General features: G+C 65.5%; 50 protein-coding genes and 1 riboswitch (2 of these 51 cut by a window edge). Of the genes, 18 read left to right on the top strand and 32 right to left on the bottom strand.

What is annotated here, in order from left to right:
* Both DW352_RS00485 and DW352_RS00480 read right to left on the bottom strand, forming a co-directional pair.
* A protein-coding gene (locus DW352_RS00485) for a UDP-2,3-diacylglucosamine diphosphatase (RefSeq protein ID WP_115687510.1) crosses the window boundary here: on the bottom strand, window positions 1-570 show its 5' portion. Its footprint begins 228 nt before the window's first position; the window shows 570 of its 798 coding nt (coding positions 1-570); the start codon lies at window positions 568-570; the stop codon falls past the left edge of the window.
* A gap of 114 nt (window positions 571-684) precedes the next feature.
* Complete coding sequence (locus DW352_RS00480) at window positions 685-1,341, bottom strand: class I SAM-dependent methyltransferase (RefSeq protein WP_115687508.1); 657 nt, start codon at window positions 1,339-1,341, stop codon at window positions 685-687.
* A 409-nt stretch (window positions 1,342-1,750) separates the two neighbouring features.
* Here DW352_RS00480 and DW352_RS00475 point away from each other — a divergent pair, with 409 nt between their 5' ends.
* Complete coding sequence (locus DW352_RS00475) at window positions 1,751-5,014, top strand: autotransporter outer membrane beta-barrel domain-containing protein (RefSeq protein WP_245434439.1); 3,264 nt, start codon at window positions 1,751-1,753, stop codon at window positions 5,012-5,014.
* Window positions 5,015-5,143: 129 nt separating this feature from the next.
* The gene (locus DW352_RS00470; RefSeq protein ID WP_115687504.1) at window positions 5,144-5,923 is read left to right on the top strand and encodes an SDR family oxidoreductase; all 780 of its coding nucleotides are present in this window, start codon (window positions 5,144-5,146) and stop codon (window positions 5,921-5,923) included.
* An 82-nt stretch (window positions 5,924-6,005) separates the two neighbouring features.
* Here DW352_RS00470 and DW352_RS00465 read toward each other — a convergent pair whose 3' ends face one another.
* Window positions 6,006-7,367, bottom strand: coding sequence for an OmpP1/FadL family transporter (locus tag DW352_RS00465; protein WP_115687502.1), 1,362 nt, complete (start codon window positions 7,365-7,367; stop codon window positions 6,006-6,008).
* 213 nt (window positions 7,368-7,580) lie between these two features.
* A complete protein-coding gene (locus tag DW352_RS00460; RefSeq protein WP_115687500.1) occupies window positions 7,581-7,829 on the bottom strand; it encodes a PilZ domain-containing protein in 249 nt (82 codons plus the stop codon).
* Window positions 7,830-8,103: 274 nt separating this feature from the next.
* On the opposite strand from DW352_RS00460, the gene DW352_RS00455 reads away from it, so the two are divergent.
* Complete coding sequence (locus DW352_RS00455; protein ID WP_115687498.1) at window positions 8,104-8,352, top strand: hypothetical protein; 249 nt, start codon at window positions 8,104-8,106, stop codon at window positions 8,350-8,352.
* A 96-nt stretch (window positions 8,353-8,448) separates the two neighbouring features.
* A complete protein-coding gene (locus DW352_RS00450) occupies window positions 8,449-9,303 on the top strand; it encodes a fumarylacetoacetate hydrolase family protein (protein ID WP_115687496.1) in 855 nt (284 codons plus the stop codon).
* A gap of 558 nt (window positions 9,304-9,861) precedes the next feature.
* Here the strand turns inward: DW352_RS00450 and DW352_RS00445 are convergent.
* The 3 genes from DW352_RS00445 to DW352_RS00435 all read right to left on the bottom strand — a co-directional run bounded on the left by DW352_RS00445 (window position 9,862) and on the right by DW352_RS00435 (window position 15,242).
* Complete coding sequence (locus tag DW352_RS00445) at window positions 9,862-11,259, bottom strand: DUF1254 domain-containing protein (protein WP_115694166.1); 1,398 nt, start codon at window positions 11,257-11,259, stop codon at window positions 9,862-9,864.
* 233 nt (window positions 11,260-11,492) lie between these two features.
* Window positions 11,493-12,755, bottom strand: a complete 1,263-nt coding sequence (locus DW352_RS00440) for an anaerobic sulfatase maturase (RefSeq protein WP_115687494.1) — start codon at window positions 12,753-12,755, stop codon at window positions 11,493-11,495.
* 18 nt (window positions 12,756-12,773) lie between these two features.
* Window positions 12,774-15,242, bottom strand: a complete 2,469-nt coding sequence (locus DW352_RS00435) for an arylsulfatase (protein ID WP_115687492.1) — start codon at window positions 15,240-15,242, stop codon at window positions 12,774-12,776.
* Between the two features lie 409 nt (window positions 15,243-15,651).
* On the opposite strand from DW352_RS00435, the gene DW352_RS00430 reads away from it, so the two are divergent.
* Complete coding sequence (locus tag DW352_RS00430) at window positions 15,652-16,479, top strand: hypothetical protein (protein WP_115687490.1); 828 nt, start codon at window positions 15,652-15,654, stop codon at window positions 16,477-16,479.
* 73 nt (window positions 16,480-16,552) lie between these two features.
* Here DW352_RS00430 and DW352_RS00425 read toward each other — a convergent pair whose 3' ends face one another.
* Together DW352_RS00425 and DW352_RS00420 are read right to left on the bottom strand one after the other, a co-directional pair.
* The gene (locus tag DW352_RS00425) at window positions 16,553-17,545 is read right to left on the bottom strand and encodes a substrate-binding domain-containing protein (RefSeq protein WP_115687488.1); all 993 of its coding nucleotides are present in this window, start codon (window positions 17,543-17,545) and stop codon (window positions 16,553-16,555) included.
* Window positions 17,546-17,660: 115 nt separating this feature from the next.
* Window positions 17,661-18,524 (bottom strand): LysR family transcriptional regulator, encoded by an 864-nt coding sequence (locus DW352_RS00420; RefSeq protein ID WP_245434268.1) that lies wholly within the window; start codon window positions 18,522-18,524, stop codon window positions 17,661-17,663.
* A 334-nt stretch (window positions 18,525-18,858) separates the two neighbouring features.
* Here DW352_RS00420 and DW352_RS00415 point away from each other — a divergent pair, with 334 nt between their 5' ends.
* A complete protein-coding gene (locus tag DW352_RS00415; protein WP_162826681.1) occupies window positions 18,859-19,839 on the top strand; it encodes a Bug family tripartite tricarboxylate transporter substrate binding protein in 981 nt (326 codons plus the stop codon).
* A gap of 268 nt (window positions 19,840-20,107) precedes the next feature.
* Here the strand turns inward: DW352_RS00415 and DW352_RS00410 are convergent, their stop codons facing one another.
* Window positions 20,108-20,779 carry an outer membrane protein gene (locus DW352_RS00410; RefSeq protein WP_162826680.1) on the bottom strand — a complete coding sequence of 224 codons (672 nt, stop codon included), beginning with the start codon at window positions 20,777-20,779 and terminating at the stop codon, window positions 20,108-20,110.
* Window positions 20,780-21,408: 629 nt separating this feature from the next.
* Here DW352_RS00410 and DW352_RS00405 point away from each other — a divergent pair.
* From DW352_RS00405 to DW352_RS00395, 3 genes are all read left to right on the top strand, one after another.
* Window positions 21,409-21,642, top strand: coding sequence for a tautomerase family protein (locus tag DW352_RS00405; RefSeq protein WP_115687480.1), 234 nt, complete (start codon window positions 21,409-21,411; stop codon window positions 21,640-21,642).
* Between the two features lie 264 nt (window positions 21,643-21,906).
* Window positions 21,907-22,110, top strand: a complete 204-nt coding sequence (locus DW352_RS00400) for a cold-shock protein (RefSeq protein WP_115687478.1) — start codon at window positions 21,907-21,909, stop codon at window positions 22,108-22,110.
* Between the two features lie 84 nt (window positions 22,111-22,194).
* Complete coding sequence (locus DW352_RS00395; protein ID WP_115687476.1) at window positions 22,195-22,389, top strand: hypothetical protein; 195 nt, start codon at window positions 22,195-22,197, stop codon at window positions 22,387-22,389.
* A gap of 27 nt (window positions 22,390-22,416) precedes the next feature.
* Here the strand turns inward: DW352_RS00395 and DW352_RS00390 are convergent, their stop codons facing one another.
* Window positions 22,417-22,758 carry a hypothetical protein gene (locus DW352_RS00390; protein WP_162826679.1) on the bottom strand — a complete coding sequence of 114 codons (342 nt, stop codon included), beginning with the start codon at window positions 22,756-22,758 and terminating at the stop codon, window positions 22,417-22,419.
* Window positions 22,759-22,990: 232 nt separating this feature from the next.
* On the opposite strand from DW352_RS00390, the gene DW352_RS00385 reads away from it, so the two are divergent.
* Window positions 22,991-23,245 carry a GlsB/YeaQ/YmgE family stress response membrane protein gene (locus tag DW352_RS00385; RefSeq protein WP_115687472.1) on the top strand — a complete coding sequence of 85 codons (255 nt, stop codon included), beginning with the start codon at window positions 22,991-22,993 and terminating at the stop codon, window positions 23,243-23,245.
* An 85-nt stretch (window positions 23,246-23,330) separates the two neighbouring features.
* Here the strand turns inward: DW352_RS00385 and DW352_RS00380 are convergent, their stop codons facing one another.
* The 3 genes from DW352_RS00380 to DW352_RS00375 form a co-directional block, all read right to left on the bottom strand.
* On the bottom strand, window positions 23,331-24,614 hold the full coding sequence (locus tag DW352_RS00380; protein ID WP_245434267.1) for a DNA-packaging protein: 1,284 nt from the start codon (window positions 24,612-24,614) through the stop codon (window positions 23,331-23,333).
* Window positions 24,568-25,317, bottom strand: a complete 750-nt coding sequence (locus tag DW352_RS27240; protein ID WP_245434266.1) for a hypothetical protein — start codon at window positions 25,315-25,317, stop codon at window positions 24,568-24,570. The genes DW352_RS00380 and DW352_RS27240 overlap by 47 nt, the downstream gene beginning before the upstream one ends.
* Before the next feature lie 173 nt (window positions 25,318-25,490).
* Window positions 25,491-26,228, bottom strand: a complete 738-nt coding sequence (locus DW352_RS00375; RefSeq protein WP_115694165.1) for a carbonic anhydrase — start codon at window positions 26,226-26,228, stop codon at window positions 25,491-25,493.
* Window positions 26,229-26,519: 291 nt separating this feature from the next.
* Between DW352_RS00375 and DW352_RS00370 the strand changes: the two genes are divergently transcribed.
* Window positions 26,520-26,780 carry a PilZ domain-containing protein gene (locus tag DW352_RS00370; protein ID WP_162826678.1) on the top strand — a complete coding sequence of 87 codons (261 nt, stop codon included), beginning with the start codon at window positions 26,520-26,522 and terminating at the stop codon, window positions 26,778-26,780.
* 6 nt (window positions 26,781-26,786) lie between these two features.
* On the opposite strand, the gene DW352_RS00365 is transcribed toward DW352_RS00370, so the two are convergent.
* Window positions 26,787-27,023, bottom strand: coding sequence for a DUF3551 domain-containing protein (locus tag DW352_RS00365; RefSeq protein WP_115687466.1), 237 nt, complete (start codon window positions 27,021-27,023; stop codon window positions 26,787-26,789).
* A 144-nt stretch (window positions 27,024-27,167) separates the two neighbouring features.
* Here DW352_RS00365 and arsC point away from each other — a divergent pair, with 144 nt between their 5' ends.
* Both arsC and panD read left to right on the top strand, forming a co-directional pair.
* Complete coding sequence (gene arsC / locus DW352_RS00360; protein ID WP_115687464.1) at window positions 27,168-27,590, top strand: arsenate reductase (glutaredoxin); 423 nt, start codon at window positions 27,168-27,170, stop codon at window positions 27,588-27,590.
* 24 nt (window positions 27,591-27,614) lie between these two features.
* Complete coding sequence (gene panD / locus DW352_RS00355) at window positions 27,615-27,998, top strand: aspartate 1-decarboxylase (protein WP_115687462.1); 384 nt, start codon at window positions 27,615-27,617, stop codon at window positions 27,996-27,998.
* Between the two features lie 609 nt (window positions 27,999-28,607).
* On the opposite strand, the gene DW352_RS00350 is transcribed toward panD, so the two are convergent.
* From DW352_RS00350 to DW352_RS00305, 10 genes are all read right to left on the bottom strand, one after another.
* Window positions 28,608-29,729, bottom strand: coding sequence for an ABC transporter permease (locus DW352_RS00350; RefSeq protein WP_115687460.1), 1,122 nt, complete (start codon window positions 29,727-29,729; stop codon window positions 28,608-28,610).
* Window positions 29,730-29,732: 3 nt separating this feature from the next.
* Complete coding sequence (gene rbbA, locus DW352_RS00345; protein WP_115687458.1) at window positions 29,733-32,567, bottom strand: ribosome-associated ATPase/putative transporter RbbA; 2,835 nt, start codon at window positions 32,565-32,567, stop codon at window positions 29,733-29,735.
* On the bottom strand, window positions 32,564-33,637 hold the full coding sequence (locus tag DW352_RS00340; RefSeq protein ID WP_115687456.1) for an HlyD family secretion protein: 1,074 nt from the start codon (window positions 33,635-33,637) through the stop codon (window positions 32,564-32,566). Before DW352_RS00340 ends, rbbA begins: the two co-directional genes overlap by 4 nt.
* A gap of 135 nt (window positions 33,638-33,772) precedes the next feature.
* Window positions 33,773-34,441, bottom strand: coding sequence for an outer membrane protein (locus DW352_RS00335; protein ID WP_115687454.1), 669 nt, complete (start codon window positions 34,439-34,441; stop codon window positions 33,773-33,775).
* 224 nt (window positions 34,442-34,665) lie between these two features.
* Complete coding sequence (locus DW352_RS00330) at window positions 34,666-35,397, bottom strand: Crp/Fnr family transcriptional regulator (protein WP_115687452.1); 732 nt, start codon at window positions 35,395-35,397, stop codon at window positions 34,666-34,668.
* Window positions 35,398-35,493: 96 nt separating this feature from the next.
* Window positions 35,494-37,173 carry a Na/Pi cotransporter family protein gene (locus DW352_RS00325; protein ID WP_115687450.1) on the bottom strand — a complete coding sequence of 560 codons (1,680 nt, stop codon included), beginning with the start codon at window positions 37,171-37,173 and terminating at the stop codon, window positions 35,494-35,496.
* Window positions 37,174-37,308: 135 nt separating this feature from the next.
* Complete coding sequence (locus DW352_RS00320; protein ID WP_115687448.1) at window positions 37,309-38,445, bottom strand: M28 family peptidase; 1,137 nt, start codon at window positions 38,443-38,445, stop codon at window positions 37,309-37,311.
* A gap of 3 nt (window positions 38,446-38,448) precedes the next feature.
* Window positions 38,449-39,423: a Bug family tripartite tricarboxylate transporter substrate binding protein gene (locus DW352_RS00315; RefSeq protein WP_245434265.1), complete on the bottom strand. Its 975-nt coding sequence runs from the start codon at window positions 39,421-39,423 to the stop codon at window positions 38,449-38,451.
* 126 nt (window positions 39,424-39,549) lie between these two features.
* Window positions 39,550-40,518 carry a Bug family tripartite tricarboxylate transporter substrate binding protein gene (locus tag DW352_RS00310; protein WP_115687446.1) on the bottom strand — a complete coding sequence of 323 codons (969 nt, stop codon included), beginning with the start codon at window positions 40,516-40,518 and terminating at the stop codon, window positions 39,550-39,552.
* A gap of 30 nt (window positions 40,519-40,548) precedes the next feature.
* Window positions 40,549-41,418, bottom strand: a complete 870-nt coding sequence (locus DW352_RS00305) for an isocitrate lyase/PEP mutase family protein (RefSeq protein WP_115687444.1) — start codon at window positions 41,416-41,418, stop codon at window positions 40,549-40,551.
* A gap of 91 nt (window positions 41,419-41,509) precedes the next feature.
* Here DW352_RS00305 and DW352_RS00300 point away from each other — a divergent pair, with 91 nt between their 5' ends.
* A complete protein-coding gene (locus DW352_RS00300) occupies window positions 41,510-42,400 on the top strand; it encodes a LysR family transcriptional regulator (protein WP_162826677.1) in 891 nt (296 codons plus the stop codon).
* Between the two features lie 114 nt (window positions 42,401-42,514).
* Here DW352_RS00300 and thiD read toward each other — a convergent pair whose 3' ends face one another.
* Both thiD and thiM read right to left on the bottom strand, forming a co-directional pair.
* On the bottom strand, window positions 42,515-43,321 hold the full coding sequence (thiD, locus tag DW352_RS00295) for a bifunctional hydroxymethylpyrimidine kinase/phosphomethylpyrimidine kinase (protein ID WP_115687442.1): 807 nt from the start codon (window positions 43,319-43,321) through the stop codon (window positions 42,515-42,517).
* Window positions 43,322-44,104 (bottom strand): hydroxyethylthiazole kinase, encoded by a 783-nt coding sequence (thiM, locus tag DW352_RS00290; protein ID WP_210209904.1) that lies wholly within the window; start codon window positions 44,102-44,104, stop codon window positions 43,322-43,324. It abuts the gene before it with no gap.
* Window positions 44,092-44,198, bottom strand: a riboswitch (TPP riboswitch). It overlaps the preceding gene by 13 nt.
* A gap of 177 nt (window positions 44,199-44,375) precedes the next feature.
* Between thiM and DW352_RS00285 the strand changes: the two genes are divergently transcribed.
* A complete protein-coding gene (locus tag DW352_RS00285) occupies window positions 44,376-44,615 on the top strand; it encodes an Lrp/AsnC ligand binding domain-containing protein (protein ID WP_115687440.1) in 240 nt (79 codons plus the stop codon).
* Window positions 44,616-44,724: 109 nt separating this feature from the next.
* Here DW352_RS00285 and DW352_RS00280 read toward each other — a convergent pair whose 3' ends face one another.
* Window positions 44,725-45,642 carry a DMT family transporter gene (locus DW352_RS00280; protein WP_115687438.1) on the bottom strand — a complete coding sequence of 306 codons (918 nt, stop codon included), beginning with the start codon at window positions 45,640-45,642 and terminating at the stop codon, window positions 44,725-44,727.
* Window positions 45,643-45,933: 291 nt separating this feature from the next.
* On the opposite strand from DW352_RS00280, the gene DW352_RS00275 reads away from it, so the two are divergent.
* Window positions 45,934-46,425: a c-type cytochrome gene (locus DW352_RS00275; protein ID WP_115687436.1), complete on the top strand. Its 492-nt coding sequence runs from the start codon at window positions 45,934-45,936 to the stop codon at window positions 46,423-46,425.
* Between the two features lie 107 nt (window positions 46,426-46,532).
* Window positions 46,533-47,417 carry a cytochrome c gene (locus tag DW352_RS00270; RefSeq protein ID WP_115687434.1) on the top strand — a complete coding sequence of 295 codons (885 nt, stop codon included), beginning with the start codon at window positions 46,533-46,535 and terminating at the stop codon, window positions 47,415-47,417.
* A gap of 70 nt (window positions 47,418-47,487) precedes the next feature.
* Here DW352_RS00270 and DW352_RS00265 read toward each other — a convergent pair whose 3' ends face one another.
* The 4 genes from DW352_RS00265 to murJ all read right to left on the bottom strand — a co-directional run bounded on the left by DW352_RS00265 (window position 47,488) and on the right by murJ (window position 55,837).
* The gene (locus tag DW352_RS00265) at window positions 47,488-49,788 is read right to left on the bottom strand and encodes a xanthine dehydrogenase family protein molybdopterin-binding subunit (protein ID WP_115687432.1); all 2,301 of its coding nucleotides are present in this window, start codon (window positions 49,786-49,788) and stop codon (window positions 47,488-47,490) included.
* Between the two features lie 22 nt (window positions 49,789-49,810).
* Window positions 49,811-52,969 carry an efflux RND transporter permease subunit gene (locus DW352_RS00260; RefSeq protein ID WP_115687430.1) on the bottom strand — a complete coding sequence of 1,053 codons (3,159 nt, stop codon included), beginning with the start codon at window positions 52,967-52,969 and terminating at the stop codon, window positions 49,811-49,813.
* Window positions 52,970-52,980: 11 nt separating this feature from the next.
* Complete coding sequence (locus tag DW352_RS00255; RefSeq protein ID WP_245434264.1) at window positions 52,981-54,198, bottom strand: efflux RND transporter periplasmic adaptor subunit; 1,218 nt, start codon at window positions 54,196-54,198, stop codon at window positions 52,981-52,983.
* Window positions 54,199-54,298: 100 nt separating this feature from the next.
* A complete protein-coding gene (gene murJ / locus DW352_RS00250; RefSeq protein WP_115687426.1) occupies window positions 54,299-55,837 on the bottom strand; it encodes a murein biosynthesis integral membrane protein MurJ in 1,539 nt (512 codons plus the stop codon).
* Window positions 55,838-55,981: 144 nt separating this feature from the next.
* On the opposite strand from murJ, the gene DW352_RS00245 reads away from it, so the two are divergent.
* Window positions 55,982-57,239: the 5' portion of a mannose-1-phosphate guanylyltransferase/mannose-6-phosphate isomerase gene (locus DW352_RS00245; RefSeq protein WP_115687424.1), read on the top strand. 155 nt of this gene lie beyond the right edge of the window; the window shows 1,258 of its 1,413 coding nt (coding positions 1-1,258); it begins with the start codon at window positions 55,982-55,984; its stop codon lies off the right edge, out of view.

Genomic DNA, 57,239 nt, shown 5'->3' with positions numbered 1-57,239 from the left:
CGCCTTCTCGAAGGCGCCGATGTAATTGACCGCGTTCTTGACCTTGTGCTTGGCCCACTTGGACAGCGACCAGTAGGGCGCGCCGAAGATGCGGCGCAAGGCGTTGAACAGCCGGTTGGCGGTCAGCGCGAAGTCGTAAGCCTTGTCGCCGAGCAGCGCCAGCCACCGCGCCTGCGTCACGACGAGATCGAAGATGTCGCCGTGCACCACAAGATAACGGCGCCCGTCGGCGCCCTCGTGAATGGCGCTCTCCTGCACCTCGATGCCGCCGAAGTGCGTGCCGTAGTAACCACCGCGCAGGAACTCGTCGTGGTTGCCGGGGATGTAGATCATGCGCGCGCCCTTGCGCGCCTGACGCAGCAGTTTCTGCACGACGTCGTTATGCGCCTGCGGCCAGTACCAGGAAGACCGCAGCGCCCAGCCGTCGACGATGTCGCCGACCAGATAGATCGTCTCGGCGTCGTGCTGGCGGAGAAAGTCGAGCAGCTTGTCGGCCTGGCAGCCGCGCGTTCCGAGATGAACATCGGAGATGAAAAGCGCGCGATATCGCTTCGTGCCGGTCTCCGTCACGATGCGATCTCCAAAGGAATGCTGTTCATGTGCAGGAGGCATTAGCATGATGCTGTTTCAGTTTTGTGACAGGCGCTCTTCTCCCCTCCCCTTCGTGTGGGGAGAGAAGAGAACTCACGCGGCGACACGCTCACGCTCGGCACGGCGAAAGCGCACGAGGGTGTACACGCCGAACGGCTTCACCTTGCGCCGTTCGATGAGTTCGGCGCCGCCGTGGCTGCGCGCCCAGTCGGCGAGGCGCTGGAACGGAAACTCCGGCCGCAGGCCCACTTTGCGCGCTTTCTGCGCCAGCAGCCGCTCGACCGCGGCAGCGATGCCCTTCTCCGAATAGAGATGATTGACCAGGATGATCTGGCCGCCGGGACGTAGCACCCGCGCGCATTCCGACAGCACCTGCTCCGGGTTATCGACCAGGGTGATGACGAACTGGCCGACCACACAGTCGAACGACGCGTCGGGATAATCGAGCGCGCTCGCATCCATCACGCGCAGCTCCTTGACGAAGGGGTAGCGGCCGCTCGCCAGCCGCTCGCGCGCCCGCGCGATCATCGGCTCGGAGATGTCGATGCCGGTGATCTGCGTCGTGTGGTCGTAATCGTCGAACGACAGGCCCGTGCCGACACCGATCTCGAGAATACGCCCGCCAACTTCATGGGCGGCTTTCGCCGCGGCGCGGCGGCCGTTGAGAAATACCGGCCCGCACAAGACGTCGTAAACCGGCGCCCATTTGGCATAGGCCTTTTCCATCACCTCTTTGGCGGGATCGCGCATAAGCCCCTCACGAATCGAGAAATGTCTTCGTCGAGAAACCGGCTAACAACGTTGTGCGACAGTGCGGCGACAAGTCGCGCAAGGGGGGCCGTCATCGCCGCCGAAAGCGCACAAATCCACGACGCCGTAGCGTGAGCACCGAACCGAGACACCGCTTTGTGCTGTCATCGTCCGCTTGACGATGACACGCGAAAACCTTCTCCGCGCGCTCCGCGCAACCACCCCCGCACGGCACACGGCGCACGATCTGCTGGCCCCGCCCCTGCCCTGCCTCTGGTATCCTTGCACCGGCATGCGGATCGTGGCACCACTCGAAGCTCGCCGATGACGTCACGCTGGAGGCGGATGGCCGGTCTGCGCACGCCGGTTCCCGCTGGGTCATGACACAGGTTGGAATGCCGTGAAGGCCATGAAGTACGCGGCGCCGCATGGCGCTGTAGGAAAGTCCGCTACCCTCGGCGTTGGCCCGGTCGCAACGCTGTCGCGTCCCTCGCGCCTGCGTACGCTCGCGACCGTCTCGCCGATCGCGCTGCTGCTCGGCCTGACAGGGCTGACGCTTCCGGCCGCGGCAGCCCCCTGCACTCCCGATACGACGGGCTGCAACGCCGCCGGCGGCCAGCTTCCGCGCGCCGGCAGTGGCAACGGTGGCGAAGGTAATGGCGGCGGCGGCAATGGTTTGATTTCCGACAGCGGAACGCCCGTGGCGACGCCCGGCGGCACGGGTGCCAGCGGTGCCGGCGGTAGCGGCGGCGCCGGCGAAAACGGCACCGCGGCTGGCGGCGCGGTCGGCTATATCGTTAACGGGTTGGTTGGATTTGGCAGCTCCATCACCGGTGGGCATGGCGATCCAGGCACGGACGGCCCCTCTTTCGCCGGTGGTGGTGGTGGCGGCGGCGCCGGCGTCTATATGCTCAGCGGCGATGCCTACATCGGCCTCAGCACCGTCCTGATCAAAGGCGGCGACGGCGGCAAAGGCGGCGACGTCACGGCCGGGGTCACGCTAGGCGGCGGCGGCGGTGGCGGCGGCGGCGCTGGCCTGATTGGCGCAGGCCCCGGCACTGTCGAGAACTATGGCTCCATTGTCGGCGGCAACGGCGGCGTTGGCGGACAATCCGTCTTTTCGTTTTCCGGCGCTGGCGGCGGCGGCGGCGACGGCATTCTGGTCCAGAGCTCCGCAGTCTACATCACGAACCTCGGAAGCATTACTGGCGGCAAGGGCGGCGCTGCCTCAACGACGGCATTGGGAAGCAGCCCGGCCGGCGATAGCGGCAGTGGCGTCAATTTCGCCAACTCCTTCGGGGTATTGACCAACGCCGGCACGGTTGCTGGCGGTGACGCGAACGGCGGGGCCGCCGGCGTCGGCGTGATGACCAATGGCTACACCACCATCACGAATGCCGGTGTCATCAGCGGCGGCCTCAACAACGACGGCGTGACCCGCGCCGCCGCCATTCGCTTCGGCGGAATCGGCAACCAACTGAATCTGCTAACCGGCTCGACCATTGTCGGTGACATCCAGCTGATCGCCAGCGCCCGAGCGGCGATTGCGGCACAAAACGCCGGGCTTGCATTGAATAATGCGATCGCGCTCGGCACCAATTCGACGGTCACGTTCGACACCTCGACCACCGGCCTCACGGTCTCCGGCGTGATCTCGGGGACCGGCAAAGTGCTAACCACCGGCGCCGGGTCGGTCGTGCTCTCCGGCGCCAACACTTATACAGGTGGAACACAGATTTCCGGCGGGACGACGTCGGTCTCCTCCGACGCCAATCTCGGCGATGCCGCCGGCGCGCTGATCTTTGACGGCGGCATCTTGCAGATCACCGGCACGAGCTTCACCGGCACGTCGCGTACCATCCAATGGGGCGGCGGCGGCTTCGACATCGTCGACGCCAACAACAGCTTCACGCTCAACCAAGCGATCACGGGCATCAACGCGCTCGACAAGCTCGGCGCCGGCACCCTGATCCTCAACGGCAATAACGGCTACATCGGCGCGACCACGGTCGATGCCGGCAAGCTTGTCGTGAACGGATCAATCGCATTGTCATCGCTGCTGTCCGTCAATTCCGGCGCCATTATCGGCGGCAATGGCGTGTTGCCAACGACGGAGATCGCGAGCGGCGGCATTCTCGCGCCGGGCAATTCCATCGGCACTCTCACGGTCTCCGGCGACCTCACCCTGCACTCCGGCTCCGCCTATAATGTCGAGGTCTCGCCGACCGCAGCCGATCGCACCAACGTCACCGGCATCGCCAACCTAGCCGGCGACGTGAATGCCAGCTACGCCATGGGCAGCTACACGTCGAAGCGCTACACCATTCTCAACGCCGCCGGCGGCATCAACGGCAAGTTCGGCACGCTCAACAATACCAATCTGCCGGGCAACGTCACCGCCGCATTGAATTACGATTTGAACGACGTCTATCTCGACCTGACGCTGATCTATCAGGACGCGAACCAGCGGCTGGGCGGTCTTAATGCCAATCAACGGGGCGTCTCCACCGCGCTGACAAACTATTTCAATGCAACAGGTGGCATTCCGACGGCTTTCGTCACGCTGAGCGCCAATGGCCTCAGCCAAGCCTCCGGTGAGGCGGGATCGTCGATCGTTGTGCCGATGGCGAACGACGCAACCTTGTTCACGAACGCGGTGTTCGATGGCGCCTTCGGCGCCTTGAATGAAGGGCGAGAAGGTCCGCGCGCCGACGCGGCGGGCGGGCCGGGCAGCGCGCTTGGCTTCGCACCGGCCGAGCGAGTGTCCAAGAAGGCAAGCGAAGCCTTTGCATCGCTGCCGCTCAAAGCCCAGCCATCCGATGCTTTCGCCTCCCGCTGGGGCGTGTGGGCAAGCGGTTACGGCGCCGCCAGCCGTGTATCGGGCGACGCCGCCGTCGGCAGCAGCACGACGAACAGCCGCATCTACGGTGCGGTCGCGGGCGCAAGCTATCGCTTGCTTCCGAACACCGTCGTCGGCTTCGCTCTCGGTGGCGCGGGAACCGACTTCTCACTCGATGGCGGTTTCGGCTCCGGCAAAGCGGATATCTTCCATGCCGCCGTTTATGGCTTGCACAACATCGGCCGCGCCTATGTCGCCGGTCTCGTCGGCTACGGCTGGCAGGAAGCTTCGACCGACCGCACCATGACCGCCGCCGGCATGGACGTGCTACATGCCTCCTTCCGTCCGCAGACAGTGAGCGGCCGGCTCGAAGCGGGCTATCGTCTGGCCACGCCGCTCGCCAACGTCACGCCCTACGGCGCGTTGCAGATGGCGTCGTTCTTCATCCCGTCCTACAGCGAAAGCGCGATCTCAGGCTCGAACCAGTTCGCGCTCGCTTACGACGCGCGCACGGCTAGCGCTGTGCGCACCGAGCTCGGCGTTCGGCTGGCTAAGGCCTACGCGCTATCGACGGGCATGCTGACGCTGAAAGGCCGCGCCGCCTGGGCGTATGACTCCTACAATGGCCGCGGCGCGACGGCGACGTTCCAGACGCTGCCAGGCGCGACCTTCGCAGTGAACGGCGCAAGACCTGAGGCGAACGTCGCTTTGCTCTCGGCCGGCGCCGACTACGGCCTCGGCAATGGCTGGTCTCTCGCGGCCAGTTTTGACGGCGAGTTCTCCGGCAACAGCACCGTCTACGGCGGCAAGGGCGCGATCCGGCGCGTGTGGTGAGGACGGCAGGCGTCGTCGCCTGTTCGCACGGCACGCTAGCGCACATCATGTAGCGCCCTGCCCTTGACCGGGCACGGTGTGCACCTTCTAACTGGCCCCCCGTTTGGACCAGCCTAAAGAGGTACGCCCATGGATCTCGGAATTGCCGGCCGCCGTGCCATCGTCTGTGCGTCGAGCCGCGGGCTCGGCAAGGCTTGCGCGCGCGCTTTGGCGGAAGCCGGCTGCGACGTGGTGATCAACGGCCGCGACGCCCAGAAGCTGGAAGCCGCCGCCGCCGAACTGGCCTCGATCGCCGGCGTGAAAGTGACGCCAGTCGCGGCCGATCTCGCGACGCCCGAGGGCCAACAGGCGCTGCTCGCCGCGTGTCCTGATCCGGATATTCTCATCAACAACAATGGCGGCCCGCCGCCGCGCGATTTCCGCGAGCTGACCCGGCAGCAGATGATCGACGGCGTCGTCGCCAACATGGTGGTGGCGATCGAACTCATCCAGAAGGTCATCGGCCCGATGACCGAGCGCAAGTTCGGCCGCATCGTCAACATCACGTCGGGCTCGGTGAAGATGCCGCTGGCCGGGCTCGATCTGTCTTCCGGCGCCCGCGCCGGTCTCACGGCCTTTCTTGCCGGCGTCGCACGCACGGTCGCCGACAAGAACGTGACCATCAACAACATCCTGCCCGGCGCCTTCGACACCGACCGCCTCAAAGGCATCCTCGGCAACGCCGCCAAGCAGAAGGGCATCAGCGTCGACGACGCGGCCGCGGCGCGCGCGGCCACCATTCCGGCCAAGCGCTTCGGCGACCCCGACGAGTTCGGCGCGGCCTGCGCTTTCTTGTGCTCGGCGCGTGCGGGCTACATCACCGGCCAGAATTTGCTGATTGACGGCGGCGTGTTCAACGGCGCGTTCTGAGCAGCGCGATACAAAAAGCAAAAAGGGCCGGCATCGCTGCCGGCCCTTTCCCATTCACGGGCCGCTTAGAGCGGCGCCGATTTTACTTCGTGATCAGCGCGGTCTTCCTGACCTCCGGCGCGTCCCACTGATAGCGGAAGCCGAAAGACAGGACGTGGATGTGCGAGTCGACCGAGCCGACATAGACCGGCGAGGTCGCGCCCGTGCCCCACGGATTGCCGCTGCCGGGGCCAAGATTGATCGGCGTGTCCTTGGCGTCGATGTAGGAGTAGCCGAGGTCCATGGTGACACCGCGGAATTGCGGCGGCTTGTAGCTCAGACCCGCCGAGTACCACATGCGGTCATTGTCCGGCAGGCGGGGCGTGCGCACGGCGTCGGTGATCGGGCTCTTTTCGAAGGCGATGCCCGCGCGCAGCGTCAAGGTCGGGTCGACGATGTATTCGCCGCCGAGCGAGTAGAAGTAGCCGTCGCTGTACTGGAACGGCAGCTGGACCGGGCTGCCGACGAGCGTCGCGGTGCCGCCGCTCGCCGTCGTCACGACCGCAGTGCCGATGCGGCTCCAGTTCGACCATTCGAAGCCGGCGAGCAAGGTGAAGCGATCGCCGATGCCCTGGCGCAAACCGACGGTGACCGTGTCGGGCAGATTGAGCGTCGTCTCGATCGAGCCGGGCGTCGAGCCGGCCAAGCCCCCGGTGTCGAGCGTGCCGCTGATCTTCTGGTTGATCGCCGAGCGATAGCCAATGCCGATGGTGGTCGTCGGTGTCGGCGTCAGCGTGAGGCCGGCGGTGAAGCCGAAGCCGTAACCGCTACCGCTCAGATTGGCCATGCGGATCGTCGGCGGCAGGCCGGGAATGATGCCGAGCTGGTCGTAACCGACCTTCATGTATTGGATCTGCGCGCCGACGGCGATGCTGATCCAGTTGTTGAACTTGTACGCGATCGCCGGCTGGAAATTGAAGCTCTTGACGTCCGCGCCCTGACCGTAGGTCGCGCCAGCCCACGCCTGCGGAAAGGCGACGCTCAAGCCGAACGGCGAGTTGACCGACAGGCCGAGCCAGATCTTGTCGGTCAGCTGGTAGCTGCCGTAGCTCGACGGCACGAAGGCCGAGTCGCCCGAGTTGTCGACACCGTTGCGATAGCCCGGATTGAGCGCGCCGAGCGAGGTCGCAAGGCTGCTCGACGTGTAGCTCTGCGACGCCTTGGGGATGACCGCGCTCGCGTCCATCTCCATGGTCTTGCCGGCGAACTGAGTCATGATCGCCGGATTCCAGAACATCGACGACAATGCGCCGCCGGCCGCAACGCCGGCGAACGACGAGCCCTGGCCAGCCGCGCTCTGCTCACGCAGGGCGAAACCGCCGGCATGCGCTTGTGTTGCGATGAGAACAAGAAGCCCGAGCGCGCTGCTCGCGCGCAACGCCACCTTAACGCCCCCAGCCGACATTAAGTCCTCCCCATAGGCGCCGCTCCGGCGCTTTGTCCTATGGTGACCTTCGCGGCGAGCCGACTGCAAGGCAGTAATCGTCAGGGGAAGACCATTCCCCGGGCATTTTCATTTGATTGCGAGAACCTGTTGCCAGCGCGACACAACTTACTGCAGCGCCGCAACGACGTTGCGGTGCATGCATATGTTTGCTCACACATGAAACGCGATACGCTATGTACGAAATTCGACACCCAAGCGAGTCGCGTTGCGCCAGATGACCTGGCATGGCTGGCGGAATCGATCGCGCTCGATCAGCAGCACGAACTCCGCCGGAATGCCGACCTGACTCGCCACTTCGAGGCAGGCGCCGCGGGGGGAGAGGTTGCGCACGCAGCAGTCGATGCCGCCGGCGCGGTTGAACAGAATGGTCCCGGCCTTGAGTGTGCGCATGCGCGGCGCGGTGCGGCGATCTTCTTCCATGATCTTCCTCCGTCGAAGGGGACGGCATCCTCGATTGCGGAAGAGATTACCGTGGGTCTCTTGCACGCCGGTGAAACCGACCGGGAAAAGACGGCCCTGTGGATTTACCAATGATTGATGAAGACCGGCGCCGCATTTTACCGGTGACTTTACGGGTATCGGGTCACCACGCATTCACCACGGCGCGTATCCCGCGACGCCGCGCCCCGCGTGTCGCTCAATTTTAACGTGTATGTCGTGTACTATACCCGCTCACACGAGGGCACCGTTTCCGATGGCCGATCGGCGCGTCTGGGTGATCGTCGGGTTGCTGATGGCGGTCCTGCTGTCCGCCTTCGCGGCCGGGCGCCTGCGCGTCTCCCACGAGGGACGCCGCTGCCTGGTCGAGAGCACGCCGGGCCTGCTGCCCGCGGCGCGCTTCTTCATGGCCCGCACGGCGAGCCGGCCCGACCCGGGCCTCCGGCCGGGCGACACCGCGCCGCACCCGCTGCCTGCCGACGCATCGCCGCGGCCGCTGCCGTGACGCGGCTTGCCCGCGCGCCCTCGCCCGGCGCATGATCGCGCCCGACCTGCCTTAACGATTCCAACCAACGCGAAACGTCTTTCAAGGAGAACGACAATGAAGCTCGTCCGCTATGGCGCACCCGGCCGCGAGAAGCCCGGCATCATCGGCGAGGACGGCAAGATCCGCGACCTGTCGCGCGTCGTCAAAGACATCGACGGCGAGATGCTGTCGTCCGGCGGTCTTGCCAAGATCAAGAAGCTCAACCTCAACCGCATGAAGCCGGTGGCCGGCAAGCCGCGCCTCGGGCCTTGCGTCGGCGGCGTGAAGAACTTCATCGCCATCGGCCTCAACTACGCCGACCACGCGGCGGAAGCCGGCATGCCGATCCCGAAGGAGCCGGTGGTCTTCTCCAAGGTGACGACCTCGATCTGCGGCCCGAACGACGACACGCTCGTGCCGAAGGAATCGGTGAAGATGGACTACGAGGTCGAGATCGGCATCGTCCTCGGCAAGCGCGCGCGCTACCTCACCAAGGAGAACGCCAAGAGCGCCATCGCCGGCTACTTCCTGTCGAACGACGTGTCCGAGCGCTCGTTCCAGATCGACCGCGCCGGCGGCCAGTGGCTCAAGGGCAAGAGCTGCGAGACCTTCGGCCCGATCGGCCCGTGGTTCGTCACCAAGGACGAGATCAAGAACCCGCAGAACCTCAACATGTGGCTCGACGTCAACGGCGAGCGCCGTCAGACCGGCAACACCAAGACGATGATCTTCGATTGCGAGCACATCGTCTGGTACTGCTCGCAGTTCATGGTGCTGGAAGCCGGCGACATCATCATCACCGGCACGCCGCCGGGCGTCGCGCTCGGCATGAAGCCGACGCCGGGCTTCCTCAAGGTCGGCGACGTGGTGACCCTCGGCATCGACGGGCTGGGCGAGCAGAGGCAGAAGCTCGTGGCGTTGAAGAAGTAAGAGGGCGCAGCCCGCGCTGACTCTATCCACCTCATCCTGAGGAGCGCCGCGTTAGCGGCGCGTCTCGAAGGATGAGGTGGGCAACGCGCCGCCAAGCACCGCGGCACATCGCAGAACATCGCAGCCGCTCATCCCCGCGAAAGCGGGGATCCAGCGCTGAGAGAGACATTGCGCCTCGCGAAAGCGGGGCGTTTTAATTCACCCTAGGACAGCACTCGCCGGTCATTGCCGCGAAACGCCGGTCACTCCCGCGCAAGCGGGAAGCCAGTGCGCACGACGTCATCAGATTGAACGCAAACGCCGGGGTTACTGGATCACCCGCTGTCGCGGGTGATGACCGGTCGAACGTGTGCTTGGCATTAGGCAAAGAACCCCTCACCTGCCCTCGCTCGGCTATCGCCGCCGCTCGGGCACCCTCTCCCACAAGGGGAGAGGAGAAGCGCGCACGTGGCAACGCGGTGGCCGCCGCATCGTTCGAGACGCCCGCCTTCGCTGACGCGAGACACCCGCCGTCGCTCGCGCTGCGGCGGGCTCCTCAGGCCCTAGCCGCGTCGTTCGCTACTGCAGCCCCAGCGGCGCCTGCGCTTGTTCGCGGACGATCGCCGGCGGCGCCCATTTGCCGGTGAGCGCTTCCGAGCGCGGCGCGTAGAGCCGCATGGTGAGGTTGAACGGCGCCTTCGGCGCCGGCAGCCAGTTCGTCTCCTTGTCCTTGCCCGGGCTCTCGTTCTGGAAATAGAGGTCGAGCGAGCCGTCGGGGTTGTATTTGAACGGCATCCAGCTGCTGACGGCGAACCGGTTCAACACGTTCGCAACCTGGAAGCCGTCCGAGTCGTAGAGCGTCACCGACCAGAAGGCGTCCACCGGCGGCAAGTCGCTCTTCTCGAAGTGCAACACATAGCGGTTGGCGCCGTCGAGCGGCTTGCCGCTCTCGTCCGCGAGATTGAGCGGATAGATCGCGTCCTCCGGCAGATTGGCGCCGAGGCCGAACTGCGCGACGATCGCGCGCTTGAGATAATAGTTGCCGTAGACGCCCATCGTGTCCGTGTTCATCGACCAGCCGTTGACCACGCGCGCCAGCGTGTGCACCTTCCAGGCCATCAACTGCCGGCCCGCCTCGGGCACATTGGCCAGCGCCCGCCGCACCACCGGATCGGCCTTGTCGAGATCGAAGCTCTTGCCGACCTCGATGCCGAGGCGGCGCATCTGCGCGACGATCGGCTGGTCGGTGATGTGCGGCGGCTGCAGCTTCATCAGCTCGGCCGCCGTGGCGAAGAACTTGGCGGCCGGCATGGAGTCGACTTGCGTCTTCGGCGGCGTCGTCATGTCGACCGTCGGATCGATCTTCACGACGACGGGCCTTGCCGCCTTGCCCCAGTCCGACAGCGGCGTGACCTTGTAGCCGGCCTGGATCTTATGCACGGCCTCGTAGTCGGGCGGACCGTCGGTCTTGGTGCGGCCGATGATCCACACGTAAGGCGTCGGCGCCGGAATACGCGTCACGCCGGCGGGCACCGTGCCGCTCCAGCCCGGCGGCGTCACGAGATAATCGGCCGCCTGCGTGCCGGTCGTGCGCCATCCCGGCGAAGCGAACACGTCGGTCCACATGTCGAGCATCGGCAGCAAGTAGTAGCGGCCGTTGGTATCCGGCGCGGAGACGACCATGGGCTCCTGCGTGAGATCCAGCCAGGCGATGGAATAGAGCGTGTCGAAGTTCGAGCGCACCACATCGCGAAAGTCCGCCGGCGGATATTCGGGCACGCTGACGAACATGTTCATCGGTCCGCGGCCGAACCGCTTGCCGGCTTCGATGTTCGTCGCCTGCCTGCGCGTGATATCCATCATCACCAGCGGATAGAGATAGACATAGGCGCTGGCGCCGATCGCGCTCGCCTCCTGCTCGCTGATCGACGCGGCGCGCGCGGCGCCGACGGTCATCGTCAATGCGACAGCACTCATCGCGAACAGATCGCGCAATCCATACCGTTTCATCGCACCATCTCCGGCTATCGTTCAAGGAACGACAGCGACATTGGTCGCGATGTCGGGCGTCGTGTTGAGACAGATCAACAACGTGACGAAGTCGCCGATGCGGCGTAACGAAACACCGACCGTAGCGGACAAGACGGTATCCACGAGGCGAGCAACGGCGGCGGAAAAGCCGCCGGCACGCTCAGCGCGGCAACGCCGCCTTACGGTCTCGCGGTATGCGTTTGCCGCAACTCCGCGGCGATGCGCTCCACGTGCGGCAGTGCGTGCTTGTAGAACTTCCTCAGCCCGGCGCAGAGATAGTTGAGCCCCGGCTCGCCGTCGGGCGCGCGCAGCAGCCGGCCGCGCGGACACTCGCCCCAGCAGTCCTTCAGATAGGCGCAGTCGCGGCAATAGCGCGGCAAGGTTTCCGACTTGGCGTAGGCGAACTTCACCTGCTGCGGCGAGAACACCATCTCAGCAAGCGGCTTGTCCTGCAGGCGGCCGAGCCGGTATTCGGGATAGACGTAATGATCGCAGGAATAGACGCTGCCGTCGTGTTCGACGGCAACGCCCTTGCCGCAATATTCCGCGTAGATGCACATCTGCGCGCCGAGCCCGAGACGCCGCGCCACCAGGCTCTCGAAATGCGTCACCAGCACGCGCCCCAGGTCCTTGCGCAGCCATTCGTCGAACACGCGCGAGAGGAAATAGCCGTATTCGTCCGGATCGACCGACCAGTCGGTGACGACCGCGTCCGGATGGCCGGGATGCGCCGCCGGCGTGCCGACGATCGGCAGCCGCGCCTGGTCGCGCGCCTGCGGCGCCGCGTTCTCGAAGTCCTTCGGCTCGACGATGGGAATGAACTGCAGCCGCGTGACGCCGAGCTCGCGGCGCAGGAAGCGGTAGACGTCGAGCGGCCGCGACGCGTTGAGGCGGTGCACGCAGGTCAGCGTGTTGAACGGCACGCCGGTCTTGCGCAACAGCTCGGCCGCCGCCATCACCTTGTCGAAGGTCGGCGCACCGCCTTTGTTGACGCGGTACGCATCGTGCAGATGGCGCGGGCCGTCGATGCTCAGGCCGACGAGAAAGCGGTGCTCCTTGAGGAACGCCGCCCATTCGGCGTTGAGCAGCACGCCGTTGGTCTGCAGATCGTTCTCGATGGTCTGGCCGCTCTTCTTGTACTTCTTCTGCAGCGCCACGACGCGGCGATAGAAATCGAGCCCGCGCAAGGTCGGCTCGCCGCCCTGCCAGGAGAACACCACTTCCGGCGCGGTGACGCCGTCGATGTACTGGCGGATGAAGGTCTCGAGCGTGTCGTCGCTCATCGCGCCAGCGCCCGGGCCGCCGGCGAGCCGCTCCTTGCTCAGGTAGAAGCAATAGGCGCAGTCGAGATTGCAAGCCGAGCCGGCGGGCTTGGCCATGACGTGGAAGCGCCCGCCCGAGGTGGCATATCGCCTGAGCGGCGCGCTGTATTTGTCGTCCATAACCGAGCCTGCAAGTCCCTATTCGCTCATCTTGTTGTTGCGCATCGCCTCTTCGAGCTTCTTGACGTCCGCGGGCGAGAGCTGCGGCCGGTCGATCTTGACCGTCAACTTGTTGAGCTTGGCGGTGAGCGCGAACGGCGGCTGGTAGTCGGCATCGTTGACGCCGGTCAGCGTGTCGGAGCCGATGTCGAAGCTTTCGTCCCATTGCAGGATCATAGGCAAGGTCTTCTCCATGGTCTTCGTGTCCACGACCTTGCCGTCGACCTTCAGCGTGCCGACGCCGGGGCGGCCGACGCCCGAGAAGCTGTTAAACGCGATCGTGCCGACGCCGAGGCCGTCGTATTTGAAGTCGAATTCGACGACGTGCCGGCCCGGCGTCAGCGCGTCGGCGCTTTCCCACTTGATGCGCGCGAGGTCGACCATGTTCCACAGCCAGACAGGTTTGCCTTTCAAGAGATAGAAGCCGTAGCCGCCGAAGCGGCCGCCCGAGGTCAGGATCATGCCCTCGGCCCCCTCCTGCGGCACGTCGATATCGGCGCTGACCGTGTAGGACGCATTGAGCAGCGACGGCGAGTCGCCCTGCGGCAGGCCGACCATCGGCCGCGTGTAGACGAACTCGCTGCGGCCCGCCGTGATGTTCGGCCGCGGCGCGACGATGCGCGCGCCCAAGGAGGCGTCCATTGGGAACACCTGATATTTCCTCGCCTCCGCAACGAACGCCTTCCGCATCTCCGCGACTTTCTGCGGATTCTTGGCCGCGATATCCTCCGTCTGGCTGAAATCCTTGCTCAGGTCATAGAGCTGCAACACCTGATTGTTCAGCGGATCGGGATTGGCCGGGCCGAAGGCTTCCCACGGCGCCCGGTTGACCTTGGTGCTGAGCATCCACCCGTCCTGGTAGAGCGCGTACTGACCCATCATTTCGAAGTACTGCGTCTTGTGGCGCGAGGCGACCTTGGCGTTCTTGACGTCGAAGGTATAGGCGAAGCTGGTGCCCTCGATCGGCGCCTGCTTGATGCCGTCGACCGACTCCGGCGCGCGGATGCCGGTGGCTTCGAGCAGCGTCGGCACGACGTCGATCACGTGCAGGAACTGCTCGCGCAGGCCGCCTTTGTCCTTGATGCGCGCCGGCCAGGACACGACCATGTTCTGGTTGATGCCGCCGAGCCGCGAGGCGTTCTGCTTGAACCAATCGAACGGGGTGTCGAAGGCCCACGACCAGCCGGCCGACATGTGATTGTAGGTCTTGTCGGTGCCCCACACGTCGTAGAACTTCATCTGCACGTCGACCGGCAGCGCATTGAGGCCGTTGAAGAAGGCAACCTCGTTGGGCGTGCCGAGCGGGCCGCCTTCCGCGCTCGTGCCGTTGTCGCCGTTGATGTAGATGATCAACGTGTTGTCGAGTTCGCCGAGGTTCTCGAACTGCTGAATGACGCGGCCGATCTCGTGGTCGCTATAGGCGGCATAGGCGGCGAACACCTCGACCTGACGGATGAAGAGCTTCTTTTCGTCCTCGCCGAGCTGGTCCCATGGCTTCAGCAGGTCCTTTGGCCAGGGCGCGAGCTTGGTGTCCTTCGGGATGACGCCGAGGCGCTTCTGGTTCTCGAAGATGCGCTCGCGCAGCTTCTCGTAGCCGTCGTCGAACAGATGCATCGCCTGGATCTTGTCCACCCATTCCTTGGTCGGGTGATGCGGCGCGTGGGTCGCGCCCGGCGCGTATTTGATGAAGATCGGCTTGCTCGGCTGCGTCTGGTGGATCCGCGTCATGTAATCGATGGCGTCGTCGGCCATCGCGGTGACCAGATTCCAACTGCCCGCCGGCTTGCCTTCGAACGGAAAGATCTGCGTCGTGTTGCGGAATAGGTTCGGCTGCCACTGGTTGGCGTCGCCGCCGACGAAGCCGTAGAAATACTCGAAGCCCATGCCGGTCGGCCACTGATCGAACGGCCCGACCTGACTGGCGGCGAAAGCCGGCGTGTTGTGATCCTTGCCGAACCAGGCGGTGGCATAGCCGTTGTCGCGCAGGATGCGCCCGACCGTCGCCTTGTCCCTGCCGATGATGCTGTTGTAGCCGGGGAAACCGGTCGACTGCTCCGAGATCACGCCGAAGCCGGCGGAATGGTGATTGCGCCCGGTGATCAGCGCCGCGCGCGTCGGCGAGCAGAGCGCGGTCGAGAACATGCGATTGTAGCGCAGCCCTTCCGCCGCGACGCGGTCCATGGCCGGCGTCGGAATGACGCCGCCGAACGTGCTCGGCACGCCGAAGCCGGCGTCGTCGGTGATGATCAGCAGAATGTTCGGCGCGCCTTTCGGCGGCACCACGCGCGGCGCCCACCAAGGCTTCGATTGCAACGCGCCATCTCTAATCGTGCCGCCGAACTTCGGATCGGGCGGCGGCAACTGGCGGCCGTCGATCGTGGCCGTCGCATTGGCCGCGCCCGGCGTGCCCGTCACCTGCTGGGCGTGACCGGTCTGGCCCGCAAGCATCGCACTCAGGACCAGTGCCGATGTCGTCGCAATCCATTGGTTCGTACGCAAGGTCACCTCCCGTTGTTGACGAGATGCATAGGCACTGCGAATGCCGCGACGGATGCGCATACCGCAAGCACGCAGCGCGGCATTTATCGGACGCAATTTGTGTGAGGTGCGCTGCGTTCGGCCGTTGACCTGAGTCAAATGCACAGCGGTAAAGCGTGCTCGCGCGGTTGCAACGCGTCTTCGTGCCGTTGAAAGCGCAATCACCAACACGCTGTTACCGCACCTTGCGACACATAACGGACTACAAAGTACGTGGGTCTGTTTGGGGGGTAGCATGGTGCTCAACCGTGTCTGTTGCTTGCTTTTTGCCGCGTCGTTAGCGGGCTTGTCGGGGCATGCGTTGGCGGCCGACATGCCAATGCCGGCCAAAGCACCGGTGGCGGCGCCAGCGCTCGAAACCTGGTCCTTCGCCTTCACACCATATGCTTGGCTGACAGCCCTCAACGGCTCGAGCACCGTGCGGGGTCGCACCACGAACCTCGACGCAAGCTTCGCGGACATCCTCAACAACACGCAATTTCCCAAAGGCCTGTTTCAGCTCGCGGCCTTCGGCGAAGCGCGTTACGGCCGCTGGGCGGTTCTGCTCGACGCGGCCTACATGAAGATGGCGCTCGGTCGCAGCCTGATGGCCTCGCGCACGGTTGACGACGTCAATGCCGGCGTCGGCGCGGGTCTCGGATTGACGATGGAGATGGTGATCGTCGAGGCCGCGCTCGCTTACGAGGTCGCGCGCTGGAACGGGCTCACGGCCCCGGGATCGACGACGGCATTGGATCTCTACGCGGGCGCGCGCACTTGGTGGCAGCGCGGCAAGCTGGACTTGGCGCTATCGGGTTCGGTCAATACCGCGGACCTCACATTGACGGCGGAACGCAACCTCAGCGCGGAGGCCAATGTGAGCTGGGTCGATCCCGTCGTCGGCGCGCGCATCCGCCATCAGTTCGCGCCGCGCTGGGATCTCGTCGTCAGCGGCGATATCGGCGGCTTCGGCGCCGGCAGCAAGTTCTCCTGGCAGGCGATCGGCGCCCTCGCCTACGAAGTGTCGCGCAGCACATCCGTCAGTTGGAGCGGCATGCTCGGCTATAAGGCATTAAGCGTCGACTACTCGAAGGGCTCGGGACTGTCGCATTACGAATTCGACATGGTGATCCACGGCCCGATCCTCGGCCTCGTCGCCCGGTTCTGAGCGGCCATCGCGGGAAACCGGCACTCCGCACGGTTCATCGTATGCGGAGATGCCGTACGTCTCACCGGACGACTCAGATCTTCGATATATCCAGCGTCGAGGGATGAAAGAGCTCCTTTGAATCGACAAGCCGCTTCGACAAGCCTTGCGCGTGATGGTAGCGCACGAAGGCGTCGATGACGTGCTTGTTCTTGTCGTAGCCGTAGGGCCAGTAGTCCTCGCCCATGAGCTTGCGCGCCTCCTCCCACTGATGGGCGACCCACGGCAACGTGGCCATCAAGTGGCAGATCTCGCCGATACTATGAACGGCGTTTTCCTTCGACTGCAGGAACGCTTTGTAGACGTTGACCGGTAACCACGGATACTTTTCGACCAGGCTTCGCCGGATGCCGATCATATGCATGATCGGAAATATCCGCGTCCGCCGGAAGTAATCCTCCTCGGCGGCGCGATAGTCGGAAAAGAGCCTTCCGACGTTCGGAGCCCCTTGCAGGAAGCAGGACGGCGCGCGAGCGCCGATAACGGCGTCGATTTCCCCCGTGGCCAACATCTGCGAAAGACTGCGGTCGTCCGGGATCTGCTGCAGATCGATTTCCTTCGGCAGGGCGATCGGCGCGCGCTCACCCCGCCCGGGCTCTTCGACGCCGCCCCTTCTCCAGTGGACGCTTTCCGGTCGCAGGCCGTATTCGTCCTCGAGGATGCCTCGTATCCAGACATTGGCCGTAATCTGATATTCGGGAAGACCGACCTTTTTGCCCGCCAGGTCGGCGGGTGTCTTGATTCCGCGATCGGTGCGGATGTAGATGCCGGAATGCCGGAACACGCGCGACAGGAACGCCGGCACGCCCACATAGTCGTTCTCGCCACGCGACGTCATCATCGTGTGGCTGCTCATCGACATCTCGGTGATGTCGAACTCGCCGAACTTGAACGCGCGGTGAAACGCCTCCTCCGGCTCGACCGTATTGTAGATCAAATCAACGCCATCGATCGACACGTCGCCGTCCCATACGGAACGAGTCCGGTCATAAGCGGCGCACGCGACTGAAAGCTGGATCTTGGTCATCGACGGATTCCTGACAGCGAGAGGTTTCGCATCAGGGTCCGTCAACGACCGAGAATTGTCTAATTGCCTATGCGCTCGGGGCTCATCACTGAGATCAATGAGATTAAGCGCGAAATCACAGACCTTCGGTGCAGACGTCGGCGATCAGCGCGCGCAACCACGCATGCGCGGGGCTCGAATGGCTTCGTTCGTGCCAGATCATTCGGAACAGCATTTCCCCGGTATCGAAGGGCAGCTCCTGCGTCACCAGCCGCGTTTTTGCCGCGACGGCCTTTTCATGCGTCTTGAACACGATGGTCGGAATGCAGGCCAGCAGATCGGATTGCGCCACGATTCGAAGCGCATCGGCGAACGAGTTGACGATGATGGCGATGTCTCGTGTCTCGCCGCGCAAGCGAAGCCAGCTTTCCACGTGACCCAATCCCTGCTCGGTCGGCGTCACGAGCACATGGGCCGCGCTTAGAAAGCTTTCGAACGAGAGCCGGTTCGAGAGCGTGTGTCCCCTCCGCATCACGCAAACATAGCGGTCCTTCGAAAGCGGCCGAACATGGATCTCCGGCGGAAGCGCCGGAAACGTCCCAACGGCGCAATCGAGGCTGCCGCGCTCGATCGCATTGAGCGAATTCATGTTCGAGTGGATCGAAAAGTTCATCCGCGCCGCGGGCGCGGCGCCTCGCAGTTTGGTGACCAAGCGGGGAATGACCGATGGCGCCAAGCTGTCGGTGATCGCGACACGAAATGTACTGTGATCGGACCGCGGGTCGTAGGACTGCGGCGATATGGTCTCTCGTATCTGCGTCAGGGCGTTGCGCAAGTCGGGCCATATGGCGAGCATATGCGTCGTCGGACGTACGCCGCCGGGCACCTTTATGAAGAGCTCGTCGCGCGTAACGCCCCGTGCGCGCCGCAAGGCGTTGCTGACGGCTGGCTGCCCCAGTCCAAGACTCTTCGCCGCGCGCGTGACATTCCGCTCGAGCATAATAGCCTCCAAGACGGAGACCAGATTCAAGTCAAGTCGCACGGCATCACTCCCCTTGGCCGCAGACGCACATCATCTCAATCGACGTCGCCTGGACGCCAGCGCGAACCGCTCGCCACATATCGAGAACGCCGTAAATTTAGGCACGGATAGCTTACGAAAAGAGCGATGCGCGCCAAGCCACGTCCTCAACGTTCGTTTCTCGCGCACATAGTAGCCTCCACTTGGGCATCATTAACAGCAGTGATGACGGTCCGCGCTATTCAGTATTGGACCGGCCTTTGCGCGACGGCAACAATTGCGCGTCGGGCAATCTCATCGCTGGTGAATGTTAATGGACCGCCGCACCTTTATGGGCTTCGCCGCATTGACCGCTGGATACGGGCTACGTTGCACTTCCGCGACGGCTCAAACCAACTTCCCGAATGGCCCGGTCAGGCTCGTCGTCCCCTATCCTCCCGGCGGCGTGGTCGACGTCGTCGCGCGCAACTGGGCCGAGGCCATGCGGCGCTACGGAACGGTTGTCGTCGAAAATGTTTCCGGCGGTGGCGGCACCATCGGCGCGGCAACGGTCGCACGCAGCAGAGCGGACGGTCAGACCGTGCTGTTTGGTGAAACAGGCTGTCTGATCATTTCGCCTTCCTTGCTCAAGCCGGCGCCTTACGACCCGATTGCCGATTTTGCGCCGGTGTCGATGCTGTTCTCGGCCGACAACCTCATGGTGGTGAATCCCGACCTCCCCGTGAAGACACTGGCCGAATTCATAAGCTATGCGAAGGCGCCGGAGAACAAGGTCGCCTACGCGTCGGCCGGTATCGGAACATCGACGCACTTGACCGGAGAACTGTTCAAGCAGCTGACGGGCGCGTCGAATATCGTGCACGTGCCTTATCGCGGCGCAGGACCCGCTCTGGTGGACGTGATGGCCGGAATCGTGCCGATGTGCACACCGAACGTGACCACCCAGATTCTCGACTATCACCGCGCCGGCAAGCTGCGCATTCTCGCGGTCTGCTCCGCGGCCCGCTTGAAGATCGCGCCGGAAATTCCGACCGCGTCGGAGACACTGCCTGGCATGATCATGCGGATCGTGGGCGGCGTCATCGTTCCCGCAAAGACGCCGGACACGATCGTCTCGCAACTCGCGCAGATGAACCAAGCCGCCGTGAAGGATGAGCGGCTCGTCATGTCCTTGAACAATGCGGGACTTGAGCTCAGGACCGATTTGTCGGTGGCGGCGGCGCGTGAATTTCTGAAGCAAGAAAGCGACAGGCTTCACCCGATCATGAAGATGGCCGGAATACAGGCGCAATGAGGATCGCTCTGTCCCCGGCGCACCGGCCGGGCGCGAACGTCCGGCGGCGCAGGAGGGTCGGTGCATTTCCCCGATACCTCGCCGCCACAGCCGATCGCATAAGGTGATTCACAGCCGTAAGACGTCGGCCTGCCCGGCCCCTCGCCCACGACGGCACGCAAGCGTTTGGTCGCGGTTTGCTCCCGGCCGGCAAGGGGCAACAAGCCGGCCGGGAGTCTGTGCCGTGTCGATACGCTCAGCGACCGGCGCGCATTGAACCGTCTCGCGTCTAGAACCGGTAGTTCACACCGGCCCGGACGAGGTTGGCCTTGAAGCTGACGGTGGCATCGGCGGGCAGGATGCAGGTCGCATAGCCGCAGCTCGCCGAGCCGAGATCGACATAAAGATATTCGGCCTTGGCCGACCAGCGATCGGCGAACGCCCATTCGAGACCGCCACCCGCGGTCCAGCCGCCCTTGGTGCGGTCGACCGAACCGCCGGCGGTCGAGACATAGGCGTTGCCGAAGGCGCCGCCGCCGGTGATGTAAGGCATCCAGCGATCGAAGGCCCAGCCGATGCGGCCGCGCACCGTCGACAGCCAGGTTTGTTTGGTCGTGCAGCTCGAGCAGCCGTTGGTCGTGCCCTTGAGGTTGGCATAGTCGATGTCGCCTTCGACACCCCAGACCCAGTTGCCCGTCTGAATGTTGTAGCCGAGCGTGCCGCCGATCATCCAGCCGTTCGGCGACACCGAGAAGTCGCCAGCACCGCCGGTCCATTGCGACGTGCCGCGCATGTAGCCGCCGTTGACGCCGACATAGAAGCCGGTCCAGGTGAACGGCGCGATATAGACCGGCGGCGCCTTGTAGGCCGGCTGCGGCATGTCGGCGGCCTGTGCGGCGAACGGCGCCACGAACAGGAGCCCAGCGACGGCGATTGCAATTCGCACTTTCTTGACTGTCATTGTGGCGGTCCTTGATGACTGAAAATGACGACCGAGCACCGCGATCCGGCTCCCGTCAGCGGTAACACTGTATTCGGAGCCGAACGGAGTACCCGCTGAGCGGTAAAATCGTATTCGCGCCGCCATCGCCCGCATTCGCGCCCGCGAATACTTGCGATCAGCAGCACAACTACTTTGCGCCAATAATGATAACGCGCGGTTAAGCCTAATATTCTCTGAATACCGCTACGGCGCAGACCTGGCGCACCGGCGGATAGCCGCAGCGAGACACGCCACCCGGCGCGATGGCCGCGAAGAGGGACGCAGCAGCGTCTGCCGTATCGCAACGCATTTCCGTTGGGCGCGACCGCCGCATCGTCCGCCATGCACGCAGGACAGGACACCGGCCGCAGCGCGTTTATGACGACCGATCGCAACACGCCTCGCACACGGGCCATCGTCGGCGTCGATAACGCCTGCGTGCCGGATAACAGCGCCCCCCTGCGCGTCGGCTTTGAAAGCCGCCGAAGCGAAACCATCGTGGTTGCCCGCGGCCGGCGATGCTATGGCTCACACGAGTCTTCACCGCGGACGGCAGGTGCCGCTGCGCCTTCAGGCGACGAAATTCAAGCAGCAGGAAAGGAACCTCGATGCCCCACATCATCGTGAAAATGCATGCCGGCAAGCCGGAAGCGGACAAAGCAAAGCTTGCAGACGAGCTCGCCAAGACCTTGATGGCGGTGCTGGGTTCGCCTGAGAAAGCCGTGTCCGTCGCCATCGAAGATTACGCGCCGGCCGATTGGGCCGAGGCCGTGTACAAGCCCGACATCGTCGACAAGAGCGGCACGCTTTACAAAAAGCCGGGCTACAATCCGTTCGCCTGAACGGAGGCGCCGCGCGAAAAGTACCGCACCAGCGGCGCTTCTCGCCGCGAGTTCCATGCCCGAATCTCGTTACATTGACCTTTCCCGCAAAAGAGCGTATGAAGGGCGCGTTGAAACGAGCTTTTTTGGCATTGTCTTGCCGCCGCCCAGCGGGCCGCGAACCAAGCCACCTCTCAAAAAATCTTATCAGTTTCGATCGCCGAGGCGGGAATTCGCTCCGGCGCGGACAAGCTTAACTCGATCACTCTCAAGGATATCGCCATCATGGCAACAGGTACCGTGAAGTTCTTCAATACGCAAAAGGGCTTCGGCTTCATTACCCCGAGCGACGGCTCGCGCGACGTGTTCGTGCACATCAGCGCTGTCGAGCGCGCCGGCATGAGCACCCTCAACGAAGGCCAGCGCGTCTCTTATGACGTCGTCACCGAGCGTGGCAAGCAGGCGGCCGGCAATCTGCAGAACGCCTAAGCGTTCGCACATACCCCCCTTAGAGAACGCCCGGCCGCTCAAGCCGGGCGTTTGCATTTTTGAACGGCCACTACGGAGAAGAAGATGATGCACAAGTTTCCGGTCGGCGCGAGCGTCTACTTTGAAAGCGGCATCGCCAGCGGAGCCGCCCGCGGCCTCTACAAGATCATGCGGCATCTGCCGGTCGAACGCGACGACAGGCGCATGTATCGCATCAAGAGCGCGGCCGAGACCTTCGAACGCACGGCCGAAGAATCGCAGTTGGCGCGGGAGAGCTGACGGAGCGGCTCGTACCGATCCGCGCTATCAGAGCTTATCCTTCGGAAGTCCTTGCGCGTCCCTGGCCATCTCGAGACAGCTCAACAGTTCGATGTAGCTTTGCGTGCCGGGAATATCGCTGACCATCTGCGTGCAGCGCCGCCGGCTTTCGGCCGAATATTGCGACCATTGTTGCGTCAACGTCGTGCGGGCGTCCTGCTCGTCGGCCAGACACGCCTTCTCGCCGCCGCCCCCCGGATAGGCCTCCGCGCCGGCGCGGCACGTCGCACCCACATCGAGCTTGGGCACGTCGTCCGCAAACGCGGGCGAAGCGGTCAGCAGCACGACGGCGAGGAGCGCCGTCTGCGTCAGCCAATCAATGCGCGTCATGTTCAACCCGATCATGTGTTGCGGCACCGGACATGCCTGCAATTTCTATCGGGTGCGGCGGTGCGTCCGTTGACCTGGGTCAAACCGGCGTTGCCAAAGCGGCCCGGCGCGATGTGGACCGCGCCGCTTTGCGGCTAGCCCGGCGCCGCCGACTCGCCCTACACTTTTTGCCGTGAGCGTCTCGGCAAAGGCCGGCCGCCGGGTGCCGGCATGCAAGGCGGAGGATGCTTCAATGACTCTCGTCGACATCATCATCTGGCTCATCATCGGCGGCGTCGCGGGCTGGCTCGCCGGCCTCATCGTCAAAGGCTTCGGTTTCGGGATCCTCGGTAACATCGTGGTCGGCATCGTCGGCGCCATCATCGCCGGCTGGCTGTTGCCGCGCCTCGGCATCCTGATCGGCGGCGGCGTCATCGCCGCCATCATCAATGCCGTGATCGGCGCCGTGATCCTGCTTTTGATCATCGGCTTGATCAGGCGCGCTTAGGACATCACGAAGCGGCGATCGCGATCGTGTCGTCCCCGCGAAGGCGGGGGACGACAGCGGGTCGTCGCCGATTTCGGCCCGTGCCTCACAAGAACGTAATGCGCGGGCCCTGAGAGCGGCGCGACGTCAGCGCCGTCACCGCCCAGACCAGGGCATCGAGGCGGTCCGGCGAATGCCCGTCCGACAGGCCGTCGAGGCCGAAGTCGCACATCTGGTCTTCGAGCGCGCGCATCGGCGCGCCGACATGGCGCACCCTGCCCTGCGTGTAGAGCGTGGCCACCGGCTCGGCGCGCGTGAACTTGGCGCGTGTCGCGCGCACCTGCCGCACCGGCACGGTGTAATCGATCTGCCGGAACACCTGCGCCACCATATCGCCGCCCATGTTCACCTCGGCAATGATGGCGTCGGCCTCGAGCCGCCGATAGAGCGCGATCGCCTTGTTCGCCCAGGCGGCGGGCGACAGCCGTCCCTCGCTCTCGTCGGCGAGCACATAGACGATATCGTTCTCGGCGATGCCGGCGGCGACGATGCCGCAGATATCGGCGCCCTCCCGCGCCGAAGCCGGCGGATCGACCCCGACAACGACACGGCGCAAAGGCGGCGCCTCGGCAACGCGCGCGCGCTCGATCGTCGCGCGCGTCCACAGCCCGTCGGTGCGCTCCTCGACCACCTCGCCGTCTATTTCCTGGCGGCCGAGCTGCGTGCCCTCGTAGCGGCCGATCACGGCGTCGAAGAAGGCCGATGCGAGATGCGCGCGGTTGGCGTGGGTCGACGCGTGCGTGACCGCGGTGCGCGGATCGTCGATGAGCCGCTTGATCAGCGCGATCGGCCGCGGCGTCGTGGTGACGAGCTGGCGCGGTCTCTGGCCAAGGCGAAGCCCGAACTGCAGCATGTCGAACACCGCATCCGGATCCCGCCATTTGGCGAGCTCGTCGCACCAGGCCGCGTCGAACTGCGGCCCGCGCAGCTGGTCGGGATCTTCCGCCGAAAAGGCGTAAGCGATCGTGCCGTTGGACCACTCCAGGCGTTTACGCGAGGATGTGTATTGGGGCCGCTCGCTGGTCGGTGAGGTGTGTATCAGTCCGGCCGGACCGTCGATCATCACCTCGCGCACATCGTGCTCAGTCTCGCCGATGAGCGCGATATGATGGGCGCGTGCCTCGGTATAAGGCGGCCGGCCCATGGCCAGAGCGCGCACCCACTCGGCGCCGAGACGGGTCTTGCCCGCGCCCCGGCCGCCAAGCACCAGCCAAGTCGTCCACGCGTCACCGTCGTTGCCGTAAGCCCGAGGCTCCTGATGGCGGTGGGCAAGCGTGAGGAAGTCACGGTTGAACCGAGTGAGCTCGGGCCCGTTCCAGGTCTTCAGCAAGCTCCTCGTCTGTGTGGCTTTCCATAAACGCCTCAATACGACGCGCAAGTTCGTCACGGAATGCGTCAAGATCGGTGGGGACGTCGTCGTAATCGGCATGCGGTGTGTTCTCGATGTGGCCAGCGCGCAGGCGCTGCAACCGGTGAAGCGTCGTGGTGAGCGAGGAAAGTGTGCGCGCCGTGCGCTCGGCTTCGATAGCCGCCTCCGGCAGATGCTTGAGCCGCGCGCGCAAACCTTCGTAAACGTCGATCTCGGTATCGACAGCGCGCATCAGCCGCTCGATCTTACGTGTCAGTTCGTCGGGTAGCGTGGCTTCGCCCACAACGGGCGTCGCCGCGCCGTCGGTCGATGCCGGCAACGCGGCAACGTTACTGGCGGGGGGCGGTGCGGCAGCCTGACTAGCCTCCAGCGCCTCCGCCTCGAGCGCGAGCCGCTCGGCGGCCGACAAGTCTCGCGGCGGCGCTTTGTAGACGACCCAGTTCTGCTCGCGCGCGAGCCGCTGGATGACCGACTTGCTGACACCGCAATCGTGGCCGATGACCTCCGCGCCGTCGGCGCTGTGCTCGTACCGCTGGCGGATGCTTTCCATCATGCGTGGCGTGAAATCGATTTTGCGGGACTGACGGCCCGGTGCGCGCTTTGCGCCGCGACGCTTTGGGGCGCGCGCGGCCGCGCCCGCGCCCCTGGCGGGACGTTTCGCCATGGCGGTCTCCATCGGTTTGAGGAAATAAAAAAGCCCGCGGCCACGCCTCAGGCGCAGCTCACGAGCTTGGCGCAACGCTAGCGAACCAGCGTCACGATCGTCAAGGATTATTTTCTATGAGAGGCGCAAAGCCCCACGGCGCCCCCGCGGGTCCGCGAGGGCGCGACGGTGCGTCACAGCAGCGAGACGCGGCCGTTGTTGAGGTCGTAATGCGCGGCCACGACCTTGAGCTTGTTCTCCTTGATGAGGCCGGCGAGCACGGGCGAGGCCTGCGCCAGGATACGCGCCTGGTTCTTGGCGTTGGCCCTGATCGCGGCTTCGAGATCGGGTCCGGCCTGATCGACCGCGGGGCGGATCGGCGCATAGAGCGCGCTGATCTGGCCCGGCACCGGCTTGCCGTCGATGGTGGCTTTGACCGCGCCGCAATTGCCGTGGCCGAGCACCATGATCACCTTGGTGCCGAGTACGAGCGCGCCGTATTCGAGGCTCGCCGTGATTTCCGGCGTGGTGATGTTGCCGGCGACGCGCGTGACGAACAGATGGCCGATCGATTGGTCGAAGGCGATCTCCACCGGCACGCGCGAGTCGGCGCAGGACAGCACGGCCGCGAACGGCTCCTGCTTCTCGGCCGTGTTCTGCTTCAGCAGCGACAGATCTTCGTCGAAGGCGGTCATCTTGCGCTCGGTGAAGCGGCGGTTGCCGTCCATCAGCGCCTGCAACGCGGCGTCGGGCGTCATCGTCGACTGCGCCGAAGCCGCACGCGGGGTCGCGAGATTGAGTCCGGCGCCGGCGACCACCGCTGCCGTGCTCACCGCCGCGCCGGAGAGAAAGCCACGGCGCGAGAGGCCTTCTTCCGAACAAGCGGCGCAGCCGCACGCGGCGGCATCAAATGTACTTAAACGTTTCGACACGACGGTCACTCCTTGCAATGCCCGGCACCTGAGGCGGCGCCACTGACGCGCGAAGGCTAGCACCGCCAGGACAATCCGTGATGACGGCGACGGACTATGGTAAGGAACTGCGATTTCCGAAGCGCCAAAATGTAGAAGCTAACGGCTAAAATACGCCGCGAGCTTTAGGCATGCACGAGCCTCGGCGTCATGTCGAAAGATGGATTAAAAATAACGAGACTGCATTAAGCGGTTTTGAAAGTCCGATCCGTATTCGTTGCGCACTTCGCCGCCGGCAGGACGCCAGGACCCGTGTTCAAGGATCGCCGCAAAACCCAACGCCGCGTCATCAACCGCGTGGCACAGTATCAATGCGGTCTCGGCTCGCTGCCACGCACCTGCATGGTTATCGACATCTCCGACGGCGGCGCGCGGCTATATGCCGAGACCGAGCTGCCGGATACCTTCACACTGGCAGTGACCGGCGACGGCATCGACACGCGGCGCGAATGCCGCGTCGTGTGGCGGCTCGGCGGCGAATACGGCGTCGCCTTCACCGGCCAGCCGCGCTAGCGCAGCTCAACGTATAACGGGACGCGGCCGCGGCAGATGCCAGTTCGGATTCTCCAGGCAGGCGCCATCGCCGCTGCCGACGGTGGCGGCGCAGGCGGCGAGCGTCGGATAGCGGCAATCCCATTGCACGTTGCCGATCCCCGGATTGTTGACGGTGCACCAGCGTCCCTCGCCCTGCGCGGTCGCGGCCATGGCCTGCGGCGCAATGAGGGCGAAGGCAGCCAAGACGAAGGCTAGACGCATCTCACCTATCCTGTTGCGGGCCCGTCGGCGCGCTGCCGGAACTTCCGGCAGCTCTTCCAAACAGCGCCGCGTGCCCCGCGCGTTCGGCAATTGTGATCGTCACGCGCGGCTGCTACGAGGCGGCCCGGAAAGGGACATGGGGCCATGAGCATCGTCATCTACCACAATCCAGGCTGCGGCACATCGCGCAACGTGCTGGCGATCATCGAAGCGGCTGGGGAAAAGCCGACCGTCATCGAATACCTGGCGACCGGCTGGACCAAACCGCAACTGCTTGGCCTCTTCGCCGCCGCCGGACTGACGCCGCGACAAGCGCTGCGCGAGACGAAATCCCCGGCGGCCGAGCTCGGCCTGCTGGCGGAAGGCGTGTCGGACGAGACGCTGCTCGACGCCATGGTCGAACACCCGATCCTGGTGAACCGGCCGATCGTCTGCACGCCCAAGGGCGTGCGTCTCTGCCGCCCGAGCGAAAGGGTGCTCGATCTCCTCGACACGCTGCCGCCGGGCCCGCTGGCGAAGGAAGACGGCACGCCGCTCATCGACGCCGAAGGCCGGCGCGTCGCCTGACGCCGATACGGGGACCGCGAGGCCATGAACCGCCGCATGTTCAAGAGCAAGCTGCACCGGGGCACGGTGACGCAAGCCGACCTGCACTACGAAGGCAGCTTCTCGATCGACAAGGATCTCATGGACGCCGCCGACATCGTCGCTTACGAGGAAGTGCATGTCTGGAACGTCACCAACGGCGAGCGGCTGACGACGTATGCCATCGAGGCGCCGGCCGGCAGCGGCGTGCTCTGCGCCAACGGCGCCGCCGCGCACCTCATCAATGTCGGCGACCTCGTCATCATCGCCACCTTCACGACATTGGACACCGTGCCGAAGGACTACGCCCCGGTGGTGGTGCGTCTCGACGCACAGAACCGCATCGCCGGCACCGCGCCGGAACGGCCGGGGCCGCTGCCGCCGCTGTGAATGATGGCGCGGCATCGCCCGCCGCGTGCACGGCTTCTCTTCACCTCCCCTGGAGGGGGAGGGTCGACCGCCGAGCGCAGCGAAGGCGGTCGGGGTGGGGTGAATGTCGAATACGCAAGAGTCACCCCACCCCGCTCGCTTCGCTCGCGACCCTCCCCCTCGAGGGGAGGGTGAAGCGCGCAAGTGGCAACGCCGTGCGCGACCCACATTCCGCTGTCGTCCCCGCGCAAGCGGGGACCCATACGCCGTATCTCCGCACGGTCATTGCCGGGCTTGACCCGGCAATCCATGACGCCGTGCAACGAGCAATTCGGCACGTACGGCTCTCATCCTTGGAGAAGCATCATGGATGCCCGGGTCAAGCCCGGGCATGACGCCGTGTGTATGGCATCGTCGCGGCGTACAATTCCTGGACCTCGCGCGAATGCGCTCGCCCGGGACGACAGAAGTAGCGCGTAGGGTGGGCAAAGGCGCGCCACCAGCGCGGTTACGCGCGTCTTCGACGCGCTATAGCGCGCCGTGCCCACCGCAGACGAATTCACACGCTGGCGAATCCGCTGGTGGGCTCGGCGGCTACGCCGCCTTAGCCCACCCTACGCGTTGCCGCGCTCACCCCTGCTCCATGATGGCCTTGCGGAAGCGCACGAGCGCGACGCTGAACAGCACCGTGCCGATCACGAACAACGCCAGGAATTGCGGCCAGACCACGTCGAAGCCGGCGCCGCGGAACAGGATCGCCTGCGCCAGCATGATGAAATGCGTCGTCGGCGCCGCCAGCATGATGTCCTGCACGAATTGCGGCATGCTTTCGCGCGGTGTCGCGCCGCCGGACAGCATCTCTAGCGGCACGATGACGATGATGGTCAGCAGTGCGAACTGCGGCATCGAGCGCGCCGTGGTGGCAAGCACGATGCCGAGCGACGTCGTGGCGTAGAGCGTGACCACCGCGCCGGCCAGTGCGAGAGCGAGCGAGCCCTGCAGCGGGACGTGAAGAATGCCCTGCACCACCAGGGTCAGCGCGCCGATCCAAGCGAGCGCCACCACCAGCGCCATCGACCAGATCTTGCTCACCATGATCTCGAACGGCGTCACCGGCATGACCAGCAGGTGCTCGATGGTGCCGTGCTCGCGTTCGCGGATCAGCGCCGCACCGGTGAGGATGATCGACAGCAGCGTCACCTGGTTGATGACCTCGACCACCGCGCCGAACCACGACTCGTTCAGGGTGGGATTTGAGCGCATGCGCAGCGCGAGATCGACCGGCAGGACACTCGGCACGCGATGGTGCATGAGGAACGCCACGACTTCGGTGAGCGCGATGTTCTGGATATAGCCGGCGCCGGTGAAGGCCTGGCTGACGCGCGTCGCGTCGACGTTGAGCTGAAGGCTGGGTGCGCGGCCGGCGACCACGTCGCGCTCGAAGTTCGGCGGAATGTCGAGCGCGAAGGTAAACGAGCCGTCGTCAAGCCCGGCATCCATCTCCGCCATCGACACCAGCTTGGGCGGATTGAAGTAGGGCGGATAGAACGCGGACACGATGCGGTTCGACAATGCCGACCCGTCCTCGTCGACAATAGCGATCGACGCCTTGTTGAGCGTCTCGGGGATGGCCGTCGCCGCCGTATAGACCGCACCTGTGAAGGCCCAGACGATCAGGACCAGCATCACCCGGTCGCGTGCGAGGCTGCGCAGTTCCTTGCCCCCGAGATTGAAGATGTTGGCGAGCCGCATCGTTCAGCCCTCCTGCTTCTTGAGCAGGGCCGCGCACAGCGCGATCAGCACCGGTACGGCGATGAGCAACGGAAGGAAGGACGACTGCAGGTCGGCAAAGTCCAGCGCCTTGGCGAAGGTGCCGCGCGTGATGGTGAGGAAGTGCGTGGTCGGATAGACCGCGCCGATCACCGCACCGAATCCCTGCAGCGCAGAGACCGGCGTGATGAAGCCGGAGAACTGCGAAGCCGGAATCAAGGTGACGATGGCGGTGCCGAACACTGCGGCGACCTGGCTGTTTATGAAGGACGACATCACGAGCCCCATCGCTGTCGCGCAGATCACATAGAGGAAGGCGCCGGCAGCGAGCGTGAGGAAGCTGCCCTTCAACGGCACGCCGAAGAGGGTGACCGCCATCGAGGTGAGCAACAGGAAGTTGAGCAGGGCAAGAACGATGTAGGGTATCTGCTTGCCGAGCAGGAATTCCAGGCGGGTGGTCGGCGTCACATAGAGATTGACGATCGAGCCGAGCTCCTTCTCCCGCACAACGCTGAGCGCCGTCAGCATCGCCGGAATCAGGAGCAGCAGCACCGGAATGACCGCCGGCACCATGGCGACGAGGCTCTTGACGTCCGGGTTGTAGCGGTAGCGCACGGCGATATCGATCGGACTGGTGGCGATGCCGGACTTCGCCAGCCATTGCATGTGCATGGCCTGGATATAGCCTTGGATGGTCTCCGCGCGCATCGGCATGGAGCCGTCGACCCACGCGCCGATCTCGACATGCGCGCCGCGCGCAATGTCGCGGCCGAAGTTCGGCGGGATCTCGATGGCGAGCGTCAGATCGCCGGATCGCATGCGGCGGTCGAGATCGTCGTAATCGGTGATGGGCGCGCGCTCGGTGAAATAGCGCGAGCCGGCCATGTTGGTGATGTAGTCGACGCTTTTGGTGGTCTGGTCGCGGTCGAGCACCGCGAAGGTCAGGTTCTCCACGTCGAGCGTGATGCCGTAGGCCATCACGCACATCAGGATGAGCGTACCGACGAGCGCGAGCGTGGCGCGGATCGGATCGCGCATGAGTTCGAGCGCCTCGCGGCGGCTGTAGCTGAGCATCCGCCGCAGATTGATGAAGTGCGGGCGTGCGCGCGCCGCCGGTGGCGGTGCCGGTGCCGCAACCTCTGCCTTCTCCCCTCCCCCTCGCTCTGACTGTTCCCTCCCCCCGTTCTCTGCCTTCTGCCCTCCCCCTTGTGGGGAGGGGGCGGGGGTAGAGGTCGTTGCACCCTCCACCATCTCTTCGCCGCCATCGCGCTTCTTGCCGGCCGCGGCGTCCTCGAGATAGCCGATGAAAGCCTCTTCGAGGTTCTGCGCCTTGCGCTTCTCGATGAGCGCGGCCGGCGTATCGCTGACCAGCACGCGGCCGGCATCCATCAGCGAGATGCGGTCGCAGCGCTCGGCCTCGTTCATGAAGTGCGTGGAGATGAAGATGGTGACGCCGTCGCGGCGCGACAGCGTGATCAGCGTCTGCCAGAAGGCGTCGCGCGCCACCGGATCGACGCCCGAGGTGGGCTCGTCGAGGATCAGCAGCGACGGCGCGTGCACCATGGCGACCGCGAGCGACAGGCGCTGGCGCTGGCCGAGCGGCAGATTGCCCGGCAAGACGTCCATGATGCCGCCGAGTTCGAAGCGCTCGGCCGCCTTGGCGATCTGCGATTGGATCTTGTCGGGCGGCAACTGGAACAGGCGGGCATGCAGCTCGAGGTTCTGCCGCACCGTCAGCTCCGAATAGAGCGAGAAGCCCTGCGACATGTAGCCGACGCGGCGGCGCGTCGTCAGGTCGTTCGGATCGAGCGGCTGACCGTAGAGCCGCGCCGTGCCCGCGCTGGGCGGCAGCAGGCCAGTGATCATCTTCATCGTCGTCGTCTTGCCGCAGCCGTTCGAGCCGAGGAAGCCGAAAATCTCCCCCTCCTCAATCCTAAAGCTGACGTCGTCGACGGCGACGAAATCGCCGAAGCGCATGGTCAGATGCTCGGCTTCGATGGCGACCGTCGCGTGGTCCGGCGGACGCGGCACGATCTCGACGGGCGTGTGATGACGGCGGCGCTCTTCCGGCAGCAGCGCGATGAAGGCGGCTTCGAGCGTCGTCGCGTTGGTGCGCGTCAGAAGGTCCTGTACCGTACCGGTCGCGAGCACCCGGCCGCCATCCATCGCGACCAGCCAGTCGAAGCGCGCGGCCTCCTCCATATAGGCCGTTGCCACGACGACGCTCATGCCCGGCCGCGTGGCGCGAATGCGGTTGATCAGATCCCAGAACTGACGCCGCGACAACGGATCGATACCGGTCGTCGGCTCGTCGAGAATGAGAAGATCGGGGTCGTGAACGAGCGCACAGCACAGGCCGAGCTTCTGCTTCATGCCGCCGGAAAGCTTGCCCGCCGGGCGATCGAGGAAAGGCCTGAGCCCGGTGCTGCGTGTGAGCGCATCGATACGGCGCCGGCGTTCGGGGCGGGCCTGACCGAACAGGCTGGCGAAGAAATCGATGTTCTCGGCGACGGACAAAGTCGGATAGAGATTCTTGCCGAGACCTTGCGGCATGTAGGCGATACGCGGGCAGACCTCGCGGCGATGGCTGCTCGACGCCATATCGCCGCCCAGCACCTCGATCTCGCCGTTCTGGCGGGCACGCGCGCCCGCGATCAGCGCCAGGAGGCTCGATTTGCCGACACCGTCCGGGCCGATCAAACCGACCATGCCGCCGGCGGGAATATCGAGACTGACGTTGTCCAGCGCCTGCACCTTGCCGTAGCGCAGGCTTACCTCGGTCAGGCGCGCAACCGGTTTCGCGGTGGCCTTCCCGTTCATTGCTTCGGCAGCCTGACCTGCAGATTGGCGGGCCATGGCGCGTTCGGATCGAGTTGCACGTAAGCGACGCCGGGCACGCCGGTCTTGACGAAGCGGCTGTACTGCTTGAGCAGTTCCGGCGCGATCTTCGCTTTGATGCGGAACATCAGCTTCTGCCGTTCTTCCGCCGTCTCGACCGTCTTCGGCGTGAACTGGGCGACGTCGGCGACATAAGTGACACGCGCCGGCACGACATAAGCCGGGATGGCGTCGAACACGAGATGCGTCTCGGCGCCGATGCCGACGCGGCCGGCCTGCGACGTCGGCAGAAAGAAGGTCATGAACACGTCGCCGAGATCGACCATGTTCAACACCTTGCCGCCCGCGCCGAGCACCTCGCCCGGCTGCACGACACGGTATTGGATGCGGCCGTCGCGCGGCGCGACCAGAGTCGAGTCATCGATATCAGCCTGGATGCGCTCGATCGTGGCTTGAGCGGCGTCGACCGCGGCCTGCGCCGTGACGACCTGCGACTCCGCCGCGCTGATGGCGGAGTCGCTTGCCGCGACTTGCGCCCGCGCCGCGAGGACCGCGGCCTTGGCGCCCTCGTAGCGCGCGCGGTCGTTGTCCAGGTTCTCGATCGAGCCGGAGCCGGACTTGGCAAGCTGATCGGAGCGGGTAAAGCGCTTCTGCGCGGAATCGAGTTCGGCCTCGCGCTGCGCGACCACCGCGACCGCCGCCTCCTTCTCCGCCTTGCGTTGCACGACCTGCGCTTTGGCGGTGTCGATGCCTATCTGGGCGCGTTTGTGCTGTGCTTCGGCCTCGCGCTTCTGCGCTTCGAGGACCTGCGTATCCATCTTCACGAGGACTTGGCCAGCGGTGACGAGATCGCCCTCGTCCACCATGATCTGCTTCACGCGACCGGCAATCTTGGTGGCGATATCGATCTCAATCGCCTCGATACGACCGTTGGCCTTGGCGAATCCGTCAGGCAGCAGCGTCGGTCGTAACCACAACCAAGCCAGGACGCCGGCGCCGGCGAGGACAACGACGATCAGGCCCCTGACGAGCCAAATGCGGAACCCAGTCATTTGCGAAACGTCCTGCTGCCGGCCGGTCTTTAGTCTCCTCGACTTGATAAGCCCAAGGGGGCGGTAAGTTTTGACCTAAAACAAAAACCCCGGGGGCGAGCCCGGGGTTTGCGTAGAGCGTCGCGATTGCGGCGATCAGAAGCGATAGTTCACGCCGGCGCGGACGAGGTTCGTCTTGAAGCTGACATTGTCGCTGCCGACGCCGAAGCTCGAGCCGGCATCGAACTTGCCGAGGTCGACATAGAGATACTCGGCCTTGACGCTCCAGTTGGCCCACATCGCGTATTCGAGACCGCCGCCGGCGGTCCAGCCAATCTGGGTCTTGGAGGCCGAAGCGCCGTTGGGCGCGGTCGCCTTAATGTCGCCGAAAGCGGCGCCGCCGGTGATGAACGGCAGGAAGTTGTTCCAGCCAGCGTAGCCGATGCGTGCCCGCGCCGTACCGATCCACGAGTCCTTGGTCTCATAGGAACCGCCAGGACCATCGGCCGAGCCCTTCATGCCCGAATAGTCGATATCGCCTTCGAGGCCCCACAGCCAGAGACCGGTCTGAAGGTTGTAGCCGATGGTGGCGCCGCCGACGAAGCCCTTCGGGCTCGGGCTCACCGCCGGCAGATCCCAATTGGATTTGCCGAAGCCGTAACCGGCGTTGAGACCGATATAGAAGCCGGTCCAGTTGGCATAAGCCGGCGCAACATAGGCCGGCGCTTTGTACGGGCCGCGTGAAAGATCGGCCGCCTGCGCTGCGAGTGGCACAAAGAAAATAGCGGCAGCGGCGAGGCCGATGCGGCTCACTGTGGTCGTCATGTGAATTGCCCCTTACCCTTACCTGATCCAAGCGGGGTGATCAGCGATCCCCCGGTGCCGAGAAGCGGCTTGCACGAACCACTGACGAACGCGCCAACACCGCATCCGCAGGTAATGCGTACGGGCGGTAACTATGCACGTACCGAGTTAAAGGCCGGTTAACCTTAATGGTGCGTTTGCGCCGCAGGACATGCCTCGCGACAGCTGTCGCCGGCGCGACGCGCCTACATGCGCAACGGCCGCTTCAGGTGGAGATACGCTGGATCGAATTCGCCGAGCTCGCAAAGCTGCTGCCAGTTCAAGACGTGCAGCTTGTGTCCGACCCAATCCACCGCCTTGGTCCGCCGCAATTGCTGCACCATGCGGTTGACGGTGACGACGGAGATTCCGAGTGCCTCGCCCAACTGCGTCTGACTGAGCGGCAGACGGCATACGCCTTGCCGCTCCTGCTTGCCGGCGCGCGCGCGGTAATAGCACTCGCAGAGAAAATGCGCGATGCGGGCACGCGGATCGCGGGCGCTGTTGTTGGTGATCGCCTCACGGAAGATCGCGGCATCGATCAAGGTCTCACGCCACAATGCGGATGCAAAATCCGGCACCTTGTCGATCTGCTCATGCAACTGCGCGTGCGGCACAAGCGCTACCTGCGCCTCGTCGATCGCGCACACCGCATGATCCATCTTCTCGACGAACAACGCCTGCAGGTCCGGTAGGTCTCCGGCGATGTGGAACGACAGATACTGCCGGCGGCCGTTCGACAACGTGTGATACCGCGACAGCATGCCTTCGAGCACGACCACCGACACCGAAGGCTTGTCCCCTTGCCGAACGATATCCTCGCGCGGCGCAAGCGCGCGCACTTGCGGCGTCAGCCTGCCCAAGGCCGTGACGACCGTGTCCGTGACGGAGGAATGCTCGCCGAGCTTGCGAGCGATGATATCGACGACGTGCTGCATAGTGACCGGCAAAATAGTCGGTGCGGCGAAACATGACTGCTTCCGAACAACTGATCGAAAGCGCAAAGGTTCAAGAAATGTGAGAAAAATCCCGGCTCAAGAAGGCCGCGGCACGGCCGGCGCGAATCCCGGCAGGTGCCCCTCGGCCGCGGTCGATACGCCGGCAGCGGCAAGGACGGGATAAGCCACCGACGAGACGTGCGAATGGATGCGCTTCAAGTCGCGCAGCACGTCGAGATGCAACGAGGTGGTCTCCAACGTCTCGGGCCGCCCCTGGCGCAAACGCTCCAGGTGCCGTTCGGCGGCCGCGATCTCCGCGCCGCGCAGCTCGGCCTTCTCCGCGACCAGCTTGCGCGCCTGCTCGACATCGCCGGACATGAAGATGCCGAAGGCGATGCGCAGGCTCTCCAGAATGCGCCGATGGAAATCGATCAGCTCGGCCGCGCCCTCTCCCGAGAATTGCAGGCCGCGCTTGATCTTCTTGGCCGCGAGTTCGTTGAGGTTGCGATCGACGATGTCGCCGATGTGCTCGAGATTGATGGCGAAGGACACGATCTCCATCGCCCGTTGCGCCTCGCTGTCGTCGAGGTTTTTGCGGGTGAGCCGCGTGACGTAGAGCTTGATCGCGTTGTCAAGCCGGTCGACCGCATCGTCCATGCGCGAGACCTCCGTCACCAGCGCGCGGTCGTTGTTCATCAAAGCATCCATGACCTTGCGCAGCATGGTCTCGACCAGATCGCCCATGCGCAAGGTCTCGCGCGCCGCATCCGCGAGCGCGAGCGACGGCGTCTCGACTGCCCCGTCGTCAAGATAGCGCGGCGCGCCGGCGTCCGCCGCCGTCTGCCGTTCCGGCAAGAGCCGCGTGAGCATCGCCGCGATCGGACCGAGCAGACCGATGAAAGCCAGCGCCATCACGACGTTGAAGCCGGCGTGGAACGCCGCCGTCATCTTCGCCATGTCCGGCACGACGACCTGCAACTCCGCCGCCAAAGGCTGCGTGAACGGCAGCAGCACGACGACGCCGACGAGGCGATTGAGGAAGTTGCCGAGCGGCAGCCGATAGCTAGCCGGATCGCCACGCCGGCCGCCCTCGACCAGCGGATTGATGGCGCTGCCGAGATTGGCGCCGAGCACCAGCGCGAGCGCGGCCGCCGGCGTGACGAACTGCGCGTAAGCCAGCGACATGATCAGCAGCACGGTGGCAACGCTCGAATGCGCCGCCCAGGTGAGCGCGGCCGCGGTCAGCACGCAGAGCACCGGATCGTCGGTGATGGCCTTGAGCAAAACACGCGCGGCCGGCGCGCTCTCGGCCGGAGCCAAGGTGTCGAGCAGGATATGCAGCGCCAGCAGCATCAGGCCGAGGCCGATGGCGATGCGGCCGACATCCTTGAGCTTGGAGCGGCCGCCGCTGCGAAAGGCGACGAGGCCGAGCACGAACAGCACCGGCGCCACGGCAGCGACGTTGAACGACAGCAGTTGCACGATCAGCGTCGTGCCGACATTGGCGCCGAGCATGATGGCGAGCGCCGGCACGAGCGCGACCATGCCCTCGGCAGCGAAGGAGGCCGTCATCAGCCCGGTCGCCGTCGAGCTCTGCAACAGCGCGGTAAGCGCCAAGCCGGCGCCGAACGACGTGAAGCGGTTGCGGAACGCTTTTGCCAACAGGCGTCTGAGATCCGGCCCGAACGCGCGCAAAATGCCGCTCTGGACCATATGCAGGCCCCAGAGCAGCAGCGCGACGCCACCCATAAGATCGAGCAAAACCATCGTGCCCATGCCGTCTCCTCACAGGGCAATCGATGGGCATGAGTGTAGTTCCATCGTGGGCGGAACGCCATCTCCCCGCGGGCGCCAGGCCTTAGCCGGAGCGCTCGTGCCGCCCTGGCAGGGAAGAAGCGTCCAGCCGGCCGGTCATACCCTCGCCAGTGACGCCGCGATCGCCGCGAAAACGCGGCCGAAGCGCGCGATGACATCCGCGTCGATCACGCTGGGGCCGCGATCGGCCGTGTTGTGAAACAAGGCATTGTTGCCGATGAGCGACATGTAACGCCCGCCGCCGCGATGGACGTTCTCGGCCTCTCCGCGCGGCGTAAGTCCGCGCGGACGGCGGTTGTCGATGGCGAGCCCCGCTTTGGTCATGGCCTCGGCGAGCATCGCCTCCATCTCATCGTCGGAGGCCTGCACATTATTGCCGGGCCCCTGCGCCGCGCCGATGTTGGCGCCGAGATGAATCCAGGCCTTCGCCGCCGGGACGATGCCTGGGCGGCGCTCGATGAAATTGTCGATGCCGAGGTGCCCAAGCTCGTGCCCGCTCGATGCGACGAACACCACGTTCCTGGCGGGCTCGGCGTCTCGCATCGCGCGCATGATCTCCAGCCAGCAGGCGATCCCACCGCCCCGCTCGCTCGCGCATCCCCACCAGCCGCTGCGCGGCGTCATCACGACCACAGGCGCCGCGTCCCTGTCGATGCCGGAAACCGTCGCCACAACGTTGACCGCCTCGGCTGGCGTTCGCTCGACATGCGCCGTGAGCACGGCCTCCGCGCCTGCGACCGCGCAAGCGGTTAGGAAAGAGGCTTCCTCGCTCGCGACCTGCAACACCGGCGGACCGAAGGGGGAGCGGAAGCTGTCGGCATTGCTCGGGCACAAGCCAGGACGCGCCGCATGGGTGACGCCGACGATGGCCCGATGGTGATTGCGCCGGCGCGCCTCACCCATGGCGCCTTCTTCCGCCGCGTTTGGCGGCAGCTCGGCGAGGCCGATAGCCGCATCGCTATCGACCGGCCCGAGCCGGCCGCTGACGCCCTTCGATCCGGTGAAGCCGCCGTCGAATAACGGCAGTCCCTCGATCGTGCGGCCCTTCACCGCGAGCGAGGCGCGGACGGGATCGACGCGGCTCAGCGAGAAGGCCTCGAGCGCCGGTTCCAGCCCAATCTTGCGCACCTCCTCCGCGAGCCACTCCGCCGATTGCCGGTCGACCGCCGTTCCCGTGCGATGGAAGCCTTGCTCCGCATAGGCGCCAATGAGTTCGGCAATGCGTTGCTGCACGCGTCACTCCACCTTGATATTGGCGGCGCGGATGACCTTGCCCCACTTGTCGGTTTCCTCGCGAATGAGCTTGCCGAAGTCATCGGATGAACCGGGCAACACCGTGCCGCCGAGATCGGCGAAGCGCGCTTTGATCTTAGGGTCGGCGAGCGCGGCGTTGATGCTGCTGTTCAGCTTCTCGACGATCGTCGCCGGCGTGCCTTTCGGCGCCACGAGGCCGATCCACTGGCTGGCTTCGAAGCCCGGAATGAACTCGTTCATCGTCGGCACATCCGGCAACACCTCCGCGCGCGTGGTCGTCGTCACCGCCAAGGCGCGCAGCTGACCCGACTTGATGTGGCCGAGCGAGGTGGCGAGTTCGGTGAAAGCGACGTGGATCTGGCCGCCGATGAGGTCGGCAACAGCCGGCGCCGCGCCACGATACGGCACGTGGATGAGATTGGTGCCGGTCATCTGCTTGAAGTATTCGCCGACGACATGCGCCGGTGAACCATTGCCGCCGGAACCCATCGCGACCTTGCCGGGGTTGGCTTTGGCATAAGCGATGAACTCGGGAACCGTTTTCACCGGCAGCGATGGCGTCACCTGCATGAGCTGCGGCACGCGCACGATGCTGGCGATGGGCACCGTATCGCGGATGAAATTGAAGTTGAGATTCGGAAACAGGGTCGCGTTGATCGCCGCATTGCTGCCGGCGATGAGCAGCGTGTAGCCGTCGGCCGACGCGCGGATGACCGCTTCGGTGCCGACATTGGTGGCGGCCCCGGGGCGGTTCTCGACGACGAACTGCTGGCCGAGATGTTCCGAAAGCCACTGCCCGACGATGCGCGCGGTGACGTCGTTGGCGCCGCCGGCGGCGACGGGAACAATGACGCGCACGGGACGCGCCGGATAGGCTTGCGCCCAGGCTGTTTGCGCCGCCGGAATCGCGGCGGCGCCGATCGACCAATGCAGGAAATCGCGGCGGTGAAACGTCACGGGCACCTCCCTTGCCGCCACATTGTTCCGGGCGGCTTGGTCAAAGCCTAACCGCCCGGTGGCAATGAGAGAAGAAGGAAGTGTCGGTGCTTCGCGCCGCCCCGCTGCGGGCGGAGCGCTATGGCCCTATTGCTCGCCCATCTTCGCCTTCACGGCGATGGCGCCCAGGCGCTTGCGCTCGGTGTCGATGAAGGCGGCGAAGTCGGCGACGGAACCGGCGGCCGGCTCGATGCCGCTCGGCGAGAGCTTGTCGATCGCTTCTTGGGTCTTCATGCCGGCCTGGATAGCCGCGTTCATCTTGTCGATGATCGGCTGCGGCGTGCCGCGCGGCGCAAGCAAGCCCGCCCAATGACCGATCTCGATCGACGGATAACCCTGCTCCGCCGTGGTCGGCAGCGAGGGATAAGCGCTGATGCGCTTCTTGTAGGTGGTCGCGATCGGCTTCAGGAGACCGGCCTGGATCTGCGGCAGCACGACGATGCTGGCTTCCGACGTCGCCGACGCGGTGTTAGACAGAACCGCGTTGACGCCGTCATTGCCGCTGCGGAACGGCACGATGGTCATGGCGATGCCGGTCGCGTCCTTCACCATCTCGGCGACGAAATGCGGCGTTGAGCCGGAGCCGGCGGTCGCCCAGGTCACGCCTTTCTCGCCCTGCGCCTTCGCCCAGGCGACGAACTCCTTCATGTTCGAGGCCGGCACGCTCGGATGCACGACGATGGTCGACGGCGCGACCGCGATCATGCCGACCGGGACCAGTTCCTCGTCCTTGTAGGAGAGGTTCTTGATCAGCATGCTGTTGGTGATGACGCCGGCGGCGCCGATCAGGAACGTGTAGCCGTCCGGCGCGGCTTTGGCGACGGCGGCGGTGCCGACCACCGCGCCGGCGCCCGGGCGGTTCTCGATCACGATCGTCTGGCCGAGCTGCTTGCGAACCGCCTCGGCGGCGACGCGCGCGATGAGATCGTTGGCGCCGCCGGGTCCGAACGGCACCACCCAACGGATCGGCCGCTCCGGCCATTCGGCGCGCGCCGCCGGCACAGTGGCGGCACAGACCAGCATCGATGCGGCAACAAGCAGAGTCCTGCGTAACATGAGTAGATCCTCCCGGATGGATTTTTGAGTTTATTGGGTCGCGTAGCGTTTGGAGAGCGTGTCGAAGTGTGGTTTGCCGACGAGCCGCTGGCGCTCGGCGAAGGTCGCGGTGAGGCCGAGCGCTTCGTCGACGGCGCCGCGCTCGCGCAACGCCCCGAGCGCCGCCTGCATGCCCTTGATCGCGCCCTGCAGGGCGACATTGGCATAGAGCACGAGATGAAAGCCCATCTCGCCGGCCATTTTGGCGTCGGTGATCGGCGTCTTGCCGCCGATGACCATGTTCAAGATGTGCGGCGTCGGCAGCCGTTGCGGAATGCGGCGCAGCTCGTCCGCGCTTTTCGGCGCTTCGACGAACAGGATGTCGGCGCCGGCTTCGATGTATTTGTGGCCGCGCTCGATCGCCGCCTCGAAGCCTTCCGCCGAACGCGCGTCCGTGCGTGCGACGATCAGCACGCCGTCGCGCCGCGCGTCGACCGCCGCCTTGATCTTGCCGACCATCTCCGTGGCGGGGATCACCTCCTGCCCGTCGAAATGACCGCAACGCTTCGGCATCACCTGATCTTCGATCTGGATCGCGCTGGCGCCGGCGCGCTCGAGCGTCACCACCGTGCGGCCGACATTGAGCGCGTTGCCGAAGCCGGTGTCGGCGTCGACGACGAGCGGCAGGTCGGTGATGCCGCGGATCGCCATCGTGTGCTCGGCGAGCTGCGTCAGATCCATGAACGCATAGTCCGGCAGACCGAGATGCATGTTGGTCAAGCCGGCGCCGGTCAGATACAGCGCTTCGAAGCCGAGATCGGCGATGATGCGCGCCGACAGCGCATTGGCGGCGCCGGGCATGAGGATGCCGCGTTTGGCGGCGACGAGCTTACGCAGGGTATCGATGTGGTCTTGGGCCATGGCGTTCCGACTTTGCTGCGCAAGCATGACCCCAGCGACAGATCACATCCAATATATTGTTTTTATGTTTTTGATATTTTATGAATATCAAATGGAACTCAGGCACCTGCGTTATTTCCGTGTCGCCGCCGAGGAAATGCACATCCATCGTGCCGCCGCCCGGTTGGGCATCGCCCAGCCACCGCTGACGCAGCAGATCAAGGCGCTGGAGGCCGAACTCGGCGTGAAGCTGTTCGCCCGCGCCGGGCGTGGCGTCGTGCTCACCGAGGCCGGTCGCGCCTTCCTCGCCGAAACGACTTCGATCCTCGATCATGTGGAGCGCGCGACTTTGCTCGTGCGTCAGGTCGCTGGCGGCAATGTCGGGCGCCTGCGCGTCGGCTTTACCGAGTCGGCCTCCTTCAGTCCGGTGCTGACGAAGACCTTCGCCGCCTTCCGCGTGCAGTGGCCGAACGTCGAACTCGAGCTCGAGGAAGCGCACACCGAAATCCAGGTGGAGCGGCTGCGCAACGGGCAACTGGATGCCGGCTTCATTCGTCCGCCCGTTCCCGTCGGCAGCCCAATCGAGTACGAGACGCTGGCGAGCGACGCGATGATGGTGGCCGTGCCGCTCGGCCACCCCCTCGCCGGCAGGAAGTCGACGAGAATTAAGGCGCTGGCCCGCGAGAGCTTCATCGGCTATGCGCGGCGCCAGGGCACCGGCCTCTCCGATGCCGTGGTCGCCGCCTGCCGCCACGCCGGATTCGAGCCGCGCATCGTACAGCAGGCGCCGCAACTTTCTTCGACCATCAATCTGGTGGCGGCCTCGGTCGGCATCGCCATCGTGCCCGCGCGCATGCGGCATGTGCGGCCGGAAAGCGTCGCCTTCGTCAAACTCACCGATGTCGATATAAGCGCACAGCTCGGCATTGCTTACGTGCAGTCCGAGCGCTCGAATGCCCTGCGCAATCTCGTCGATACCGCGCTATCGTTTCGCGCGGGGTGAGATGATCCGGCTCGTCGCTTGTAGTCCGGATGAGCGTAGCGAAATCCGGGATGAGACTTCCAAGATTGCAACGCGACCCCGGGTTTCGCTTGGCTTCACCCGGCTACACGGACATCAGCTCTTCCAGAACGCGTGGAAGTGATGCAGCGGACCGTGGCCGTGACCGACCTGCAAAGTGTCGGCGGCGGCGATGGCGTCGGTGACGTAGTCCTTGGCCTCGCGCACGGCGGCGAAGAGATCGCGGCCCTTGGCGAGCTCCGCGGCGATGGCGGACGACAACGTGCAGCCGGTGCCGTGCGTGTTCTGCGTCGCGATGCGCGGCGCGGCGAGCCGCGTCACGCCCTCCGCCGTGACAAGCAGATCGACGCTTTCGGGCGCGTTGCCGTGGCCACCTTTGATCAACACCGCTTGCGTGCCGAGCGCGAGCAGCGCGCGGCCCTGCGCTTCCATGCCGGCTTCATCGTGCGCGACGGGCTGATCGAGCAGCGCCGCCGCTTCCGGCAGATTGGGCGTGATCACCAGCGCGCGCGGAATGAGCCGCTTGCGCACCGCGGCGACGGCGTTCGCGGCAAGCAGCCGGTCGCCGGACGTCGCGACCATCACCGGATCGAGCACGATGTTCTGCGCCGCGTGGCGGTCGAGACCCGTGGCCACCGCTTCGATGGCGCCGACTTGCGACAGCATGCCGATCTTGACGGCGCGGATGTCGAGGTCGGCGAACACCGCATCGATCTGCGCGGTGATGAAACTCGACGGAACGTCGTGGATCGCGGTCACGCCCTTGGTATTCTGCGCGGTCAGCGCGGCGATAACGGAAGCACCATAGACGCCGAGCGCGGCGAAGGTCTTCAGGTCCGCCTGGATGCCGGCGCCGCCGCCGCTATCCGAGCCGGCGATGGTGAGCGCGATTGCCGTGGTCATTCAGACGACCTTTGCATGAGCGATGAGGGTCGGCGCGTCGAGCGTGTTGAGCGCATCGAGGATCGCCGCCGCGAAACTGCCAGGCCCTTGAGCCTGCCGCACCGCCAGTTCGCCGGCGACGCCCAGCATCAGCAGCGCCGCGGCCGCCGCGCGCAGCGCGTCCGGCTCGACGGCGAGGAAGCCGCCGACCAGGGCCGAACCGGCGCAGCCCATGGCGGTGACCTTGGCCATGAACATATGGCCGTTGCCGATGCCGACCGCGCGTGTACCGTCGGTGATGAGATCGGTCGCGCCGGACATGGCGACGATGGTGCGCGTCTCACGGGCATAGGCCATCACGTTCTCGCGCTTTGCCGCGGTATCGGCGAGCGCTTCGAACTCGCGATGATTGAGCCGCACCACGCGCGGGCCGCGCGCGACCAAGTTACGCGCAAAGGCAAGCCGGCCCGGGCTGCGGTCGACGAACACGGGATCGAGCACCCAGGGCAGCTTGTGTTGATGCGCGGCGGCGACAGCGATCGACGTCGCCGCCCGCCGTTCGGCATCCAAGGTGCCGAGATTGACCAGCAGGCCGTGCGCGGAGGCCACGAAGCCGCCGATTTCGTCGGCCGACAAGGTCATCGACGGCACGCAGCCGGCGGCAAGCAGCGCATTGGCGGTGAAGTTCTGAGCGACCGCGTTGGTGATGCAATGCACGCGCGGCGCGCGCGCGCGCAATTGCGCCAACAGGGCACCGGCCATTTCCGGCACGGCATCGCGCATCGCAGTTTCGGGCAGGTGCATCTCAAATCCCTCCGCCGGCATGACCCGGATCAGGTTCGTTGGGTTGGCCACTCAGCCTCTCAGCCCGGCAAGCCGGACACCCCACGAGATTGCTGGCGGGTTACCTATTCCCCGGCGGGCGCCAAGGCAAGTCCTGCGCGGCCGCCACTCCGGAGCCGCGCGCCTTGCCAGACAGTCGCGTTTTTGCTGGATTGCGGTTAAATCAGCCGCGACGCGGCAAACTTCATCAAGCCGATCCGGGGCGGTCCCGCGATCGGGCGGAGGCTTCGGAATGACCCCCTTCTTCGTTCAGATCAAGTGCGACCTCGGCAAGTCGTATCAGGTCGCCAATGCGCTCGCCGAAGCCGAAATCGCGTCCGAGATCTATTCCACCGCCGGCGACTACGATCTGTTGGTGAAGTTTTATGTCGACGCCAATACCGACATCGGCCATTTCGTGAATGAGAAGGTGCAGGTGATCCCCGGCATCAAGGACACCCACACCATCATCACCTTCAAGGCGTTTCGGTAACCGGCTGTTTGTAGGGTGGGCAAAGGCGCGATCGCGCCGTGCCCACGTCAGCCTCTGCCAAAAACGCTGAGCGTGCGCACGGCGCGTTAAAAACGCGCCTTTGCACACCCTACGGCTCCAGCCCTGCTTCCGCGCGTCGCCTCATCTCGAGCTGACGCTCGCGGAAGATCACGAACAGGCCGGCACAAACAACGATGGCCGAGCCGAGATAGACCAGCGCCTGCGGCAGTTCGCCGAACATCCAGTAGCCGAGCAGCACCGCCCACAAGAGCGACGAATAATCGAACGGCGCGATCACCGAGGCGGCGGCGTAACGGTAGCTCTCGGTGAGAAAGATGTGCGCGAGGCCGCCGAGCACGCCGAGCGAGATCAGCATCAACAGCTCCGACATCGTCGGCGTGTACCAGGCGAAAGGCAAAGTCACCGCGCCGGCGCAGGTCGTGGCGAGCGAGAAATAGAACACGATCGATGACGTGGTCTCGCTTTGCGTGAGGCGGCGCGTCTGGATGACGGTGCCGGCATTGCAGAAGGCCGAGAAGATGGCGAAGGCCGCGCCCGCGGCCGCGGTCGCGCCGGCAACGCCCGCGTAATGGCTCACGTCGAGATGCGGGATCAGCATCACGATGACGCCGACGAATCCGACCATGACAGCGGCCCAGCGGAAGAAACGCACCTTCTCCTTGAGGATCACGGCCGCAAGCGCCACCGTGATCAAGGGCGAGGCGAAGCCGAGCGCCGTCGCGTCGGCGAGCGGCAGACGCGTCAGCGACGAGAAGTTGGAGAACATGCCGCAGATGCTGAGCAGGCCGCGGCCGAGCTGCCCCAAAGGACGCTTGGTATAGAGCGTCGCCATCAGCTCGCCGCGCAGCGCGTAGATGAGCAGCACCGGCGGGATGGCGCAGGCGGAACGGAAGAAGACGAGTTGGCCGACCGGGGCGACGTCACCCAGCTGTCGCACCAGGGCCGACATCATGGCGAACAGAAGCGCGGAAAACAGCTTGAGGCCGATGGCCTTGAATAGAAACATTCCCCTCGAATCCCGGCGGCGGGAGCATTGCCATAACTAGCCGCGAATAATGCGCCTGTCTGCGGGGTTATTCTCGGCACATGGGTGGTGCGCGTCCGGCGCCATTGCCGGAGCCCCGGGCACGAGGATCGGGCCGGAGGCCATTGTCGCACCACTTTCACGGGATTTTGTGCAGATGCGGGACAATGCCGCCTTGCCGCGCGCGTCGCGCCTGCGACTATGCGGTGAGAGCGCGGGCCGCCTTGTTCCGCAGCCATCCATGATCCGACTGAAACCCCGGAGGTTCACTTGATGATCCGAATCGTCTCAGCGCTGGCGCTTGCCGGAACCGTGGCTGCGTTCTCCACTGCGATCTCCGTATCCTGGGCGCAGACGCCGGCCGAGGTGGCCAAGGCGCGCGAGGACATTATGGACCACCTCTGGCCCAACTATTATCGCGACATCTCGCAGGTGGCGCGCGGCAACAGCACCGATGTCGCCGCGGTGGCGACCAAGGCCGCCGGGGCCGTCGATGCGCTGAAAAAGTTCGCCACGCTGTTCCCGCCGGGCAGCGGCCGCGAGGCGGTGCCGACCACGCGGGCCAAGCCGGAAATCTGGAGCCAGCGCGCCGAGTTCGACAAAGCCACGAGCGACCTGATCGCCGCCACCACCGCCATCGGCGAGGCCGCCAAGAGCGGCAACGTCGAGGCCGTGAAGGCGCAGTGGCCGAAGGTCGCCGAGGCGTGCGGCGCCTGCCACGGCGGGCCGAAGAAGAGCGGCGGCAAGTTCCGTTTCGAGGAATGAGGCGTGGTTGAGCCGGGACGAAGCGGCGCCTCGCACACGGCTGACGCCCTCTCCCCCGCGGGGAGAGGGCACTCTCGTACGCGGCGGCTCAGTGCAAAGCGGACGCGATGACCACGACGGGCCGCCTTCTTAGCGTCGTCTGCGCCGTGGCCGCCTTCACCGCCACGGCGCACGCACAACAGCCGCCGCTGTCGGCCGAGCGGGGCAAATACATCTTCGATGCCGCCGGCTGCTACGCCTGCCACACCGAGCCAGGCGGCCCGGCGCTCGCCGGTGGCCCCGCGCTGAAGACGCCGTTCGGCACCTTCTATGCGCCGAACATCACGCCCGATCCCGAGCATGGCATCGGCCGCTGGTCGGATGCCGAGTTCGCGCGCGCGCTGCGCGAGGGCGTGTCGCCGTCCGGCCAGCATCTCTATCCGGTGTTTCCCTATACGGCCTACACCAAGATGTCGGCGCAGGACGTCGCGGACTTGCGCGCTTATCTCAAGACCGTGCCGCCCTCTAACAAACCGAGCCGCCCGCACGAGCTGCGCTTTCCCTTCTCGATACGTGCCACGCTCGCGCCGTGGAAGTGGCTCTACTTCACGGCCGGCGAATACAAGCAAGTCCCGGATAAGGACATGACCTGGAACCGCGGCGCCTACATCGTTGAGGCGCTCACGCATTGCGGCGAATGCCATACGCCGCGCAACGCGTTCGGCGCGGTCGAGCGTGACCATTGGCTCTCGGGCGCGCGCATGCCGGTCGGCGACCTCGTCGCCGGCAACCTCACGCCGGACAAGAGCGGCCTTGCCGACTGGAGCGCCGCCGACATCGCCGACCTGCTCGCGACCGGCGACCTGCCGCAAGGCGGCACCGTCGGCGGCGAGATGGGCGAGGTCGTGCGCAACAGCACCAGCCGCTTGACGCCGCAGGACCGCGAGGCGATCGCGGCCTATCTGAAGGCACTGCCGGCGCAGCCGACGACGGTGACGAAGAAGGCGCAGTAGTCCGGGCTATGCCCCGCACCTTGCTCCGTCATGCCCGCGGGGAAAGGTAGGTGCGCCGCGCCGTAGTGCGTCACGCCGCCTTTTGCCTGGCCTGTTGGATCGCGGTCCAGATCTTCACCGGCGTCGCCGGCATGTCGATGGCGCGGATGCCGTAGGCGCGGTCGAGCGCGTCGATGACCGCATTCATGACCGCCGGACATGAACCGATGGCGCCGGCCTCGCCCGCGCCCTTGACGCCGAGCGGATTGGTCTTGCACGGCACGTTGCGCGTCTCGAACACGAAGTCCGGCGCGTCTTGCGCATGCGGCATGGCGTAATCCATGAACGAGGCGGACACGAGCTGCCCCGAGCCCTTGTCGTAGACGGTGTCCTCCAACAGCGCCTGGCCAATGCCCTGCACCGTGCCGCCATGCACCTGGCCTTCGAGCAGGAGCGGATTGAGCGTCGCGCCGAAGTCGTCGACGATCACGTAAGCGACGATCGCCGTCGCGCCGGTATCGGGATCGATCTCGACCTCGACGATATGCGTGCCGTTCGGAAACGTCGCCGGCTCGACGCCGAATTCTTCCGCGGCGACGAGCTTGTCCGGCGTCGCCGCCGGATGCGTGGCCAGATCGGCGAAGGAGATAGCGCGGTCGGTGCCGGCGACGCGCACGCCGCCGTCGGCGATCTCCATGTCGCCCGCGCTTGCCTCCAGCGCATCGGCGGCGAGCTGCTTGAGCTGCTCGCCGAGCGTCCTGCCGGCGCGGTCGACGGCGACGCCGCCGACCGGAATCGAGCTGGAACCGCCGGTGCCGGCGCCGGTCGCGATGCGATCGGTGTCGCCCTGGATGACGCGCACTTTGTCCGGCGGCAGGTCGAGCCGGTCGGCGACGAGCTGCGCGTAGGAGGTCTGATGCCCCTGCCCCGACGCCTGCGAGCCGATCAGCAGCGTGACGCCGCCGTCGCGGTCGAGCTGCAGCGTCGCCGTCTCAGGTCCGTTATTGCCGCAAGCCTCGACATACGTGGCGATGCCGATGCCGCGCAATTTGCCGGCGCGCTTGGCCGCCGCCGCGCGCTTGTTGAAGCCGGCCCAATCGATCAGCTCCTGCGCACGCGCCAATGTGCCGGCGAAATCGCCGGAGTCGTAGACTTTGCCGGTCGGCGTCCGATACGGCATCGCCTTCGGCTTTATCACGTTTTTCCGCCGCAGCACGTCGGGCGCGATGCCGAGTTCGCGCGCCGCATGATCGACGGCGCGCTCGATGAGGTAGGACGCCTCGGGACGCCCAGCGCCGCGATAGGCATCGACCGGCACGGTGTTGGTGTAAGTGCCGCGCAGCCGCGCATGCGCGACTGGAATGTCGTAGACGCCGGTCGCCATGCCCATGCCAAGCCACGGAATGTACGGCGCGTAGCACGACAGATACGCGCCCATGTCGGCGACGATGTCGAGTTCGAGCGCGAGAATGCGGCCCTTGTCGTCGAAGGCGAGCGTCGCGGTCGAGACGTTGTCGCGGCCATGGCTGTCGCCGAGGAAATGCTCGGCGCGGTCGGCAACCCATTTGACCGGCTTGCGCGTCCGCTCGGCCGCCACCGCCGCCAGCGCATATTCGCGATAAGGAAACGCCTTGGTGCCGAAACCGCCGCCGACATCGGCCGGCGTGATCACGCGCATCTTGTCGGCCGGCAGCTTCATCACCGCCTCGGCGATGATGTCACGGATGAGATGCGGCCCCTGGCTGGTCAGCGTCAGCGTATAGCGCTCGCCGTCGTAATCGGCGATGACGCCGCGCGTCTCCATGTAATTCGTCACGAGACGCTGATTGACGATGGTCGTCTTCACCGTGCGCGCCGCGCCGGCGAAGGCGGCTTTGGTCGCGGCGGCATCGCCCATCTCGGTTTCGAACACGAGATTGGTACGGTCCGGCCAGACCTTGGGCGCATTCGGCGCCAGCGCGTCGAGCGCGCCGATCACATGCGGCAGCGGCTCCCAATCGACCGCTATCGCCTCGGCCGCGTCCCGGGCGATGTCGAGCGTATCGGCGACGACGAAGGCGACCATGTCGCCGACATGGCGCACCACGTCCTTGGCGAGCACGGGATAAGGCGGCACCTTGATATCGCCGCCGGGAAAAATGCCGGGTGTCGGCATGGGATTGAGATCGGCAACATCGTCGGCGGTGAGAATGACCCGCACGCCCTTCATACCGCGGGCGCGGGCAATGTCTTCGATCCTGAACCGCGCATGGGCGTGCGGCGAGCGCAGCACGAAAGCATGCAGCGCGCCTTCCGGCGCCACGTCGGCGACGTAACGGCCGGCGCCGCGCACCAAGGCATCGTCCTCTTTTCGGGTGACCGGTTGACCGAATCCGAACTTCGTCGACGCCATGGCGCACTCCCTCGATTTATATCTATTCAGCCGGCTCCGACTGCACGCGGCCGCGCTCGCGACGCAGCGCGATCCAGCGCGACACGACGTAGAACACCGGCGTGAAGATCAAGCCGAACGCGGTGACGCCGATCATGCCGTAGAACACCGCCGTGCCGAGCGATTGACGCAGCTCGGCGCCGGCACCGATCGCCCACACCAGCGGCGCCACACCGAAGATGAAGGCGAGCGAGGTCATCAGGATCGGCCGCAGACGCAGACGCGCGGCTTCGACCGCCGCCTCGAAGCGGTCCCGCCCCTCGTCCTCGAGCTGCTTGGCGAACTCGACGATCAGAATGGCGTTCTTCGCCGCGAGCGCGATCAGCACGATGAAGCCGACCTGCGTGAGGATGTTGTTGTCCAGGCCGCGCAACTGCACGCCGAGGATCGCCGCCACCAGGCACATCGGCACGATGAGAATGACCGACATCGGCAGCAGCAGACTTTCGTACTGCGCGGCCAGCACCAGGAACACGAAGGCAACGCCCAGGACGAAGGCGAACATCGCAGTACTGCCGGCGCGGATCTGCTGGAAGGCGAGCGTCGTCCACTCGTAGCTGAAACCCGGCGGCAGGGTCTGGGCCGCGATCTGCTGCATCATCTCGATCGCCTGCCCCTGGCTGTAGCCAGGCGCCGCCGAGCCGTCGAGCTCGGCCGCCGGATAAAGGTTGTAGCGCGGCACGCGGTACGGACCGGAAATGTCCCGCACCGTGGCGAAGGAAGCGATCGGCACCGTGCCGCCCGAACTGTTGCGCACGCGCAGCGCCAACACGTCCTTCGGCTCGAGCCTATGCGCCGCATCGGCCTGCGCCTGCACACGGAACGTACGGCCGAACAAGTTGAAGTCGTTCACATAGAGCGAACCGATCTGCACCTGCAGGGTCGAGAACACGTCGGCGATGTTGATGCCGAGCAGCTGCGCCTTGACGCGGTCGATGTCGAGGTAGAGCTGCGGCGTGGAGATCTCGAACAGCGAGAACACCTGCTGCAGGCCCGGCGTCTGCGCCGCGCGGCCCATCATGGCGTAGACGGCGCCCTGAAGCGCCGCGAGGCCGGAGCCCGACCGATCCTCGACCATCATACGGAAGCCGCCGGCATTGCCGATGCCGGACACCGGCGGCGGCTGCACGACAACCATGAAGGCTTCCTGGATCGCACCCATCTTGGCGAACAGCGCCCGCTGGATCGCGCCCGACGAGAGGTTGGGATCGCGCGCGCGTTGATCGAACGGATCGAGCACCACGAACATCGCGCCCGCATTCGGCGCGTTGGTGAAGGTCGCGCCCGAGAAGCCGACCACGACGACGGCATGCGCGACGCCCGGCGTCGCCAGCACCTGGTCGGCGGCACGTCGCATCACTTCGTCGGTACGCTGGAGCGAGGAGCCCGGCGGCAATTGCGCGGAGATGATCAGGATGCCGCGGTCGATTTGCGGAATGAAGCCTTGCGGCGTGCGGCGGAATTCGTTGAGGCCAAGCGCAAGAATGCCGGCATAGACCACCAGCATCACCACCGCGAAGCGCACCGCGCGCTTGACGATCGCGCCGTAGCCGTGCGCGAACGCATCGAAGCCGCGATTGAACAGGCCGAAGAAGCCGCGGATGGGTCTCGCCCAAATGGGTACGCGGCCATGCGTCTCGTGCGGCTTCAGCAGCAGCGCGCACATCGCCGGCGACAGGGTCAACGACACCAGCAGCGAGATGACCGTCGCCGCCGTGATGGTGAGCGCGAACTGTTTGTAGAACTGTCCCGTGATGCCGGTGATGAACGTCGTCGGCACGAACACCGCGCAGAGCACCAGCGCGATCGAGACGAGCGCGGTGCCGACCTCGTCCATGGTGCGGCGCGCCGCCTCGCGCGGATTCAAGCCCGCCGCGATGTTGCGCTCGACATTCTCGACGACGACGATGGCATCGTCGACCACGATGCCGATGGCAAGCACAAGGCCGAACAGTGACAGGTTGTTGAGCGAAAATCCGAACAGCGTCATCGCGAAGAAAGTGCCGATGAGCGAGATCGGGATCGCCAGCAGCGGGATGACGGCCGCACGCCAGGTTTGCAGGAACAGGATGACCACGATCACGACGAGGATGACGGCCTCGAAGATCGTATGAATGACGTTGGTGACCGACTCCTGGATGAACTGGGTCGGGTTATAATAGATGCCGTAGGTGACCCCCGTCGGGAACTCCTTCGACATCTGCTGCATCGTCTTGACGATGTTGTCGCCGGTCGTGAGCGCGTTCGAACCCGGCCGCTGGAACACCGCGAGGGCCACGGACTCGTTCTTGTCGAGGTAGGAGTTCGACGAATAGTCCTGCGCGACCAGTTCGACCCGGCCGATGTCCTTGATGCGCACCACCGCCGTCGGCGTCTGCTTGACGACGATGTTGGCGAATTCGTTGGGATCGCTCAGGCGCCCGAGCGTGCGCACGGCGACCTGAAAGGCGAGCTGGTTCGGCACCGGCGGCTGGTTGAGCACGCCGGAGGCGACCTGCACGTTCTGCGCGGCGAGCGCCTGCGTCACGTCCGTGGCGGTCAGATTGAGCGATTGCAGACGGTCCGGATCGATCCAGATCTGCATCGCGTAATCGCGGCTGCCGAACACGGTGATCGAACCGACGCCGTCGACACGCGTCAGCACGTCCTTGATCTGGATGTTGGCGTAGTTCGAAACGAACAGCGGGTCGCGCGACTTGTCCGGCGAATAGAGGTTCACCAGCATCAGAATGTCGGGCGAGGACTTGTTCACCACCACGCCGACCTGCTGCACGGCGGCCGGCAATCGCGGTTGCGCGATGGCGACGCGGTTCTGCACCTGCACCTGGGCGGTGTCGAGATTGGTGCCGAGGTCGAACGTCACCGCGATCGAGAAGCGGCCGTCGGCGGTCGAGTTGGAGGAGATATAGAGCATCCCCTCGACGCCGTTGATCTGCTGCTCGATGGGCGCGACCACCGTCTCGGCCACCGTTTCGGCGCTGGCGCCCGGATACTGGCCGGTGACGTTGATCGTCGGCGGCGCGATCTCCGGGTATTGCGCGACCGGCAACCGGCCATAGGACACGGCGCCCAGGATGATGATGATGATCGACACCACCGAGGCAAAGATCGGACGATCGATGAAGAAATGCGAAATGCGCATGTTGCTGTCGATCAGTCGGTCTTGTTGGCGGGCGCCGCCGTGTTGGCAGCCGATGGTTTGGGCGCCGCCTGTTGTTCCTGCGCGGTGACCTTCTGACCGGGGCGCACGCGGGCGAGACCATTGATCACCACCCGGTCGTTGGCCGCGACGCCTTCCTTGATCACGCGCAGATCGCCGACGAGTTGGCCGAGCGTCACGTATTTCTGCCGCGCCGTGCCGGTGTCGTCGACGACGAGAACGTATTTGCGCACCTGCTCGGAGCCGATCGCAACGTCCGGCACCAGCAACCCTTCATAAGGCGAAGAAGCCGGCACGCGCACGCGCGCGAACATGCCGGGCGTGAACACGCCGTTCGGATTGGGCACGACGGCGCGGCCGCGAATGGTGCCCGTCGCGCGATCGATGACGTTGTCGATGAAGTCCATGCGGCCCTTATGGCCGAAGTCCTTTTCGTCGATCAGCTTGAGCGCGACCTCGACGCCGGCATTGCGGCTGGTGATGTCTTCCTGGCCCGTTCTGGCGAGCCGCTCGTACCGCAGATACGAGGCTTCGTCGAAGGTGAACTCGAAGTGGATCGGGTCGGTCGAGACGACGGTCGCGAGCAGCGTGGTCGTGCCGCCGGAGCCGCCGGTCACCAGGTTGCCCGGCGAGACGCGGCGGTCGCCGATACGGCCGGCCATCGGCGCGCGAAGTTCGGTGAACTCGAGATCGAGCTCGGCCTGCTTCACCGCCGCCTCGGCGCCGGCGACGGCAGCCTGGGCGTTGCGGTAGGCCTGCGAGCGCTGTTCGAACACCTGCGAGGTGATCGTCTTGTCCTGAACGAGTTGCTGGCCGCGCTGAAAGTCGGACTCGGCAAAGGCGAGATTGGAGCGCGCCTGCGTCAGCGTGGCGCGGGCCTGATCGACTGAGTTCTGAAACGGCCGCTTGTCGATGGTGAACAGCAGGTCGCCCTGTTTGACGAGCTGACCGTCCTTGAAGTCGACGCTGTCGAGGTAACCGGAGACACGCGCGCGCACCTCCACCGAATTGATGGCGGTGAAGCGGCCGACATATTCGTCGAAGTCGGACACCGTACGCTTGACCGGCAGGGCGACGGTCACGGCCGGCGGCGGCGGCCCACCGGCCTGCTTCTGCTCGCCGCAGCTCGCGACCAAGGTCGCAAGCCCGATCGCGACGGCCCAGCCCGATACCGCGCGCGTAAACCCAATAGACGAATTAGATCGCGTCAAAATCGTGATTCCCATCGAAAACCCGATCTGTCCCCTTACCGTCGAGGCGGTACCATGTCCACCACGCGGGAGGATCCGTAACTACGAACGAAATTTCGTTTTAACCGCGGCGGCGGGCGCGAAATGTCCGAAGCCAGGACCGGCCGAACAGCGCGAGCACCGCGACGCCATAAACCACCGCGCCAAGGCAGGCGAGGATCGCCAGTGCGGCAAGATCGCGCGGCCCGTGCCAGGGCGCGATCCACTGCCGCACCGGCGCGTCGGCAAACCACAATACCGCGGCGAGAACGAGGCCGGCGACGGCAAATTTGAACATCGACACGCGCAGCCGGGCGTCGATGCGCACATGCCCCCGCCGGTGGGCAAGCCACATGACCAGGCCGAGATTGACCCACGCGCCGATCGCTGTCGCCAGCGCCAGGCCGACCTGGGCGAGCGGCCCCATCAGCAGCACCTTGAGCGCGATGTTGACGGCCACCGCGATCAAGGCGGCCTTGACCGGCGTCGCCGTGTCGCTGCGCGCGAAGAAGGTCGCGGTCGCGCTGCGGATCAAGACGAAGGGCAACAGCCCGACCGCATAGGCGGCGAGCGTCGCACCGGCCGCCGACGCATCGGCGATGGTGAACGCACCGCGCACGAACAGGCCGCGCATGATGAGATCGGGCACCACGAAGAACGCGGCGATGCACGGCACCGACAAGAGCAGCGTGAATTCGACGGCACGGTTCTGCGCATGGGCCGCGCCCGCCTCGTCGCCGGCGGCGAGACGGCGCGCCATCTCCGGCAGCACCACGGTGCCGGCGGCGATACCGATGACACCGATGGGTAGCTGGTTGATGCGGTCGGCGTAGTAGAGCGCCGACACCGCGCCGGCGGGCAGGAAGCTGGCGATGATGGTGTCGGCAAACAGCGCGAGCTGCACGCCGGCCGAGCCGATGGTCGCCGGTCCCAGCGCCTTGAAGAAGCGTTTGACGTCGTCGTCCCATTTGAACGCGCGCAAGGCCGGCAGCACGCCGACCCGCCACGCATCACCGCCGACCAGCAACGCCTGCAGGATGCCGGAGATCATCACGCCCCAGGCCGCGGCATGACCGGGCGTCGGGAAGAACACGACCAACAGCAAGGTCACGATCATCGACAGGTTGAGCAGGATCGGCGCCGCAGCCGGCGTCGCGAAGCGGTGCAGCGCATTGAGGATGCCGCCGTAGAGCGTCACCAAAGTGATCAGCAGCAGATAGGGAAAGGTGATGCGCGTCAGCTCGACCGCGAGCGGGAAGCGCGCGGGATCGCCGGCAAAGCCCGGCGCCAGCAGTTCGATCACACTGCCGGTGAAGACCAGCGCGGCGACGAGCAGCACGATCTGGCTCGCCAGTAGCAGGGTGAAGATGCGGTCGGCGAACAGCCCCGCCCGCTCCTTGCCGCCCTGCTGCAGCACCCGGGCGTAGGCCGGGACGAAAGCGGTGTTGAAGGCGCCTTCGGCGAAGATGGCGCGGAAGTGGTTCGGCAGGCGGAAGGCAACGAAAAAGGCGTCGGCGACCGGGCCGGCGCCGAGAACCGCGGCGAGAATGAGGTCGCGCACGAAACCGGTCATGCGGGACAGCAGGGTAAAGCCGCCGACCTTGAGGATGTTCTGGAGCATCGCTGCACCGGCCGAAGGAGGCCGATTTTCCTTGCCTGTTCAGTGTCTTAACGACTCGACACGATGCCGATAGCCAGTCCCGCGGAAGTGCCGTAAGACGAATCGTCGAAGGCCGACCATAGACCAGTCGGAGTGCGTCTTATTATGTCCTCGCCTATCATCCCCATCCTGCTCGCCGGCGGCGCCGGCACCCGGCTTTGGCCAGTTTCCCGCGATGCGCTGCCCAAGCAGTTCCTGCCGCTGGTGGGCGAGCGGTCGACCTATCAGGAGACCTTGCTGCGGGTGAAGGACGGCATGTTCGGACCGCCGATCGTCATCACCGGCCCGAACTTTCATTTCTTCGCGCGCCGGCAGGCGGAGGAGATCGGGGTCGACGTCACGGTGGTGATCGAGCCGCTGCGCCGCGACTCCGGCCCGGCCATCGCCGCCGCCACCGCCATTGCGCGCCAGCGCGATCCCGACGCCGTGGTTCTGGCGCTGGCCGCCGACCACATCATCCTCGATCCGGAGGCCTTCCGCGTCACCTGCGCGGGTGGACGCGCGGCCGCGGAGCAAGGGGCGATCGTCACCTTCGGCATCAAGCCGACCGAGCCTAAGACCAGCTACGGCTACATCCTGCCCGGCGAGCCGGTCGGCGCCGGCGACGTGCGCAAGGTGCAGCAGTTCGTCGAGAAGCCCGACACCGCCACGGCCGCGCGTTACGTGATGGACGGCTATCTGTGGAATTCCGGCAACTTCCTATTCCGGGCCGACGTCATGCTCGACGAGCTGGCGCGGCTCGAACCGGCAATGGCGAGCGCCGTCGAAGCGGCTGCCGCCGACGCCACGGACGATCTCGGCTTCCTGCGCCTCGATCCCGCTGCTTTCGCGCGTGCGCCGCAGAAGTCGATCGACTACGCGGTGATGGAAAAGACCGACCGTGCGGCGGTGATCGCGGGCACGTTCCGCTGGTCCGACATCGGCAGTTGGGACGCGTTGTTCGACATCACGCCGCGCGACAATCAGGGCAACGTGTTGCAGGGCCCGGTGGTCACGATGGATGCGCGCAACTGCGTCGTGCATTCCGACCATCGGCTTACGGCCGTTGTAGGCGTCGAGGACCTCGTCGTGGTGTCAACCATGGACGCCGTGATGGTCGTCCCCCGCGCGCGCTCACAGGAGGTCAAGGACCTCGTCGCCAAGCTCAAGACCGACAACCGCAAGGAAGCGACCGAGCATAAGCGCGGCCACCGGCCTTGGGGCTATTATGAGTCGATCGACAATGGCGACCGCTTTCAGGTCAAACGCATCGTCGTGACGCCGGGCGGCACCCTCTCCTTGCAGAAACACCGCCACCGCTCCGAGCATTGGATCGTCGTGCGCGGCACCGCCGAGGTTACGGTCAACGAAACGACGCGATCGG

This window comes from Pseudolabrys taiwanensis (assembly GCF_003367395.1).
Lineage (GTDB): Bacteria > Pseudomonadota > Alphaproteobacteria > Rhizobiales > Xanthobacteraceae > Pseudolabrys > Pseudolabrys taiwanensis.
This window is presented reverse-complemented; position numbering and strand designations above follow the sequence as displayed.

Excerpts from the sequence above, each read along its gene's own strand:
- DW352_RS00480 (WP_115687508.1), bottom strand. The coding sequence starts at position 1,341 with ATGCGCGATCCCGCCAAAGAGGTGATGGAAAAGGCCTATGCCAAATGG.
- DW352_RS00475 (WP_245434439.1), top strand. The coding sequence starts at position 1,751 with ATGAAGTACGCGGCGCCGCATGGCGCTGTAGGAAAGTCCGCTACCCTC.
- DW352_RS00470 (WP_115687504.1), top strand. The coding sequence starts at position 5,144 with ATGGATCTCGGAATTGCCGGCCGCCGTGCCATCGTCTGTGCGTCGAGC.
- DW352_RS00465 (WP_115687502.1), bottom strand. The coding sequence starts at position 7,367 with ATGTCGGCTGGGGGCGTTAAGGTGGCGTTGCGCGCGAGCAGCGCGCTC.
- DW352_RS00460 (WP_115687500.1), bottom strand. The coding sequence starts at position 7,829 with ATGGAAGAAGATCGCCGCACCGCGCCGCGCATGCGCACACTCAAGGCC.
- DW352_RS00455 (WP_115687498.1), top strand. The coding sequence starts at position 8,104 with ATGGCCGATCGGCGCGTCTGGGTGATCGTCGGGTTGCTGATGGCGGTC.
- DW352_RS00450 (WP_115687496.1), top strand. The coding sequence starts at position 8,449 with ATGAAGCTCGTCCGCTATGGCGCACCCGGCCGCGAGAAGCCCGGCATC.
- DW352_RS00445 (WP_115694166.1), bottom strand. The coding sequence starts at position 11,259 with ATGAGTGCTGTCGCATTGACGATGACCGTCGGCGCCGCGCGCGCCGCG.
- DW352_RS00440 (WP_115687494.1), bottom strand. The coding sequence starts at position 12,755 with ATGGACGACAAATACAGCGCGCCGCTCAGGCGATATGCCACCTCGGGC.
- DW352_RS00435 (WP_115687492.1), bottom strand. The coding sequence starts at position 15,242 with ATGCTTGCGGGCCAGACCGGTCACGCCCAGCAGGTGACGGGCACGCCG.
- DW352_RS00430 (WP_115687490.1), top strand. The coding sequence starts at position 15,652 with ATGCCGGCCAAAGCACCGGTGGCGGCGCCAGCGCTCGAAACCTGGTCC.
- DW352_RS00425 (WP_115687488.1), bottom strand. The coding sequence starts at position 17,545 with ATGACCAAGATCCAGCTTTCAGTCGCGTGCGCCGCTTATGACCGGACT.
- DW352_RS00420 (WP_245434268.1), bottom strand. The coding sequence starts at position 18,524 with ATGCTCGAGCGGAATGTCACGCGCGCGGCGAAGAGTCTTGGACTGGGG.
- DW352_RS00415 (WP_162826681.1), top strand. The coding sequence starts at position 18,859 with ATGGACCGCCGCACCTTTATGGGCTTCGCCGCATTGACCGCTGGATAC.
- DW352_RS00410 (WP_162826680.1), bottom strand. The coding sequence starts at position 20,779 with ATGACAGTCAAGAAAGTGCGAATTGCAATCGCCGTCGCTGGGCTCCTG.
- DW352_RS00405 (WP_115687480.1), top strand. The coding sequence starts at position 21,409 with ATGCCCCACATCATCGTGAAAATGCATGCCGGCAAGCCGGAAGCGGAC.
- DW352_RS00400 (WP_115687478.1), top strand. The coding sequence starts at position 21,907 with ATGGCAACAGGTACCGTGAAGTTCTTCAATACGCAAAAGGGCTTCGGC.
- DW352_RS00395 (WP_115687476.1), top strand. The coding sequence starts at position 22,195 with ATGATGCACAAGTTTCCGGTCGGCGCGAGCGTCTACTTTGAAAGCGGC.
- DW352_RS00390 (WP_162826679.1), bottom strand. The coding sequence starts at position 22,758 with ATGACGCGCATTGATTGGCTGACGCAGACGGCGCTCCTCGCCGTCGTG.
- DW352_RS00385 (WP_115687472.1), top strand. The coding sequence starts at position 22,991 with ATGACTCTCGTCGACATCATCATCTGGCTCATCATCGGCGGCGTCGCG.
- DW352_RS27240 (WP_245434266.1), bottom strand. The coding sequence starts at position 25,317 with ATGGCGAAACGTCCCGCCAGGGGCGCGGGCGCGGCCGCGCGCGCCCCA.
- DW352_RS00365 (WP_115687466.1), bottom strand. The coding sequence starts at position 27,023 with ATGCGTCTAGCCTTCGTCTTGGCTGCCTTCGCCCTCATTGCGCCGCAG.
- arsC (WP_115687464.1), top strand. The coding sequence starts at position 27,168 with ATGAGCATCGTCATCTACCACAATCCAGGCTGCGGCACATCGCGCAAC.
- panD (WP_115687462.1), top strand. The coding sequence starts at position 27,615 with ATGAACCGCCGCATGTTCAAGAGCAAGCTGCACCGGGGCACGGTGACG.
- DW352_RS00350 (WP_115687460.1), bottom strand. The coding sequence starts at position 29,729 with ATGCGGCTCGCCAACATCTTCAATCTCGGGGGCAAGGAACTGCGCAGC.
- rbbA (WP_115687458.1), bottom strand. The coding sequence starts at position 32,567 with ATGAACGGGAAGGCCACCGCGAAACCGGTTGCGCGCCTGACCGAGGTA.
- DW352_RS00340 (WP_115687456.1), bottom strand. The coding sequence starts at position 33,637 with ATGACTGGGTTCCGCATTTGGCTCGTCAGGGGCCTGATCGTCGTTGTC.
- DW352_RS00335 (WP_115687454.1), bottom strand. The coding sequence starts at position 34,441 with ATGACGACCACAGTGAGCCGCATCGGCCTCGCCGCTGCCGCTATTTTC.
- DW352_RS00330 (WP_115687452.1), bottom strand. The coding sequence starts at position 35,397 with ATGCAGCACGTCGTCGATATCATCGCTCGCAAGCTCGGCGAGCATTCC.
- DW352_RS00325 (WP_115687450.1), bottom strand. The coding sequence starts at position 37,173 with ATGGGCACGATGGTTTTGCTCGATCTTATGGGTGGCGTCGCGCTGCTG.
- DW352_RS00310 (WP_115687446.1), bottom strand. The coding sequence starts at position 40,518 with ATGTTACGCAGGACTCTGCTTGTTGCCGCATCGATGCTGGTCTGTGCC.
- DW352_RS00305 (WP_115687444.1), bottom strand. The coding sequence starts at position 41,418 with ATGGCCCAAGACCACATCGATACCCTGCGTAAGCTCGTCGCCGCCAAA.
- DW352_RS00300 (WP_162826677.1), top strand. The coding sequence starts at position 41,510 with ATGGAACTCAGGCACCTGCGTTATTTCCGTGTCGCCGCCGAGGAAATG.
- thiD (WP_115687442.1), bottom strand. The coding sequence starts at position 43,321 with ATGACCACGGCAATCGCGCTCACCATCGCCGGCTCGGATAGCGGCGGC.
- thiM (WP_210209904.1), bottom strand. The coding sequence starts at position 44,104 with ATGCACCTGCCCGAAACTGCGATGCGCGATGCCGTGCCGGAAATGGCC.
- DW352_RS00285 (WP_115687440.1), top strand. The coding sequence starts at position 44,376 with ATGACCCCCTTCTTCGTTCAGATCAAGTGCGACCTCGGCAAGTCGTAT.
- DW352_RS00280 (WP_115687438.1), bottom strand. The coding sequence starts at position 45,642 with ATGTTTCTATTCAAGGCCATCGGCCTCAAGCTGTTTTCCGCGCTTCTG.
- DW352_RS00275 (WP_115687436.1), top strand. The coding sequence starts at position 45,934 with ATGATCCGAATCGTCTCAGCGCTGGCGCTTGCCGGAACCGTGGCTGCG.
- DW352_RS00270 (WP_115687434.1), top strand. The coding sequence starts at position 46,533 with ATGACCACGACGGGCCGCCTTCTTAGCGTCGTCTGCGCCGTGGCCGCC.
- DW352_RS00265 (WP_115687432.1), bottom strand. The coding sequence starts at position 49,788 with ATGGCGTCGACGAAGTTCGGATTCGGTCAACCGGTCACCCGAAAAGAG.
- DW352_RS00260 (WP_115687430.1), bottom strand. The coding sequence starts at position 52,969 with ATGCGCATTTCGCATTTCTTCATCGATCGTCCGATCTTTGCCTCGGTG.
- murJ (WP_115687426.1), bottom strand. The coding sequence starts at position 55,837 with ATGCTCCAGAACATCCTCAAGGTCGGCGGCTTTACCCTGCTGTCCCGC.